49 protein-coding genes and 1 pseudogene (1 of these 50 running past the window's edge) are annotated in these 57,671 nt (G+C 40.5%); 21 read left to right on the top strand and 29 right to left on the bottom strand.

Features of this window, described 5'->3' with window-relative positions; genetic code table 11:
- Positions 1-75 precede the first annotated feature (75 nt).
- From MKL35_RS09800 to MKL35_RS09815, 4 genes and pseudogenes are all read left to right on the top strand, one after another.
- A complete protein-coding gene (locus tag MKL35_RS09800; RefSeq protein ID WP_000343018.1) occupies positions 76-1,284 on the top strand; it encodes an IS256-like element ISAba26 family transposase in 1,209 nt (402 codons plus the stop codon).
- Between the two features lie 3 nt (positions 1,285-1,287).
- Entirely contained in the window at positions 1,288-1,530 is a 243-nt protein-coding gene (locus tag MKL35_RS09805) for a reverse transcriptase domain-containing protein (protein ID WP_270913520.1), read from the top strand.
- A 71-nt stretch (positions 1,531-1,601) separates the two neighbouring features.
- Complete coding sequence (locus MKL35_RS09810; RefSeq protein ID WP_264673578.1) at positions 1,602-2,324, top strand: reverse transcriptase domain-containing protein; 723 nt, start codon at positions 1,602-1,604, stop codon at positions 2,322-2,324.
- A 64-nt stretch (positions 2,325-2,388) separates the two neighbouring features.
- Positions 2,389-2,892: pseudogene (locus tag MKL35_RS09815) on the top strand (IS3 family transposase); the annotation flags it as partial.
- Between the two features lie 59 nt (positions 2,893-2,951).
- On the opposite strand, the gene MKL35_RS09820 reads toward MKL35_RS09815, so the two are convergent.
- The 6 genes from MKL35_RS09820 to MKL35_RS09845 form a co-directional block, all read right to left on the bottom strand.
- Positions 2,952-3,833, bottom strand: coding sequence for a hypothetical protein (locus tag MKL35_RS09820; RefSeq protein WP_039250473.1), 882 nt, complete (start codon positions 3,831-3,833; stop codon positions 2,952-2,954).
- Positions 3,834-4,308: 475 nt separating this feature from the next.
- Positions 4,309-4,872: a TetR/AcrR family transcriptional regulator gene (locus MKL35_RS09825; protein ID WP_106479673.1), complete on the bottom strand. Its 564-nt coding sequence runs from the start codon at positions 4,870-4,872 to the stop codon at positions 4,309-4,311.
- A gap of 604 nt (positions 4,873-5,476) precedes the next feature.
- Positions 5,477-7,531, bottom strand: coding sequence for a bifunctional diguanylate cyclase/phosphodiesterase (locus tag MKL35_RS09830; RefSeq protein ID WP_209796318.1), 2,055 nt, complete (start codon positions 7,529-7,531; stop codon positions 5,477-5,479).
- Between the two features lie 327 nt (positions 7,532-7,858).
- Positions 7,859-8,875, bottom strand: coding sequence for a ketol-acid reductoisomerase (ilvC, locus tag MKL35_RS09835; RefSeq protein WP_002053209.1), 1,017 nt, complete (start codon positions 8,873-8,875; stop codon positions 7,859-7,861).
- A 32-nt stretch (positions 8,876-8,907) separates the two neighbouring features.
- On the bottom strand, positions 8,908-9,399 hold the full coding sequence (gene ilvN / locus MKL35_RS09840; RefSeq protein WP_001215920.1) for an acetolactate synthase small subunit: 492 nt from the start codon (positions 9,397-9,399) through the stop codon (positions 8,908-8,910).
- Complete coding sequence (locus tag MKL35_RS09845; protein WP_002053493.1) at positions 9,399-11,123, bottom strand: acetolactate synthase 3 large subunit; 1,725 nt, start codon at positions 11,121-11,123, stop codon at positions 9,399-9,401. Before MKL35_RS09845 ends, ilvN begins: the two co-directional genes overlap by 1 nt.
- 503 nt (positions 11,124-11,626) lie before the next feature.
- Here MKL35_RS09845 and MKL35_RS09850 point away from each other — a divergent pair.
- From MKL35_RS09850 to MKL35_RS09880, 7 genes are all read left to right on the top strand, one after another.
- Positions 11,627-11,980, top strand: a complete 354-nt coding sequence (locus tag MKL35_RS09850) for a DUF4124 domain-containing protein (RefSeq protein ID WP_032009820.1) — start codon at positions 11,627-11,629, stop codon at positions 11,978-11,980.
- 187 nt (positions 11,981-12,167) lie between these two features.
- Positions 12,168-14,792 carry a leucine--tRNA ligase gene (gene leuS / locus MKL35_RS09855; protein WP_032009822.1) on the top strand — a complete coding sequence of 875 codons (2,625 nt, stop codon included), beginning with the start codon at positions 12,168-12,170 and terminating at the stop codon, positions 14,790-14,792.
- Between the two features lie 27 nt (positions 14,793-14,819).
- Positions 14,820-15,329, top strand: a complete 510-nt coding sequence (locus tag MKL35_RS09860; RefSeq protein WP_002053498.1) for an LPS-assembly lipoprotein LptE — start codon at positions 14,820-14,822, stop codon at positions 15,327-15,329.
- Positions 15,330-15,349: 20 nt separating this feature from the next.
- The gene (gene holA / locus MKL35_RS09865) at positions 15,350-16,339 is read left to right on the top strand and encodes a DNA polymerase III subunit delta (protein WP_032009825.1); all 990 of its coding nucleotides are present in this window, start codon (positions 15,350-15,352) and stop codon (positions 16,337-16,339) included.
- A gap of 107 nt (positions 16,340-16,446) precedes the next feature.
- Positions 16,447-17,787 (top strand): MacA family efflux pump subunit, encoded by a 1,341-nt coding sequence (locus MKL35_RS09870; RefSeq protein WP_002053440.1) that lies wholly within the window; start codon positions 16,447-16,449, stop codon positions 17,785-17,787.
- A 2-nt stretch (positions 17,788-17,789) separates the two neighbouring features.
- Positions 17,790-19,784 carry a MacB family efflux pump subunit gene (locus MKL35_RS09875; RefSeq protein ID WP_032009826.1) on the top strand — a complete coding sequence of 665 codons (1,995 nt, stop codon included), beginning with the start codon at positions 17,790-17,792 and terminating at the stop codon, positions 19,782-19,784.
- 22 nt (positions 19,785-19,806) lie between these two features.
- Complete coding sequence (locus tag MKL35_RS09880) at positions 19,807-21,201, top strand: efflux transporter outer membrane subunit (protein WP_081401014.1); 1,395 nt, start codon at positions 19,807-19,809, stop codon at positions 21,199-21,201.
- Between the two features lie 68 nt (positions 21,202-21,269).
- Here the strand turns inward: MKL35_RS09880 and MKL35_RS09885 are convergent, their stop codons facing one another.
- The 3 genes from MKL35_RS09885 to orn all read right to left on the bottom strand — a co-directional run bounded on the left by MKL35_RS09885 (position 21,270) and on the right by orn (position 23,663).
- A complete protein-coding gene (locus MKL35_RS09885; protein ID WP_002027450.1) occupies positions 21,270-22,073 on the bottom strand; it encodes an enoyl-ACP reductase FabI in 804 nt (267 codons plus the stop codon).
- A gap of 137 nt (positions 22,074-22,210) precedes the next feature.
- On the bottom strand, positions 22,211-22,942 hold the full coding sequence (locus tag MKL35_RS09890; RefSeq protein WP_002053496.1) for a Bax inhibitor-1/YccA family protein: 732 nt from the start codon (positions 22,940-22,942) through the stop codon (positions 22,211-22,213).
- Between the two features lie 154 nt (positions 22,943-23,096).
- Positions 23,097-23,663, bottom strand: coding sequence for an oligoribonuclease (gene orn, locus MKL35_RS09895; protein WP_002053300.1), 567 nt, complete (start codon positions 23,661-23,663; stop codon positions 23,097-23,099).
- 125 nt (positions 23,664-23,788) lie between these two features.
- Here orn and rsgA point away from each other — a divergent pair, with 125 nt between their 5' ends.
- From rsgA to secB, 4 genes are all read left to right on the top strand, one after another.
- Entirely contained in the window at positions 23,789-24,847 is a 1,059-nt protein-coding gene (gene rsgA, locus MKL35_RS09900; RefSeq protein WP_002053397.1) for a ribosome small subunit-dependent GTPase A, read from the top strand.
- A 97-nt stretch (positions 24,848-24,944) separates the two neighbouring features.
- Complete coding sequence (locus MKL35_RS09905) at positions 24,945-25,361, top strand: rhodanese-like domain-containing protein (RefSeq protein WP_000443006.1); 417 nt, start codon at positions 24,945-24,947, stop codon at positions 25,359-25,361.
- 11 nt (positions 25,362-25,372) lie between these two features.
- Positions 25,373-25,630 (top strand): glutaredoxin 3, encoded by a 258-nt coding sequence (gene grxC, locus MKL35_RS09910; protein WP_000729828.1) that lies wholly within the window; start codon positions 25,373-25,375, stop codon positions 25,628-25,630.
- A gap of 27 nt (positions 25,631-25,657) precedes the next feature.
- Complete coding sequence (gene secB, locus MKL35_RS09915; RefSeq protein ID WP_002053511.1) at positions 25,658-26,116, top strand: protein-export chaperone SecB; 459 nt, start codon at positions 25,658-25,660, stop codon at positions 26,114-26,116.
- Between the two features lie 71 nt (positions 26,117-26,187).
- Here secB and MKL35_RS09920 read toward each other — a convergent pair whose 3' ends face one another.
- From MKL35_RS09920 to MKL35_RS09985, 14 genes are all read right to left on the bottom strand, one after another.
- Positions 26,188-26,844, bottom strand: coding sequence for a 4'-phosphopantetheinyl transferase family protein (locus MKL35_RS09920; protein WP_032009828.1), 657 nt, complete (start codon positions 26,842-26,844; stop codon positions 26,188-26,190).
- Between the two features lie 114 nt (positions 26,845-26,958).
- Positions 26,959-28,368 carry a ribosome biogenesis GTPase Der gene (gene der / locus MKL35_RS09925; protein WP_002053398.1) on the bottom strand — a complete coding sequence of 470 codons (1,410 nt, stop codon included), beginning with the start codon at positions 28,366-28,368 and terminating at the stop codon, positions 26,959-26,961.
- 188 nt (positions 28,369-28,556) lie between these two features.
- Complete coding sequence (gene bamB, locus MKL35_RS09930) at positions 28,557-29,702, bottom strand: outer membrane protein assembly factor BamB (RefSeq protein ID WP_004883298.1); 1,146 nt, start codon at positions 29,700-29,702, stop codon at positions 28,557-28,559.
- Positions 29,702-30,400: a YfgM family protein gene (locus tag MKL35_RS09935; RefSeq protein ID WP_002053293.1), complete on the bottom strand. Its 699-nt coding sequence runs from the start codon at positions 30,398-30,400 to the stop codon at positions 29,702-29,704. Before MKL35_RS09935 ends, bamB begins: the two co-directional genes overlap by 1 nt.
- Positions 30,401-30,428: 28 nt before the next feature.
- Complete coding sequence (gene hisS / locus MKL35_RS09940) at positions 30,429-31,721, bottom strand: histidine--tRNA ligase (protein WP_106479672.1); 1,293 nt, start codon at positions 31,719-31,721, stop codon at positions 30,429-30,431.
- On the bottom strand, positions 31,718-32,833 hold the full coding sequence (gene ispG / locus MKL35_RS09945; protein WP_032009832.1) for a flavodoxin-dependent (E)-4-hydroxy-3-methylbut-2-enyl-diphosphate synthase: 1,116 nt from the start codon (positions 32,831-32,833) through the stop codon (positions 31,718-31,720). The genes hisS and ispG overlap by 4 nt, the downstream gene beginning before the upstream one ends.
- 21 nt (positions 32,834-32,854) lie before the next feature.
- Complete coding sequence (locus MKL35_RS09950) at positions 32,855-33,646, bottom strand: helix-turn-helix domain-containing protein (protein WP_002053491.1); 792 nt, start codon at positions 33,644-33,646, stop codon at positions 32,855-32,857.
- Entirely contained in the window at positions 33,637-34,437 is an 801-nt protein-coding gene (pilW, locus tag MKL35_RS09955; RefSeq protein WP_004710659.1) for a type IV pilus biogenesis/stability protein PilW, read from the bottom strand. Before pilW ends, MKL35_RS09950 begins: the two co-directional genes overlap by 10 nt.
- Positions 34,438-34,452: 15 nt before the next feature.
- Positions 34,453-35,685, bottom strand: a complete 1,233-nt coding sequence (rlmN, locus tag MKL35_RS09960; RefSeq protein ID WP_002053401.1) for a 23S rRNA (adenine(2503)-C(2))-methyltransferase RlmN — start codon at positions 35,683-35,685, stop codon at positions 34,453-34,455.
- A gap of 122 nt (positions 35,686-35,807) precedes the next feature.
- The gene (gene ndk / locus MKL35_RS09965) at positions 35,808-36,239 is read right to left on the bottom strand and encodes a nucleoside-diphosphate kinase (RefSeq protein ID WP_000963851.1); all 432 of its coding nucleotides are present in this window, start codon (positions 36,237-36,239) and stop codon (positions 35,808-35,810) included.
- A 113-nt stretch (positions 36,240-36,352) separates the two neighbouring features.
- Positions 36,353-36,553, bottom strand: coding sequence for a Fe-S cluster assembly protein IscX (gene iscX, locus MKL35_RS09970; protein ID WP_000524329.1), 201 nt, complete (start codon positions 36,551-36,553; stop codon positions 36,353-36,355).
- A gap of 99 nt (positions 36,554-36,652) precedes the next feature.
- Positions 36,653-37,204 (bottom strand): phosphatase PAP2 family protein, encoded by a 552-nt coding sequence (locus MKL35_RS09975; protein WP_004710660.1) that lies wholly within the window; start codon positions 37,202-37,204, stop codon positions 36,653-36,655.
- Positions 37,205-37,228: 24 nt separating this feature from the next.
- Positions 37,229-38,527, bottom strand: a complete 1,299-nt coding sequence (locus tag MKL35_RS09980) for a glycosyltransferase family 4 protein (RefSeq protein WP_270913572.1) — start codon at positions 38,525-38,527, stop codon at positions 37,229-37,231.
- A 137-nt stretch (positions 38,528-38,664) separates the two neighbouring features.
- Positions 38,665-40,848 (bottom strand): carboxy terminal-processing peptidase, encoded by a 2,184-nt coding sequence (locus MKL35_RS09985; protein WP_004710662.1) that lies wholly within the window; start codon positions 40,846-40,848, stop codon positions 38,665-38,667.
- 192 nt (positions 40,849-41,040) lie between these two features.
- On the opposite strand from MKL35_RS09985, the gene nagZ reads away from it, so the two are divergent.
- Both nagZ and MKL35_RS09995 read left to right on the top strand, forming a co-directional pair.
- Positions 41,041-42,060, top strand: a complete 1,020-nt coding sequence (nagZ, locus tag MKL35_RS09990) for a beta-N-acetylhexosaminidase (protein ID WP_032009836.1) — start codon at positions 41,041-41,043, stop codon at positions 42,058-42,060.
- A 325-nt stretch (positions 42,061-42,385) separates the two neighbouring features.
- On the top strand, positions 42,386-43,228 hold the full coding sequence (locus MKL35_RS09995) for a class I SAM-dependent methyltransferase (protein WP_032009837.1): 843 nt from the start codon (positions 42,386-42,388) through the stop codon (positions 43,226-43,228).
- Positions 43,229-43,281: 53 nt separating this feature from the next.
- Here the strand turns inward: MKL35_RS09995 and MKL35_RS10000 are convergent, their stop codons facing one another.
- On the bottom strand, positions 43,282-44,595 hold the full coding sequence (locus tag MKL35_RS10000) for an alpha/beta fold hydrolase (RefSeq protein WP_032009838.1): 1,314 nt from the start codon (positions 44,593-44,595) through the stop codon (positions 43,282-43,284).
- Positions 44,596-44,894: 299 nt separating this feature from the next.
- Between MKL35_RS10000 and MKL35_RS10005 the strand changes: the two genes are divergently transcribed.
- Positions 44,895-46,160, top strand: a complete 1,266-nt coding sequence (locus tag MKL35_RS10005; RefSeq protein ID WP_002053346.1) for a glutamate-5-semialdehyde dehydrogenase — start codon at positions 44,895-44,897, stop codon at positions 46,158-46,160.
- A gap of 105 nt (positions 46,161-46,265) precedes the next feature.
- Here MKL35_RS10005 and MKL35_RS10010 read toward each other — a convergent pair whose 3' ends face one another.
- From MKL35_RS10010 to edd, 5 genes are all read right to left on the bottom strand, one after another.
- Positions 46,266-47,894 carry an NADP-dependent glyceraldehyde-3-phosphate dehydrogenase gene (locus tag MKL35_RS10010; protein ID WP_270913527.1) on the bottom strand — a complete coding sequence of 543 codons (1,629 nt, stop codon included), beginning with the start codon at positions 47,892-47,894 and terminating at the stop codon, positions 46,266-46,268.
- A gap of 172 nt (positions 47,895-48,066) precedes the next feature.
- A complete protein-coding gene (locus MKL35_RS10015) occupies positions 48,067-48,579 on the bottom strand; it encodes a gluconokinase (protein ID WP_004710666.1) in 513 nt (170 codons plus the stop codon).
- Positions 48,580-48,596: 17 nt separating this feature from the next.
- Positions 48,597-49,955, bottom strand: coding sequence for a GntT/GntP/DsdX family permease (locus MKL35_RS10020; RefSeq protein WP_002053229.1), 1,359 nt, complete (start codon positions 49,953-49,955; stop codon positions 48,597-48,599).
- Positions 49,956-50,152: 197 nt separating this feature from the next.
- Positions 50,153-50,773 carry a bifunctional 4-hydroxy-2-oxoglutarate aldolase/2-dehydro-3-deoxy-phosphogluconate aldolase gene (gene eda, locus MKL35_RS10025; protein WP_002053427.1) on the bottom strand — a complete coding sequence of 207 codons (621 nt, stop codon included), beginning with the start codon at positions 50,771-50,773 and terminating at the stop codon, positions 50,153-50,155.
- Between the two features lie 20 nt (positions 50,774-50,793).
- The gene (edd, locus tag MKL35_RS10030; RefSeq protein ID WP_032009840.1) at positions 50,794-52,647 is read right to left on the bottom strand and encodes a phosphogluconate dehydratase; all 1,854 of its coding nucleotides are present in this window, start codon (positions 52,645-52,647) and stop codon (positions 50,794-50,796) included.
- 761 nt (positions 52,648-53,408) lie between these two features.
- Here edd and MKL35_RS10035 point away from each other — a divergent pair.
- The 3 genes from MKL35_RS10035 to MKL35_RS10045 form a co-directional block, all read left to right on the top strand.
- Positions 53,409-54,611, top strand: coding sequence for an acetate/propionate family kinase (locus MKL35_RS10035; RefSeq protein ID WP_032009841.1), 1,203 nt, complete (start codon positions 53,409-53,411; stop codon positions 54,609-54,611).
- A gap of 43 nt (positions 54,612-54,654) precedes the next feature.
- Positions 54,655-56,799: a phosphate acetyltransferase gene (gene pta / locus MKL35_RS10040; RefSeq protein WP_106479670.1), complete on the top strand. Its 2,145-nt coding sequence runs from the start codon at positions 54,655-54,657 to the stop codon at positions 56,797-56,799.
- Positions 56,800-57,025: 226 nt separating this feature from the next.
- Positions 57,026-57,671: the start of a fumarate hydratase gene (locus MKL35_RS10045; protein ID WP_002053445.1), read on the top strand. It continues 881 nt past the right edge of the window; 646 of the gene's 1,527 nt are visible here — the first part of the coding sequence; its start codon is at positions 57,026-57,028; the stop codon falls past the right edge of the window.

Below are 57,671 nucleotides of genomic sequence, written 5' to 3' on the forward strand. Positions count from 1 at the left end.
GGGACTGTTCTAAATTTTGTGTAAGTACTTAATTTTCATTTATCCTTCAGAGGATAATTACAAAAGGTACTTCACATGGATGAAGCAACAATCAAAAGTATGGCTGCCGAATTGGCTAAAGGTCTAAAAACACCAGAAGACTTAAACCAAATGACAGCAGTCTTTAAAAAATTCATGATTGAAACTGCACTCAATACTGAACTTTCAGACCATCTCGGTTATGAAAAGCATCAGCCCAAGAAAGGCTCAAATAGCCGTAATGGGTTTAGTTCTAAAACCATTACAACTCAAGATGGACAACTGGCTTTAGATATTCCCCGTGATCGAGAAGGTTCATTTGAGCCACAAATTATAAAAAAGCACCAAACACGCATCACCAGTATGGATGACCAAATCCTCTCACTGTATGCAAAAGGAATGACTAATAGGGAAATTGTAGCCTTCTTCAAAGAAATGTACGATGCCGATGTGTCAGCATCTCTCATCAGCAAAGTTACCGATGCTGTGATTGAGCAAGTGACTGAGTGGCAAAATAGAGCCTTAGATAGCCTTTATCCTGTTGTCTATCTTGACTGTATTGTTGTCAAAGTCCGTCAGCACTCCAATGTGATTAACAAGTCCGTATACCTTGCTTTAGGCATCAATATGGATGGGCAAAAAGAATTACTGGGTATGTGGATTGCTCAGACAGAAGGTGCCAAATTCTGGCTGTCAGTCATGACAGAGCTAAAAAATCGAGGAGTACAGGACATTCTTGTTGCCTGTGTAGATGGATTAAAAGGCTTCCCTGACGCGATAGCCTCTGTTTACCCTCATACTGATATTCAACTGTGTATCGTGCATGTTGTACGCAATAGCCTGAGATTTGTAAGCTGGAAAGACTACAAAGCTGTTACGTCGGGTCTGAAAGCGATTTATCAGGCAAGTACAGAGGAAAATGCTTTAAAATCCCTAGACATCTTCTGTGATCAATGGAATCACCAGTATCCCAAAATTGGAGAATCCTGGCGGGCCAATTGGGAAAATATCCGAACGATCTTTAGCTATCCAGCCGAAATACGTCATGCAATTTATACAACAAATGCGATTGAGTCGTTGAATAGCGTAATACGCCATTCAACGAAGAAAAGGAAAATCTTTTCATCTGATGACTCAGTAAAGAAGGTCATTTACTTAGCAACATCAAATGCTGCGAAGAAATGGACGATGCCAATTCAAAATTGGCGTTTAGCAATGAATTGGTTTACGATTCAGTTCGATGATCGATTAAAAGATCATTTATAAAAAATGGAACTTACACAAAATAATTTACAGGCTCCGACAGTAGCGGATCGAGTAGCACAGACGGCTGTCAAACTCTTGTTGGAGCCACAGATTGATCCTCTATTTCATCCAAACTCTTATGGCTATCGTCCAGGGCGTTCTGCCCATGATGCGATAGCTATGGTGAGGCGACGAAGTTGGGAGTATGACTGGGTTGTGGAGTTTGATATCAAGGGTCTCTTTGATAACATCGATCATGATCACTGATGCGTGCACTCAAGAAACACTGCGAAATCCCATGGATTCTTCTATACGTAGAACGCTGGTTAAAAGCACCCATGCAAGACATAGATGGCCATCTTTTAGAAAGGAATCGTGGCACACCGCAAGGTGGTGTTGTAAGTCCTTTGTTGGCAAATTTATTTATGCATTATGCTTTTGATATGTGGATTACCAAGAATCTTACGAGTGTAAGATTCTGCCGCTATGCGGATGACGGAGTGATTCATTGCCGGAGTTTATCTCAAGCCAAACTTGTTTTACAAAAGATTGGTGCACGATTTCGTGAATGTGGGCTCGAATTGCATCCAGATAAGACAAAGATTGTTTATTGCCAAGATATTAATCGTCGCAAAGCATATCCCGATGTTCAATTTACTTTTCTCGGATACACGTTTAGGCCCCGTAAGGCTGTAGACAAATATCAAAGGGTTTATGTGAATTTTTCTCCGGCGGTCAGTCGTGATGCACTTAAGGCAATGCGGCAGACTATCCGGAGATGGCATCTACATTTGATGTGTGAGCGTGAATTAACTGATCTATCAGCAATATTTAATCCAATTCTTCTAGGCTGGCAACAATACTATGGTCGTTTCCATAGTTCAGCGATGTCAGTGATTTGGAGACACATGAATGCATATCTTATACGCTGGATGAGGCGTAAGTATAAAAATTTAGCCCGTCATAAAAGACGAGCTAAATATGCCTTAGGGCGGCTTGCACGTGATTTTCCAAATGCCTTTGTGCATTGGAAAATGGGATGTTTACCACCGGTTGGATAATGGGAGCCGGATGAATCGAGAGGTTCACGTCCGGTTCTGCGAGGGGCTAAGGGTGAAATTCCCTTGGTCTACTCACCCCTATATCCGTACTAAGCAAGGTTGGCTGTATTTGTGTGTGATGCTGGATCTATTCAGCCGTCGTATCGTCGGTTGGCAAATCAGCCATCGAATAGACCGTCAATTGGTGTGTGATGCGTTTCATTATGCAATGGCTCGTCAGGGGTATCCAATGGGTGTCATGGTGCATTCGGACCAAGGCTCACAGTACTGTAGTCGTGATTTTAGGACGCTATTATTGACGAATAACTGCGTTCAAAGTATGTCACGCAGGGGAAACTGTTGGGATAATGCAGTGACCGAAAGCTTCTTTCATACATTGAAAGGTCATGTGGTCCATGGCAGTGTGTTTGCCACTCGAAAAGAAGCGAATACTGTCTTGTTTGACTATATTGAGATTTATTACAATCGGGTCAGAAGGCATTCCGCAAACGGCTAGTTAAGCCCAGAAGCCTTTGAACAGAAATATTTTAAGAATTTAGAGGGATTTGTTGTCCACGATACTGTCTAGGATCAATTCAGCCAAATTTTCATTAGATATATTTTACAGGTACAGCTTAAAACAAACTTTTAGAACAAGATTTCTTTCAATATATCAGGCTGAGTTCGGAGCTCATGAATGATGGTTTCGGCAATGTATCCACCACTGTAAGGCATCTTATACCCAAACTTTTCCATCTCTTTAGAAGGATATTTTGCTTTCAGTATCTGATTAAGATTGTTAAGTTCGAGCTGTAATTTTTCTATTTTTTTCCCAATTGATGCTGGCTTTCTTCGCACGCCATCTGACTGAGCTTTAGCATACAACTGCTTACTCTCCTGCTCTAATTCACTGAGCATTTTTTGCTTAAGCACAAGTTCAGACTGAAGCCATTCAATATCGTAAACCTCAAAAGCTTTGACTAGATCATCAAGCACAAAATTAACTGCTTGATTCAAATTATCCCATTTGCCACGACGCACAATCTGCTCTCTTAAAGTGCGATATAAAATTTCCCGTCTTGGATATAAATGCTTGTCGTAACGAGCTTTGACTGCAATAATTGCCTTTGCACTTTTGGCAAGTGTACGGTTCTGAATAAACTCCACCCCACCAAGCATTTGCACATAAGCAATTAAAATATCTGAATATTGCCTTTGGAAAATTTTGGCAGGCAAGTTATTCACCTCAGGTCTTAATGTATTTATCTGCATTAAAAGCTGTGCAATCTGGAATGGCTTGAAAGAGATTGAAACCACATCCCCCATCATTTCTAAATGAAAAGCTGACTGCTCACTCAATTGAAAATCATTCTGCTGCATTCTTTTTATGATTTTTTCTTTTTGATCAATATATGATTGATTCTCCGTTTCTATTAATTCATTATTCAATTCACACTCATAGTAGTAACAAAAGTTTAACCATATATCCTGCTCAAGCTGCTCTAACCTTGATAATTTTTTATCAATCATAATTCATTAAAATACAGATAATTACATAGCATAATACTACTATATTTTTAAAAGCTAGTACCAATCTACTTTTACAATTTTTTAAATTTTATAGTTACCCCATCAATGAACTGATCTAATAGTTTTAACATTATAGGTTGATCTCCAGCCAATATTTAAGGTTAAAAAATTAGTTCTTTTATCTAATTGCGATAATCACAAAAGGATCAAAGATATGGGCTACTTAACATCTAAAGAAATTCGCCACAAACTCATTTATGACGCTATCTCATAAATAAACCTTGTTTTAACCCATACGAAAGCTTGAATACATACTCTTTTACATGAACAGACTTGTTTCATCTTCTTAGCTATATATAGATTAGGCCGTTATGTTTTAAATGCATAGCGGCCTTATTTTATATAAGCTCAAGCTTTTCTTAAAAAAATTTATTAATAAAACTCTAATGTTAGTTAAGCTCATCTATTTAATTAATTAATCACTAAGAAAAATACTTTTTAAAATATATTGTAATAACAGTTCTCTATTATCAGCCTTCGTTTCATCTAGCATTTGAATAATGGCCCCATCAATTACAAATAAAAACATATGAGCATCTTTTTTAGTAGCATCGTTCTTCGCTGTTAAAAGCAATTTATAAACTTCATCAATTAACCATTGACGGTACTGTATAACCACTTGATAGGCTGTAGGGTAAATTTTTTCAATTTCAAAAATAGCTCTAAATGGCAAATAATAATGCCCTTCCAGATTGACATGTAAAAAGAATATTTCCTTTAACTTTTCACGCACCACTAAATCTTTTTGTGTGTAAATAATTGAGAAGACTTTTTCTTTTAAAGCATCTTTTTGAAAGTTTAAACTCATTTCAATAAGCCGCTCTTTAGACTGAAAATATTTATAAAACGTGGTTTTGGTCACTTCCGCTTCTTCTACAATGCGGTCTACACCAACGTTGTGAAAACCATGGTCATTAAAAAGATAACGAGATGTATGAAGCACACTTAACGCGCGAAATGAGAGATCTGAATATGGCATATATGTACCGTTATAAAATAATTTGTTGTTGTGTCTAAATGAGATAAAACAGCCGCAACTTTTGCTCTAGGCAAAAAAAGCATGCAAAGGCCCCAAAGATGGTCCTAAGGCATCTCAAGTTTTATTGTTGATATGATTTTTTAGTCGTGACGAACTAAAGCCTGAAAACTCGAAAGTGATCAAACCACGCTAAAGACTAATCGGGAGGTGTAAAAAAAGTATGCACAGCCAACTCCTTATATGGGGAGTTCTGCCAAAGCATTAATAAAGAATTATGGTGGCAGAACGAAAGAGGGTTGACAGACTGGTACGACGCCAGCACACCCGAAGGTGTCCCTCTCCCGTCCTACCGCTACGGGAGAAGACGAGGAGCTTACACACAGAACTATCCCTCAGACGGGAAAACTCTGATGCGGTCGTATGTGGTCTGTCAAAACCACCTGGCAATGTAGGCCAGCAGGCAAAGGATAATCTGAGAGTTTAGAAGTGTCAATGTGGAATTTATGACAAGTTTTTAAAATTCTTATTATTTTTCATTAGATTAAATAAATTATTATTTTAGATATTATATAAAATTGTAATTTTAAAATTTATCACAAGTTCGTTAAACAAAATGAGCGCCTTGTGACTGAATCAGTTGCCCTACATTTACAGGCATTCCTAACAAGTAACCTTGGAACTGCTGACAGCCTAAACGCGTTAAAATTTCGACTTGCTGCTGAGTTTCCACCCCTTCGGCTGTTACGGTTAAGCCTAACTTTTTCGCCAAATGAATAATACTTTCTAAAATGACTTCTTCTTTTGAGCCCGGTTTTAAATCGACAATAAAACCACGGTCAATTTTAAGCTCATCGACTGGTAAGTCTTTTAAATATAAGAAGCTTGAGTGCCCTGTTCCAAAGTCATCAATTGCGACACGAATGCCCATATCACGCAGCCGCTCACAAGCACGAATGCTTAAGTCGATATGCCGCATTGCAGTTGATTCAGTAATTTCAATAATGAGGTGATGAGGCTTAATTTGGTATTTTTTTAACAAACCTTCGAGGGTACTAAAGAGCTTTTTATTTTCAAACTGCAAAGCCGATAAATTGACTGCAATTGGATAAAACTGGGTATTGCTACGTTCCCATTCCTGAATTTGCTGACAGGCTTGTTCAAGCGCCCAATATCCCATTGGAATAATTAAACCTGTCTTTTCCGCGCCACCAATAAACATATGTGGTGTCAGCATACCTAAAGTTGGGTGGTTCCAGCGAATGAGCGCCTCTACCCCACAAATCTCAAGGTTGGTATTAAATTTTGGTTGGTAATAAAGAACAAATTGTTTTTCTTCGACTGCTTTATATAAATCATTGATCAGTTTTGACTGACTTCTGGTTTCTTGTTGGTGGGTTGAATAACTAAAGACGGTGTAAGTATTGCGGCCCTGCTCTTTAGACATCAGCATGGCAGCATCGGCATTCATTAGCAGGTCTTGAACATTCTGCCCATGTTCAGGGAACAATGCGATGCCAAGGCTTGCCGAAATGTTAATTTCTTTACCGGAAATTTGGTAACTGTCTTGAATAAGCTGCAATACTTTTTCAGCAAGTTGCATTGCCTCTTCAGTATCGGTATTTTCAGCTATTAATAAAAATTCATCTCCGCCAATCCTAAGCAACTTACATTTTTCATTGAGTTGCCAATGTAAGCGATTGGCCATTTGTATAAGCAGTTGATCACCAATGTGGTGACCAAAGGCATCATTTACCGATTTAAAACGGTCTAAATCAATATAGAGAAAAGCAATTTTCTGGTCTTTATAACGATGATCTGACAAAAGAACTTCTGCGTAATCAACTAAATAAAGTCGGTTTGGCAGCTTAGTTAAGTTATCTTGAATGGAGAGATTGGCGAGTTCTTTATTGGCTTTACGGAGTTCTAAATTTCGTTGGTTCAGTCGTTGTTCTAGCACGGCGACAATAAAACTCGCGACCAGCACCAGACATGTAACCAGAATAATAGTAAACAGCAACAGGTCATGTTCAGCCTGATATTGGCTCACAAATTTATCGGTAATATTGGTCGCAATGAGTGCCGTATAGTGCATGCCCATAATGCTTAAAGTCATCATGACTGCAAAAGCGAGTTTTAAACTTACTCGATTACGCTCGCTCTCTTTTAATTTATAGGCCAACAAAAAAGCTAGACCTGAACCACTCATGGCAATTAAGTCAGAAAATAAAATGAGAAATGAGGTGTAATCTTTCTTATAAATATCAATATTCCAGCCCAGCATACTTACATAATATGAAGCTGAAATACCAATGCCCATAATGACTGAGCTTAAAACCAACCTAAATAATGGTAGTGTAAAACGGGAAGTGAGCCAAATTGCCACACAAGAAAGTACAGCACTAATACCAAAAGAAAGCGTAATTAAAGAAAGATTAGCGTTGGCAGTTTCAAATAAATGATAAGCATGCATGCCAACAATATGGACAATACTAATAGCCGCAGCGAGTAATAATCCATTAAATAATAAAATAAGCGGTTCAATCTTTTGATAGGCTTGCTTAAATATTAGTTGCTCCATGGAAATCACAATATAGCAAATAGCGCCAGCCGCAATAAAAGAGCCGACGATCAATGTGCTATCGTAATCAACATGACCCATATTGGACTTCCATGATTATTCAATACTTTTTTTTATTTTGTTCAATTCATTGCACAAAATACAATTAAACACGTTAAAGAAAAATAGTAAATTCGACTTTTTTGGTCAGTTATAAACAATAACATTATCTAACATTTGGTCAAGTATTTTTTACTTTAGAAATCAATAAAGTAAACAAAAATTAAGCATCCAATTATATGAAAAATATAGGATTTCTTAAATCTAGGTCAATTGACCTTAATGATGTTTTTTTAAGCTTATTTTAGCTGCTCTAAAATAAAAAAACCCTGCATGAAGCAGGGTCTTTTTAAACAATAGAAAAGAGTATTAGTTTTTCTCTTTGTCTACGATTTTGTTTGCTTGAATCCAAGGCATCATCGCACGTAATTTAGCACCAGTTTGTTCAATACCGTGTGCAGCATTTTGACGACGACGAGCTGTCATAGATGGGTAGTTCAACGCACCTTCTTGGATGAACATCTTCGCGTATTCACCAGATTGAATACGTTTTAATGCATTACGCATAGCTTCACGAGACTGTTCGTTAATTACTTCAGGACCAGTTACGTATTCACCGTACTCAGCGTTGTTAGAAACTGAGTAGTTCATGTCAGCGATACCGCCTTCGAACATCAAGTCAACGATTAACTTAAGTTCGTGTAAGCATTCGAAGTAAGCCATTTCTGGTGCATAACCAGCTTCAACCAAAGTTTCGAAGCCCATTTTAACAAGTTCAACTGCACCACCACAAAGAACTGCTTGCTCACCGAATAAGTCAGTTTCAGTTTCTTCACGGAATGAAGTTTCGATAATACCTGTACGACCACCACCTACGCCAGAAGCGTAAGAAAGCGCAACGTTACGTGCATTACCAGAAGCGTCTTGGTGAATCGCGATTAGGTCAGGAACACCTGAACCACGTTGGAATTCAGAACGTACAGTATGACCAGGAGCTTTAGGCGCAACCATGATTACGTCTAAGTCTTTACGTGGAACAACTTGGTTATATAGAACAGAGAAACCATGAGCAAATGCTAAAGTCGCGCCTTCTTTGATGTTTGGCTCAATCACGTCACGGTAAAGTTGTGATTGGAATTCATCTGGAGTCAAAATCATTACGAGGTCAGCTTGCTTAACTGCTGCTGGGACTTCAGCAACTTTAAGACCAGCGTTTTCAGCTTTCTTCCAAGAAGCTGAACCTGCACGTAAACCTACAGTTACGTCTACGCCTGAGTCTTTAAGATTAAGTGCATGAGCATGACCTTGAGAACCGTAACCAATAATCGCAACTTTCTTGCCTTGGATGATTGATAAGTCACAGTCTTTATCGTAAAAAATTTGCATTTGTGTTCTCCGCTAAAATACTTTTTAAAAAATTAAATGGCTAAAACTTTTTCGCCACGGGCGATACCTGATACACCTGAGCGAACGACTTCAAGAATGGTGTTTTCTGCAAGCGCATCGATAAAACCATCTAATTTTTCAGTTGTCCCTGCTATTTGAATGGTATAGGTCGTTGGTGTCACGTCTACAATTTGCGCACGGAAAATATCCGCAGTGCGCTTAATTTCGGCACGTGATGCACCTAATGCTTTTACTTTGATTAGCATAAGTTCACGTTCAATGTGTGAACCTTCTGATAAATCAACTACTTTTACCACCTCAACAAGTTTGTTGAGCTGTTTCGTAATTTGTTCGATCTTATGGTCATCGCCATAAGTCGTTAACGTCAAACGCGATAATGTCGGATCTTCGGTTGGTGCAACATTCAAAGTTTCAATGTTGTAGTTACGTTGGCTGAATAAGCCCACCAAACGAGAAAGCGCACCAGCTTCGTTTTCAACGAGTACAGAAATAATATGTCTCATTAAATGCGCTCCCCTTTAGAAATCCACATGTCACGCATAGATTGACCTGCAACCTGCATTGGATAAACGTGTTCGCTACGGTCAACCATAACATTGATAAATACGCATTTATCATTGATGGCCATTGCTTCTGCAAGCTTAGATTCAAGTTCATCGGCATGATTAATTTGAATGCCTACATGACCATAAGCTTCCATTAACTTGGCAAAGTCAGGTAATGACTCAACATAAGAACTTGAATGACGACCTTCATAGTTCATATCTTGCCATTGTTTCACCATACCTAAAGCACGGTTGTTCAAGCACAAGATTTTTACGTTCAAGCCATATTGTTTACAGGTTGAAAGTTCCTGAATACACATCTGAATTGAAGCTTCACCCGTAATACAAACAACTTGTTGGTCAGGGAAAGCAAGCTTCGCAGCCATTGCATAAGGTAAGCCAACACCCATGGTGCCAAGACCACCTGAGTTGATCCATTGACGAGGACGTTTGTACTTATAATAAAGTGCACCAAACATCTGATGTTGACCAACGTCAGAAGTAATGATGGCATCACCATTGGTTACTTTATATAAAGTTTCAACAACCTGCTGTGGCTTCATGGTGCCATCAGATGGGTTTTCATATTTCAAACCATGAACTTTGCGCCATTCATTAATTTGAGACCACCAAGCCGCAATTGCTTCAGGATTTGGTTTAGACACATTTAACTGTTTTAACTGTGCCAACATTTCTTGAAGAACAGGCTCTACTGCACCAACGATCGGAATATGCGCCATAATCGTTTTTGAAATGGTCGCAGGATCGATATCGACATGAATCACTTTTGAGTTCGGGCAGAATTTGGCTGGGTTATTTGTTACGCGGTCATCAAAACGCGCACCAATCGCCAAAATTACATCTGCATGGTGCATTGCCATATTGGCTTCGTATGTACCATGCATGCCCAACATGCCAATAAACTGTGGATCGTCGCCCGGGAATCCACCTAACCCCATAAGTGTGTTAGTTACCGGATAACCAAGTAAATGTGCAAGTTCGGTTAATAACGCAGAAGCATTACCTTGTACGACACCACCGCCTGTATAAATAACAGGACGTTTTGCAGTAAGTAATTCATCAATTGCTTTACGAATTTGACCAGAGTGGCCACGTGAAGGCGGTTGATATGAACGCATCTTCACTTTTTCAGGGTATTCGTAGGCAAACTTTTCTGCAGGGTTCGTCGCATCTTTAGGAATATCGACTACAACTGGACCAGGGCGTCCACTTGACGCGATATAGAATGCTTTTTTAATAATTGCAGGGATTTCACTCGCGTGACGGACCTGAAAGCTGTGTTTCACGATAGGACGTGAAATACCAACCATGTCAGTTTCCTGGAAAGCGTCTTCACCAATCAGATGTGATGCAACCTGGCCAGACAAAATCACCATTGGGATTGAGTCCATATAAGCTGTTGCAATTGGAGTTACTGTATTGGTTGCGCCCGGACCAGAAGTGACCAGTACTACGCCAGTCTTACCTGTAGCACGCGAGTAGGCATCTGCCATATGACCAGCAGCTTGCTCATGGCGCACGAGGTAATGATTGATTTTGTCTTGTTGAAATAGCGCATCATAAATATGTAATACAGCGCCGCCTGGATAACCAAAAACATGTTCAACGCCTTCGTCCGCAAGAGCACGAACGAGCATTTCACCACCAGATAAAAGTTCCAACGTGATTCACCCTAAAATTTTTATCACTATTTATGGAAGGCACAAATAGTGTTTCATTCATTGAATTGTCTGCACTGTTATAGCACACATATTGTCTAGTTTTCGTTGCAATAGAAAAATTTCTGTTTTTCAGCCGTATAAGCTGTTTTAACATTAATAAAGCATGTCTGGATATACATACTTTAGTAAAATCAATCTCTCGGCTAGAGAGAATGTCTATTACAAAACATGATATTTATTCGAAGGGTGATCGAGTAAATACATATAAAACTAGAGAAAGCATTTTTGTTGTTTCTATATACAAAGTCAAGAATAAAGAAATGGTTTTTCCATAAAAAGTTTTAGCTGTTGTTTTTTTAATCTAATCTTAAGCCGTAAATTTGTTCATTCCCTCTCCATTTTTATTAAAAAAATACTCTTTTTTATATAAAACCATGCATTCTAAATTGCTTATTTATGAACTTTATTTAAATATAGTCAGTATTTTTTGGGGAACATCTAATATGAATTTATCTTATTTAAAAACAAGCTTATATACAGCAATCACCACAGCAATTTTAGTTTGCTCAACTCAAAGTCAGGCCGAGCAGTATTATAAATGGGTAGATAAAAACGGCTCGACACATTACACCACGACGCCACCACCTAAAGGTGCGAAACATTTGAACAAAGTTTCAACTTACGGTACCCAGCCTTCTGTAAAGAATCCGACATCAAACCCAGAACAACCAGCTCAGACTAAAACAGATAAAGCCGTACCAGAAGCAGCTAACGCCACGCAGGAAAAAACTGCACCTGTAGTAGCAGTTCCACCTGCTGCACCCGCACCTGCTCCATCAGCTTCAGCACCACGATAAGTAAAATGAGAGTGGTGAATACTTTCACCACTCTTCTCGGATTTAAAATAAAGAAGAATAAGTTGGGAAATTTTTATAGCGCATATTAAAAGATAAAATCGTGATCTAAAAACTGACATTTTCCTCTATTTTGCGCTATGCTGTGCAGCAATCTTTCATTTCAATTTTCGTTGTATAGCTTACGTCTATGACTATTTCTCACATTGACCCAGAATATCAAGCAAACACGATTGAACCATCCGTCCAACAAGATTGGGAAAATCGTAAAGTCTTTAAAGTTGCCGACACTGTCGAAGGTAAACATCGTTACATCCTGTCAATGTTCCCTTACCCAAGTGGCAAACTGCACATGGGTCATGTGCGTAACTATACAATTGGCGACGTAATTAGCCGTTTCTATCGTTTAAAAGGCGAAACCGTACTACAACCTATGGGTTGGGACGCTTTTGGTTTGCCTGCGGAAAACGCTGCAATTGCCCATAAAGTTGCTCCGGCAAAATGGACATTTGAAAACATCGCTTATATGCGTGACCAATTAAAAAAATTAGGTTTATCTGTTGATTGGGACCGTGAATTTGCAACGTGTACACCAGAGTACTACCACTGGGAACAATGGTTGTTTGTTCAGCTTTATAAAAAAGGTTTGATCTACCGTAAACTTTCAACAGTAAACTGGGATCCGGTTGACCAAACAGTTTTGGCAAACGAACAAGTTGAAAATGGTCGTGGATGGCGTTCTGGTGCATTGGTTGAAAAACGCGATATTCCAATGTACTACTTCCGTATTACGGACTATGCACAAGAACTATTAGATGACCTAGATACCTTACAAGACGGCTGGCCTCAACAAGTGTTGACCATGCAACGTAACTGGATTGGTCGCTCTACAGGTATGGAAATTACTTTCCCATCTGCTAATACCGAAATTTATGCTGACGGCTTAACTGTTTATACAACACGTGCTGATACGCTTATGGGCGTAACATACGTTGCTGTTGCAGCAGAACACCCTCTTGCGCTTAAAGCTGCTGAAAATAACCCTAAATTAGCTGCATTTATTGAAGAATGCCGCATGGGTTCAGTTGCAGAAGCTGACTTGGCAACAGCCGAGAAAAAAGGCATGGCAACAGGCTTGTTTGTAAAACATCCTGTCACTGGTGAAGAGCTTCCTGTCTGGATCGCAAACTACGTATTAATGTCTTACGGTTCTGGCGCAGTAATGGCTGTACCAGCACATGACGAACGTGATTTTGAATTTGCGAACAAGTTCAACTTGCCAATTAAACAAGTGATTGATGCCAAAGGCGCTGACGATGCAGACTACTCTGCAACTGAGTGGCAAGAATGGTACGGTTCTAAAGAAGGTAAACTTGTTAACTCTGGCGAGTTTGACGGTTTAGAATTCCAAGCTGCGTTTGACGCATTCCTTGCGAAATTAGAACCACAAGGTTTAGCAAACTCTAAAGTTCAATTCCGTTTACGTGACTGGGGTGTTTCTCGTCAACGTTACTGGGGTTGTCCAATTCCAATGATTAACTGTGATACTTGTGGTCAAGTCACAGTTCCAGAAGACCAACTTCCAGTTGTATTACCAACTGACGTTGTTCCAGATGGTTCAGGTAACCCGCTTAATAAAATGCCTGAATTCTATGAAACGAAATGTCCTTGCTGTGGTGGCGATGCACGCCGTGAAACAGATACATTGGATACATTCGTAGAGTCATCTTGGTACTACGCACGCTATGCATCTCCAGACTTCACTGGCGGTATGGTTAAACCTGAAGCAGCTCAAAACTGGCTTCCTGTAAACCAATATATTGGTGGTGTTGAACACGCGATTCTTCACTTACTTTATGCACGTTTCTTCCACAAATTAATGCGTGATGAAGGCGTTGTACAAGGTAATGAACCATTTACCAACCTGTTAACTCAAGGCATGGTGCTTGCAGATACATTCTATCGTGAAGCCGAAAATGGTAAGAAAACTTGGTTCAACCCTGCTGACATCGAATTAGAACGTGATGAGAAAGGTCGCATCATTTCTGCAAAATATTCAGGTGACGGTCAAGAAGTGATTATCGGCGGACAAGAAAAAATGTCTAAGTCGAAAAATAACGGTATTGACCCACAAGCCATTATTGATCAATACGGCGCAGATACAGCACGTGTATTTATGATGTTTGCTGCTCCACCAGATCAATCTTTAGAGTGGTCTGATGCAGGTGTTGAAGGCGCAAACCGTTTCTTGAAACGTGTATGGCGTCTGGTAGCAAGCTTCCTTGAAAAAGGAAACGCTGCAACTGCAATTGATACGGCAAACTTGTCTAAAGACGCTCAAGATTTACGTCGTAAGACTCACGAAACGATTCAAAAAGTAAGTGATGATATTGAACGTCGTCATGCATTCAATACTGCAATTGCCGCGTTAATGGAATTATTAAACGCAAGCAATAAGTTTGAAGCAAAAGATGACAACGACGTTGCTGTAGAACGTGAAGCAATCACAACATTGTTAACGTTGCTTGCTCCATTTGCTCCGCATTTAAGCCAGACTTTATTGGCTCAGTTTGGTACGGACTTAACAGAAGCAACTTTCCCTGAAGTTGATGCTTCTGCGTTAACACGCAATACCCAAACGATTGTTGTACAAGTAAATGGTAAACTTCGCGGTAAACTTGAAGTTTCTGTTGATATTTCTAAAGATGAATTATTAGCTCAAGCTAAAGCGTTACCAGAAGTTCAACAGTTCTTAACAGGACCAACCAAAAAAGAAATTGTGGTTCCAAACAAATTGGTTAACCTCGTGGTTTAATTACAGGTATTAATGAGAGGATCAAGCATGCACTTAGCCCAACGTTTAGCCGCTGTTGTTTTAACCTTAGGCCTTAGTGCAGGCTTAGTCGGGTGTGGTTTCCATTTAAAAGGAACTAACCCGACTGCGACTCCACTTGTTTATAAAAAGTTGAGCCTTGAGTTACCGGCAAAAACCGATGACTTAGAAACACAATTAAAAGTGTACTTAACAGCAAATGGCGTTCAGCTCACCAATGACAACGACGCCTATGTTCTTCATGTTTTAGAGTACACGCCTCGTCGTCAACTTCTAAATGGTAAGCTTACAGAAGTTCTATTACGTCTGACTGTGACTTTCCAAATTGAAGACCGTCAAGGGAATAAAATTACCGAGCCACGTACTTTAACCGCAGCTCGTAGTTATCAATACGACTTGGCAACTGTCAACACTGAAAACCAGCAAGAAGGTTACTTGCAACGTATTGTGATTGATGACATTGCTCAGCAAATTACTCGTCAAATTTCAGCTAATCGCTTACCAAAAGCTCAACCATAAGATTTATCTATTCTTTAGTAATGAAACTTGACTACTTACAAGCCCTTAAACGCATTCCGGAAGCTCGGGGTGCGTGGATCCTGCATGGTCAGGAACCATTACTTGAACAAAATTTACTAGATACTTTCCGTAAAAGCTGGCAGCAACAAGACATTGAAAGACAGCGCTATGACATTAGTAGTGTGAGTGACTGGAAAAATGTGTTTAATGCCCTGAACAGCTTGTCTTTATTTTCACAGCAACTTGCTATTGAAGTTCACGGCAATATCAAGCCCGATGCAAATGGTTTAAAACAGCTTAAAAGTTATATTCAGCATAATGAAACCAACCTGCTGTTAATTGTTTTACCCAAACAAGATAGCAGTAGCTTAAAGTCTGCTTTTTTCCAAGTTGTTGAAGCAAACGGCATTGTTGTTGCTCTTACTGCAAACTATCCGCAAGACCGCCAAAAAATTTTAGCTGCTGAAGCAGAAAAGCTCGAAATTCAACTCGACAATGACGCTTGGCAGTGGCTCATGCAGCATCATGAGCACAATTTACTCGCTGCTAAAAATAGTTTGATGCGCGTACGAGATACTTTCCCAGACCAGAAACTGATTCAAATTGAACAGTTATATGCTTGTTTGCAAGATCAGTCTCGTTACACCACTTATGATTTAAGCGATGCTTTATTAGAAGGCAATCTTGCTCAGTCTATTAAGATTTTCCAATATTTAATTGGTTCGGGTGAACCAGAAAGTCTGATCTTATGGACATTAAGTAAAGAAATGCGTTTATTAATGCAGTTGTTTGAACAGCCACACAATGCATTGCAACTCGGTATTTGGAAAACCAAAGTTAGCTTATATCAACAAGCTTTAAGAAGACTCAATCCACAGCAATTTCTGGGATGGTCTGCTCTACTCTTGCAAATTGATGCAGCAATTAAAGGCATGTCTAATGAAAATGCCGAACATTTAATGCAACAAGCGATTGCCGAGTTGTGTGGGAAAACATTATTTATACAATAGAGCGGCCAAATCCTTTGTCTGCTTTGTTGAAATATCATAAAAATTCACGTTTTATCCTCAATTGACTCTTATACTAATTAAAATTTTAGACTTTTCGACCTCTCGCCATGCCAAAAATAAAGCCCATTAAACTCGTTATTATTGTCGTCTGTATAGCCGTTATTGCTGCATTAGCTTGGAAGTTTTTTAAACCTAAACAGCAGCAGCCTCAATATATTACAGCTGAGGTAACTCGCGGAGATATTGAGAATAATGTACTTGCAACCGGTACGCTTGATGCAACCAAGCTCATTAGTGTCGGTGCTCAGGTATCCGGTCAGGTTAAAAAGATGTATGTGCAGCTTGGTGATCAAGTGAAACAAGGTCAACTTATTGCACAAATTGACTCAACCACCCAAGAAAACAGTTTAAAAACATCTGATGCCAATATTAAAAACTTAGAGGCACAGCGCCTTCAACAAGTGGCATCTTTAAATGAAAAGCAACTCGAATATCGTCGTCAGCAACAAATGTATGCTCAAGATGCGACACCTCGTGCAGATTTAGAGTCAGCTGAAGCTGCTTATAAAACAGCCCAAGCACAAGTCAAAGCATTAGATGCACAAATCGAGTCTGCGAAAGTTACTCGTTCAACAGCACAAACAAATATTGGCTATACCCGTATTGTGGCGCCAACTGATGGTACCGTTGTTGCAATTGTGACTGAAGAAGGCCAAACCGTAAACGCGAACCAAAGTGCTCCAACGATCGTTAAAATTGCAAAACTGCAAAATATGACGATTAAAGCACAGGTAAGTGAAGCAGATATCATGCGAGTAGAAAAAGGTCAAAAAGTCTACTTCACTACTTTAGGCGATGACAGTAAGCGTTATGCGACATTACGTCAGATTGAGCCAGCACCAGATTCAATTTCTAGTGAGTCAAACAGTACTACAAGCTCAACCAGTAGCTCAGCTGTCTACTACAACGCTTTATTTGACGTTCCAAATACAGATGGCAAATTGCGTATTGATATGACTGCTCAAGTTTATATCGTATTAGATTCAGCAAAAAATGCCTTACTGGTTCCATCTTCTGCCTTAAGTAGCAAACAATTTTCTGGTCAGAAAAAACCTGGTCAGTCAGCAGATAAAGCAGCTTCAACTCCAAATGCCGAAAGAAAACATTCAGGTAATGGTGCCCGTTTAGAACGCTTAAACTTAACTCCTGAACAAAAACAACTTATTGAACAAGGTAAAGCAACCTTGAGCGTAGTTCGTGTTTTACAAGCAGATGGCACAACTAAACCAACACAAATTTTGGTAGGTATTAATAACCGTGTAAATGCACAAGTACTTGCCGGATTAAAACAAGGTGATCAAGTTGTAATTGCGGATAGTTCAGAAAACTCTGCTGCCTCTGCAAATAGTGGTAATAACCGTCGCCGTAATGGTCCAATGGGAATGTAAGCATGACAAAACAAGCTTTGCTTGAAGTCAGCAATCTGGTCCGGGAATTCCCTGCTGGCGAAAGCACGATTCAAATTTTAAAAGGCATTGACCTGACCATTTATGAAGGTGAACTGGTTGCGATTGTCGGCCAGTCCGGTTCTGGTAAATCAACGCTCATGAATATTTTGGGCTGTCTGGACCGCCCAACAAGTGGTAGTTACAAGGTTAATGGTCAAGAAACCGGTAAGCTAGAACCTGATCAGTTGGCCCAATTACGCCGTGAATATTTTGGCTTTATTTTCCAGCGCTATCACTTACTTGGTGACTTGTCAGCCGAAGGTAACGTTGAGGTTCCAGCCGTTTATGCAGGTGTTACACCTTCAGATCGTAAACAGCGTGCAACTGCCTTACTTACCGAGTTAGGTTTAGGCACAAAAACACAAAACCGACCAAGCCAACTTTCAGGTGGTCAACAGCAACGTGTTTCAATTGCCCGTGCTTTAATGAATGGTGGTGATGTAATTTTAGCCGATGAGCCAACAGGTGCACTCGACTCACATAGTGGTATTGAGGTAATGCGAATTTTGCGTGAACTCAATGCGGCTGGTCACACCATTATTTTGGTCACGCACGATATACAAGTTGCGAAAAATGCAACGCGTATTATCGAAATTAGTGACGGAGAAATTATTAGTGACCGTCCTAATGTTCCAGACCAATCTACAGAAGAAGTTAAATCTGATCCCGATGCTGCCCCTGCTCTACAAAATAAGCAAAAAAAAGGTAAAAGCATTTCAGCTTGGCGTTCAACTTTAGACCGCTTATCTGAGGCGTTCCAAATGGCTTTGCTGTCTATGAATGCCCACCGTATGCGCACCTTTTTAACCATGCTCGGGATTATTATTGGTATTGCATCTGTCGTGACCGTGGTAGCACTGGGTAATGGTTCACAAAAGCAGATTTTGGAAAATATTAGCGGCCTCGGTACTAACACAATTACTGTATTCCAAGGGCGTGGTTTTGGTGATAACTCCAAGACGGCCAATTTTAAAACATTGGTGCCTGCCGATGCCGATGCATTAATGACGCAGCCTTATGTGAGTGCGGTCAGTCCAATGGTCAGCACATCCAAAACTATGCGTTATCAACAAAATGAAGCGAACGCGACCATTAATGGCGTAAGTAACGATTTTTTTGATGTAAAAGGTCTGGTTTTTAAAGATGGTCAAACTTTTGATCAACGTAGTGTACGTGACCGTTCACAAGATGTAGTGATTGACACGAATACACAAAAACAATTCTTTAGCGATGGTACTAACCCAATCGGGCAAGTGGTCTTACTAGGTAGTGTGCCGGCTCGTATTATCGGCATTGTCGAACCTCAGACCAGTAGTATGGGCTCAGATGATACGCTTAATGTGTATATGCCATATACCACGGTCATGAGCCGTATGTTAGGGCAAGCGCATGTCCGCAATATTGTTGTACGTATTAATGATAAATACTCGACCAGCGCTGCTGAAAACGCCATCGTTAATTTATTAACGCAGAGACATGGTGCCCAAGATATTTTCACTATGAACAGTGACAGTATCCGTCAAACCATTGAGAAAACAACCAGCACCATGACCCTTCTGGTCTCAGCAATTGCGGTCATTTCTCTGGTAGTTGGTGGTATTGGTGTAATGAACATTATGTTGGTTTCGGTAACTGAACGTACGCAAGAAATTGGTGTACGTATGGCTGTCGGTGCTCGACAAAGTGATATTTTGCAACAGTTCCTAATTGAAGCAATTTTAGTGTGTTTAATTGGTGGTGTTCTCGGCGTATTACTTTCGCTGGGGTTAGGACAACTTATTAACAAAGTAGCCGCAGGTAATTTTGCAGTGGCATATTCAACGACTTCGATTGTGGCAGCATTTGTTTGCTCAACACTGATTGGTGTCGTATTCGGTTTCTTGCCTGCCAAAAATGCCGCAAAACTTGACCCTGTTGCAGCACTATCACGAGAATAAGGAAAATTGCATGTCTTTTTCAATGACTAAACTTAGCGCAGCACTTCTCCTCAGCAGTTCTCTTGTGGGATGTGCAGCAATGGTTAAAACGCCTTACCAAGCACCGTCTGTACAGGTTCCGGGTAGTTTTCAGTACGATACGACTAAAACTAAAACAGCATCAGTTGAACAATACTCTGACCGTTGGTGGACACTGTTTGGAGATGCACAGCTCAACCAACTCGTAAACAACGTATTAGAGCGTAATAGCGATTTAGCTGTAGCGGGAATTACCTTAAAGCAAGCTCGCTTGAAAGCTGATTTAACTGCAAATCAACAAGGCTTGCGTACCAATTCAAAAGTTTCTACAGGTCATAGTTTCGATTTAAATTCAGGTGATGACAGCTCAGCAGGACTTTCGCTAAGTGCAGGCGTAAGTTATGAACTTGATTTGTTTGGCAAGCTTGCTCGTCAAACCGAAGCAAGTAAATGGGAAGCTTTAGCGACTGAACAAGACTTACAGTCTACAGGTCAAAGTCTGATTGCCACTACAGCGAAACTCTACTGGCAACTGGGCTACTTAAATGAACGTTATGCAACTGCACAGCAGAGCTTAGCCACTTCACAAAAGCTTTATCAGTTAGTTCAAACTCAGTATAAAGCAGGTGCAGTTTCAGGCTTAGACCTTACGCAAGCCGAGCAGTCTGTTCAAAGCCAAAAAGCAAGTTTAAGCCAAATTGAACAACAGCTTGTAGAAACACGTACAGCCATTGCAGTGTTATTGCATGAGCCAGTACAGCAACTCAACATTCAAGAACCACAGCGTTTACCACGTACAGCGCTTCCTGCTATTGGTGCAGGTTTACCAGCGGATATTTTGTCACGCCGCCCTGACTTGCAAGCAGCCGAGCTTCGTTTAAGAAAGGCGCTAGCAACCAAAGATGCGACTAAAGCAAGCTACTATCCGTCTATTAGCTTAACCAGCAGTTTAGGTTCAAGCAGCACATCTTTAACCGAGTTATTACGCAACCCTGCCCTCACGCTTGGGGCGAGTTTGAGCTTACCGTTTTTGCAATATAACGATATGAAGAAAGATATTGCGATTAGTAATCTTGATTATGAAAAAGCGATTATTCAATATCGCCAAACGCTTTATCAGGCTTTTGCTGATGTAGAAAATGCGTTATCAAGCCGTACAGAACTCGACAAACAAGTAGAACTGCAACAACGTAATGTTGAACTTGCAGAAAAAACCGAACGTTTAACCGAAGTACGTTACCGTTATGGCGCTGTTGCGTTAAAAACACTTCTCGATGCCCAGCAAACAACACGTACTGCGCGCTTGAGTCTTGTTGAAACCAAACAAAGCCAATACAACGCTTATGTCACCCTCATGCAGGCATTAGGTGGTTCACCTGTAAAAGAATTGCCACAATAACTTGCGCCCAGTAAAAAAGCCGTAGTCCTTCAACTACGGCTTTTTTTTATTTGAATAAATCTTAAGACTTATTCATCATCCATCATAGATTGGCTCATACCGACAGTATTGAAACCAGCGTCTACATATAGAATTTCACCAGTAATACCTGAAGCCCAAGGTGAGCATAGGAATAACGCTGCGTTACCCACTTCTTCAATGGTTACGTTACGCTTTAACGGTGCAACTTTTTCGTTAGCATCTAACATTTTACGGAAAGATTTAATACCAGAAGCGGCTAAAGTACGGATTGGACCCGCAGAAATCGCGTTTACACGGATACCATCAACACCTAAGCTTGATGCTAAGTAACGAACACCAGCTTCTAAAGAAGCTTTTGCCATACCCATTACGTTGTAGTTAGGCATAACGCGTTCAGAACCTTGGTAAGTCAAAGTTAACAAACAACCTTGGCGAGCTTGTAATAAAGGTTTTGCAGCACGTGCCATTGCAACAAAGCTGTATGCGCTAATGTCATGAGCAATTTTAAAACCATCACGGTCAGTCACGTCAGTAAAGTCACCGTCAAGCGTGTGTGCAGGTGCAAAACCGATTGAATGTACAACACCATCTACGCCGTCCCAATGTTTTGCAAGTTCCGCAAATGCATTATCAATTTCAGCATCAACGGCAACATCACATGGAAACACAAGTTTAGAACCGAATTGCTCAGCAAACTCATCTACACGTTTTTTTAATTTTTCGTTTGGATAAGTAAATGCAAGCTCAGCACCTTCACGGTGTAATGCTTGTGCAATACCATAAGCAATTGATAATTTACTAGCAACGCCTGCAATCAAAAAGCGTTTACCTGCTAAAAGTCCTTGTGTCATGCCGATCTCACTCAAAACAATTTCCAGCATAATGCCAATATTCAACATTTTTCGAAATTGCATAATGCATCTTTTTTCAAAAATCGCACGAAAAAAAAATCGCCCCTACATAGGAGCGACTTTTTATCATCTCATTTTTAGTCATCAGACAATAAGCCAAGTAGACGTAAGAACGAGATATACATCCAAACTAAAGTTGCAAGTAAGGCAATACCACACAACCATTCCATGAATTTTGGAGCACGGTATGCTGCATTGGTTTCGATCAAGTCAAAATCTAAAATCAGGTTAAGTGAAGCAATGACTGCAACAAATGCAGCAAAACCAATACCCAACCAGTTGCTTTCAAAAATATAAGGAATGCTTGAACCAAACGCTAAACGCATCACCATCTGTACAATAAATACAATAAAGATTGCTAGAGATGCCGAAATTACAACTGATTTGAACTTTTCGGTTGCACGTATAATTTGGAACTTATATAGACCAAACATCACTAAAGTGGTAACGAAAGTTGCTAATAAGGCTTGAAGCGGAACGCCCGGATATTTCAACTGGAAAGTAAAAGAAATACCTCCAATAAATGCCCCTTCGAATAAAGCATAAGGAATTGCTAAAGTTGGCGCAGTCGTTGGTTTAAACGTTGTGATTAAAGCTAAAACCAAGCCACCAATTGCACCCACAATTGAAGCTGCGTAAGCAATACCAACATTTGCAGTAAAGGCTGCATAGAAAAATAAAGCGACACCCACTGCAGCAGCAATGATAGTCAACATCACAGATTTTTGAATCGCACCTTGCACGGTCATTGGTTGACTGTAGTCACTGACCGTTTCAACGCGAGTCAGTATCGGGTTATTACTTTGCATAAATGCTCTCTTTTTATAATAAATAAACTTAAAACATCATTTTAAGCAAAATGAATATGAAAGCCAAATTACCCCTTGGTATTATTGTAACCATGTCTTATAAGCAATAAAAAAGGAGGCTACTGCCCCCTTTCATATGACTTGAACAACGTAATCAATCTTTACCATCAGTGTTCATAATGAAAAAATATTCGCGGTAGTATTTCAACTCTGAAATTGAATCGCGAATGTCATCCATAGCTAAATGTGATGCATTCTTTTTCAGACCGCTCATAATTTCAGGGCGCCAGCGTTTTGAGAGTTCTTTGATCGTAGACACATCGAGATTACGATAGTGGAAATACTGCTCTAGTTCAGGCATAAGACGATGCAAGAAACGGCGATCCTGACAAATCGAGTTACCACACATTGGTGAAACTTTTGGATTTACCCACTTTTTTAAGAATTCTAAAGTCTGTAACTCAGCATCACGAGCTGTCAATTTACTACGACGAACTCGTTCAATTAAACCTGACTGGCCATGCTGACGCGTATTCCACTCATCCATTGCATTTAAAATACGATCAGGTTGATGAATAGCCAAAACCGGACCTTCGGCAAGTACATTTAAATGATCATCTGTAATAATTGTTGCGATTTCAATAATCTGGTCGTTGTCGGTATCCAAACCGGTCATTTCCAGATCAATCCAAATTAATCGTGTATTTAAAGTACTGCTCATGTATGTACGTTCTAAAATGCCGTAAAAACATCAATAGTAGCAAATTTCTTGCTTCTGCGCTGTAATTCCATACCAGCTTCGTGCTATTTTTGCGGTCTTCAAACAATGGTTTTTTTGGGATATGAATGGCTCTAATTCGTAAGCGTCGTTTAACTGAGCAACAGCAACGTCGTATTGAAAAACAGCATAAAACTCGCCAAGAAGAAGTCGATACTTCACAAGATCTAGATGGGCTGGTGGTACAGCACTATGGCCGTCAACTTGAAGTACAGGCACTTTCTGTACCCGAGCATCACCCAGAAAAACCTCAAGTTGCCGAAGGCGAACCAGAACCATTTTGGAAACCGATTGAACTAAAAAGTATTTGGCGTTGCCACACTCGTACAAATCTTGAACTACTAGTCACGGGTGACAGAGTGAAGTGGCAAGCAGACCCTAATACAGGTTTAGGGATTATTACCGCAATTCATCCACGTACTTCATTACTTACACGCCCGGATCGCTATCATAAAGTAAAGCCTGTAGCAGCCAATATTAGTTTAATCGTTATTGTTTTTGCTCCGCTTCCAGAACCGGCACCGACTTTAATTGATCGCTATTTAGTAGCATGTGCAGATGCAAATATTCCTGCTCTTCTAGTACTAAATAAATCAGATTTACTCACTGAAAATGATCCGATTCTCGACATGCTCAAAGAGTATGAAAATTTAGGCTATGAAGTCATGATTTGTCATTCTAAAGGTGACATCTCAGCATTGTCTCAACGTCTTGATGGCGAGACAGTAGCTTTTGTAGGTCAGTCAGGGGTTGGGAAAAGCTCACTTATTAATGTACTCATTCCAGATGCTGAACAAAAAACTAATATTATTTCTGAAAACTCAGCACTTGGACAGCACACCACGACTTCTACGCGCTTAATCAACTTTGGTAAAAATGGCGCCTTAATTGATTCGCCGGGAATTCGCGAGTTTGGGCTTTGGCATCTCGATTTAGATAAAATTCGTATGGGTTTTCCTGAAATTGAAGCGCATTTAGGTTCATGTCAGTTCCGTAACTGCACGCATACTCATGAAAAGAACTGTGGCTTAAAACAGGCTGTTGAAGCAGGTGAAATTTTGCCGCGACGCTTAGATAGCTTCTTACGTTTAATCGACGAGATTCAAGAAGCGCAGCAAAAAAACTAATTTTCTACCCCTTTTGCCCTTGAAGTGGTGATTTTGATCACCATCTATATACGCTATACTCTAGGTCAATTTTGTTTTTAATTTTTTTAGGTGACTTGTGGAACGCTGGTTAGAGTTTATGGGGAATCACCCAATTTTGTTTGGTACACTCGGAGTCTTGATCGTATTGTTCTTCATTTTTGAAGGTCAACGTAACGGTCGTAAAATTTCTCCACAGTCGCTTGGTATTTTAGTGAAAGCGAAAAATGCTCTTTTGATTGACTTACGCGATAGCAAAGACTTCCGCGAAGGTCACATTAGTGGTAGCCGCAATATTCCTTATAGCCAAATTGCAAGTCATGCTGATGAATTAAAAGCAAGTGACCGTCCATTGGTATTTATCTGTAACCTAGGGCAAGTTGCTGGTAGCGCTTTACAGAAAGTTGCTCACCATGACAGCTATCGCCTTGATGGTGGTATCAGTAACTGGAAAGCTCAAGGCTTACCTCTCGTTAAAAGCAAACCAAAAGCTTAAGGAGAATTGTTATGGCAGCAAATGTCATTGTTTACTCAACTTCTGTATGCCCGTACTGCGTTCGCGCGAAACAATTACTTGAGCGTAAAGGTGTTGCTTACAAAGAAGTAAATCTTTCTGTTGAGGCACCAGAAGTACGTGCTGAATTAATGCAACGTACAAATCATCGTACTGTTCCACAAATTTTTATTAATGATCAGTTTATCGGTGGTTTTGACCAACTTTATGCTTTAGAGCGTGAAGGTAAACTCGACGAATTATTGGCTTAACATCGCATCCATATTAAGGAAAAAACAATGAGCGAAGAACAACAAGTTCAACCACAATTAGCTTTAGAGCGTATTTATACAAAAGATATTTCTTTTGAGGTTCCAGGCGCACAAGTTTTTACTAAACAATGGCAACCTGAACTTAATATCAATCTTTCATCTGCTGCTGAAAAGATTGACCCAACTCACTTTGAAGTATCTTTAAAAGTTGTGGTTCAAGCCAATAACGACAATGAAACAGCATTCATCGTAGATGTAACTCAATCTGGTATTTTCTTAATCGATAATATCGAAGAAGACCGCTTACCTTACATTTTGGGTGCATACTGCCCGAATATTTTGTTCCCGTTCCTACGTGAAGCTGTAAACGACTTAGTTACTAAGGGTAGCTTCCCACAATTACTTCTTACTCCAATCAACTTTGATGCAGAGTTCGAAGCAAATATGGAACGTGCTCAAGCTGCTGCTGTTGAAGGTCAAGCTTAATTTTATAGCTTGCTCTCAACTAAAAAAACCGCGTAATTCGCGGTTTTTTTATATGTGCGATTTGGCTCACTCTATCCTTCAAGTGAATGAAGCTGAATAGAAGGTAACTGAAACCCACGGCAAGACTGCTCTGAACGCCATGCCACTGTTAAAATCATGTTACCTGAAACAAAATTTTGATAAGCAAACGTTCCAATAAGTTCATGCGAACATAATCCGCCATGATTTGTAGGGTGTGCTTGAGTGTTTAAAGTATTTAAATCTAAACGTATACCAAGGCCCGATGCTTTTAGAACAGCTTCTTTAGTGGTCCAGACTTTAAACCAATACTCTCTATCTTGTTCTAGATTTTGCCATGTTGCATATTCATCAGTATGAAAAGCATGTTGTGCCAAACTATCTAAACGTACTTTACGGTCAAGTTCTTCAACATCTATACCAATATCTTTAACTCGCTCACTTAGCGCTAAAGCATAATATTGTTGGCTATGTGAATGGTTAAAATGCAACGTATGATTTAACAAATAAGGTTTGCCATACTCATGTTTAGCAAATAACAAATCTTCTGGATTTACATTTAGCTTTTGAGCTAATAAATTATTTTTAATATGCTGTATTTGCTGCTTTTTATAATTATTAAATGTACGAAAGTCAGGAAAGTCTTGCTGTTCTTGTTTTAAAAACTCATTGAGCTTTCCTATATAAACCTCAATTTTCCTATCATTCATCTTTTTAAATCCATCTAATTAAGGATTAAAGCTAATATAAAAATACCAATAACTTATTAAACCATATAATAAAAAGCCCAAAGAATACTTTGGGCTTTTTTACATTTATACAGATTAACGATTAAATTTCTTTTCCGCTTTTTTGAATTTCTGAATATAACGACGGCGACGCGCAGCTGTACGTTCATCAACTTGACTCTTACGACCTTCAAACGGGTTTTCAGAAGTTTTAAAGTCAATACGAACTGGCGTACCTTCAAGTTTATACACTTTACGGAACACGTTTTCTAAGTAACGACGATAGTCCGCAGGTGTCTTATCAACCTTGTTACCATGAATCACAATAGTCGGTGGGTTTTGTCCACCCATATGCGCATAACGCATTTTGATACGGCGACCACTAATCATTGGCGGTTGGTGAGCTTCTGTCGCATCGCTCAAAATTTGAGTTAATTTTGCTGGTGAAACTTTTAAATTTGCAGACTCATAAGCACGGTGGATAGAAGGATATAATTCGCCCACCCCTGTTCCATGTAAAGCAGAAATTAAGTGAATTTTTGCCCAAGGAATGAAGTCAAAACGACGTTCAACGTCAAGTTTACATTGTTTACGGTCGTACTCGCTCATGTTGTCCCATTTGTTAATGGCGATCACCATGGCACGACCAGCTTCAAGCGCATAGCCAATTAAATGTAAGTCTTGCTCAACAATACCTTCACGAGCATCGACCACAACAACCACAACGTGAGCATCTTTCATTGCCTGTAAAGTTTTCACAATTGAGAACTTCTCAATCATTTCATCAACTTTACCTTTACGACGTACACCCGCCGTATCAATTAAAGTGTATTTACGGCCTTCACGCTCAAACGGAATGTAAATAGAATCACGAGTTGTACCCGGTTGGTCAAATGCCACTACACGGTCTTCACCAAGTAAGCGGTTTACCAACGTTGATTTACCCACGTTTGGACGACCAATAATGGCTAAACGTAAACCAGTATCTTTATCATGCTCTTCTGGGTTTTCATCTTCAGGAACATCTTGAAGTACATCTTCAAGCATTTGCTGAACGCCACGACCATGACTCGCTGCAACTTGTAATGGTTCACCCATACCAAGTTTATAGAACTCAACTAAAGCAGCTTCAGCATGTACACCATCCACCTTGTTCGCAACAAGATAAATTTTCTTGCCTAACGTACGAAGTTCACGAGCAATTTGTTCATCAGAAGCTAACAATCCGGCGCGCGCATCAACCACAAAAATAATAATATCTGCTTCGTTGATGGCTGTTTTTGACTGCTCGGCCATGTAGTTATCGATACCGCCTTCACTTTCACCGATACCACCCGTATCAACAACAATGAAAGACTTATTTTGATAAGTCGCATCACCATATTTACGGTCACGAGTCAGACCCGCGAAGTCGGCTACAAGTGCATCACGACTCTTGGTAATCTGGTTAAATAACGTTGATTTTCCGACATTCGGACGACCAATGAGCGCAATAACGGGTTTCATACAATAACCTTAATTCAAGACCAGCCATATCTCATGGCATGAGCATTAGAAACAGTACAGGAGATATATTTTAAGGTCAGATATGACCATAATAAAAGACGGGGCTTTGAACTGATTTAATTCAAACACCCCGATATTTTTTAACAGCGTAATTTGTTAAGCGGCTATTTTAGCACAAGCGAACAAAATTAACGATTCTGCCAAATACTTAAATCGCCTTTTCGGGTCGAAACGTAGAGTTGATTCTCAATAACACGTAAAGTATTAACCTCACCACTTGTTTTAGAACGACCTACCAATTTACCAGTTGCTGGGTCGATCAGGTGTAAAACACCATCCAAATCGCCAACAATAAGGTCCGATCCCAACACAACAGGGTTACTTAAATGACGATTCAACAAGCTATCATTTTCCCAAAGCTTTTCGCCTGTAGATAAATCATAAGCAGTCAACTTGCCATCAGTTGATGAAACAAATACTTTATTGTCATAAACTTCTGGACGCTTGGTGCTGCTTGAATCTTCACTCCAAACTACACGTTGAGAAGCCAAATCAGTCACTGTGACTTGACCTTGGAAGCTGGTTGTAACCATGAGTTGGCCTGCAACAACCGGATCACCATCAATATCAATTAGACGTTGAATATCAGAACGACCTTCACTTACCGCAACACGACGTTGGAAACGTGGGATACCACTAATCGTATCAATTGCATAAACATATGCATTTGCAGAAGCAATTAAAACAGTACGTGGGTCAAGACTTACCGGTGATGGTTGACCGCGTAAACTGAACTGAACGTTTGGCAATTTGTATGCCCAAACTTGTTGTCCTGATGACGCATCATGTGCAAATACGGTACCGTCGTTTGCAATCGTAATCACACGTCCAGATTGAACTAAAGAAGGACTTAATAATGCACCAGATAATTGTGCAGTCCATTTTTGTTCACCTGTCGCTTGATCTAAAGCAAATAATTGACCTTTGCTGTTACCTACAACAACAATACCTTCAGCAGCTTCAACACCAGAGCTTAAGCCCAATTTACTTACTTTTTTCTCCCAAAGACGTTGTTTGCCACGATATGCAGCAACTTCACCCTTAGGGTCAAGCGTAAAAACAACACCGTCACTAGCGTCAAGTTGTAAACGTAATGGATCTGCCTTATTCGTAGAAGAAACACTGCGCGAAAACACCGGTACCAGAGCCTTTTTCGACTCAGTCAATTTCGGTAGTGGATTTGGTTTTGCTTCTTTTACTTTGTTGCTAGAACATCCCACCAGTACAGCTGATGCGATTGCAATTGCCAAAGGCAGTTTGAATTTCTGATTCATTAAGACTCTTCCACCTGTGTTTCCAAAATTGGGCGCTCAATCTGTGGATCTTCAACTAAAACGCCAACACTTTCGAGTTTAATTTGTAAAATTTGTCGCTCTTGTTTACGTTCCAGTAACGAATCCCATGCAGCTTGATACGCTTTTTTAGCAGAATCAATATCTTTCTTAGCAACAAAGATATCACCACGTAACTCTTCTACTGTTGCTTTAAATGCCGGATCGACATTACCAGACAGGGTTTTTAGAGCTTCATCATATTTGTTTTGCGCTAATTGTGCATCTGCTAAACGCAATTTTACAACCTGAATCAGTCCTTCATCTTTTACTTTTGAGTTTTCAACTTTTTTCAAAGCTTTTTCAGCAGCAGCATAATCTTGTTTTTCATATGCAAGCTTTGCTAATACAAATTGAGTTTGTATCGCCTGAACTGAATCAATATCGTCTTTTACAAGTTTATCTGCCGATGCTGTTATTGAAGCTAAAGCATTTGGATTATCGGCTGTTGCATTTGCTTCATCCATTAACTGCTGTACTTTTGCAGTTTCTGTCTGACTTGTTGCAAGGTTTCTTTTTTGCCAATATTCCCACCCGAAAAAGGCAATCAATGCAATGAGAATCCCGCTAATCATGGCAGAACCATATTTTTTGGCGAACGACTTTAAGCTGTCGAATTGTTCTTCATCACTTAAGCTCATGTGATTGTCCTTTTCCAGATGTTTCAGTTTATTTTGTAAATTTTTCAATTAAGAATGGTACGATTTCAGCTAGTGCAACTTGTGTCTGCTCAGCTGTTGCCAACTCTTTGATAGCAAGCTGCTGTGCGTCCCATTCACGTTCACCCAAAATCATGGCGTAAACGGCCCCAGCCTGATCAGCCTTTTTCATCTGACTCTTCATGCTACCCTGTGAACCCGTTTTAATGCGAACATTGCTATTAGCAGCTTCTAACTGATCACGTAATTGTTCTGCCAAAACTAATGCTTTAGCTTGATAAGCTGGCTCTGCTACCAAGAAAACTTCACAATCACGTACAATTTCAGCTTTTTCAACTTGCTCAAGTAGAAGCAATAAACGCTCCATACCCATTGCAAAACCAACTGCTGGTACAGACTGATCAGCCTTGCCTTTTAGTTGGCCAACCAAGCCGTCATAGCGCCCACCTGCACATACCGTACCCTGCGAACCTAAAGCTGTTGTTGTCCACTCAAAAACAGTTTTATTGTAATAATCTAAACCACGTACCAGTTTTTGATTAATTACAAATTTAACGCCCGCAGCAGTCAAATAATCTTGTAATTGCTGGAAGTGGTTTAGACTGTCTTCTTTTAAAAAGTCGTGTAATTTCGGCGCATTTTCCAAAATTTTCTGAGTCGATTCAATTTTAGAATCTAAAATACGTAATGGGTTTGTTGTTAAACGGCGCTGTGAATCTTCATCCAAAGCATCTTTATGTTCATTTAAGAAGGCAACCAAAGCATTACGATATTCTGTACGCTCATCGGTTTCACCTAGAGTATTTAACTCAAGCTGAACCATGTGATCAACGCCCATACGTTTCCACAAACGAGCAGTTAACAGAATCAATTCAGCATCAATATCAGGTGTTGCCACACCAAAAGTTTCCACGCCAAACTGATGGAACTGGCGGTAACGGCCTTTTTGTGGTTTTTCATAACGGAACATAGGTCCCATATACCACACACGTGGCGTAGCACCACGCAACAAGTTATGTTCAACCAACGCGCGAACACAACCCGCTGTTCCTTCCGGACGTAAAGTCAGTGACTCAGGTGGGTTTCCTTTATCGAAGAATGTATACATTTCTTTTTCAACGATATCGGTCGCATCACCAATAGCACGTTTAAACAGTCCCGTTTGTTCAACGATCGGCAAACGAATTTGTTGGTAACCATAAGCATCCATTAAAGATGCTAAATGCTGCTCGAGACGTCTCCACGCTGCTGTTTGCGTTGGTAAAACGTCATTAAAACCTTTGATTGCGACAATTGAACTCATGATGAACTACGAATAATTTCTTTAGATTTAGCTTTTTCAAGCTCTTGAACACGTTGACGAACCATAGTTTCGATTTCATCAACCAATTGATTGGTATCAATTAAATGGCTTTTCTCACCATTACGATAAACCAATGAACGAGGCGCAGCCCCAACGACCCCAATATCTGCTTCTTTTGCTTCACCAGGACCATTTACTTTACAACCAATAACTGAAACGTCCATTGGTGTACGTATATCTTCTAAACGCTCTTCTAAGGCCTGCATCACCTGAATCACGTTAAATTCTTGGCGAGAACAACTTGGACAAGCAATAAAGTTAATACCGTTAGAACGTAGACCAAGCGATTTTAAGATATCAAAACCGATCTTGATTTCATCTTCTGGTTCAGCAGCAAGCGAAATACGCATGGTATCGCCAATACCTTCCATCAATAATCCACCAAGAGCAATCGCTGATTTCACAGTACCTGTACGGTAAATACCAGCCTCGGTTACACCCAAGTGCAATGGATTGTCGATTTGCTGAGAAAGCAAACGATAAGCATCCATGGTTAAAAACACATTTGATGCTTTTACGCTGACTTTAAACTCATGGAAATCTAGACGGTCTAAAATATCGATATGACGTAAAGCTGACTCAAGCAGTGCCTGCCCTGTTGGCTCACCATATTTTTTCTGTAAATCTTTTTCTAGAGAACCCGCATTCACACCAATACGCATAGAAATACCGTGATGGCGTGCAGCAGCAACAACTTCACGAACTTTTTGATCTGAACCGATGTTACCCGGGTTAATACGCAAACAGTCTGCACCATAGTCTGCAACTGCCAAGGCAATTCTATGGTCAAAGTGAATATCAGCCACTAATGGAACTGAAACACGTTTGCGGATCGCACCAAAGGCTTCAGCTGCTTCCATAGAAGGAACTGAAACACGCATAATATCTGCACCTGCGTCAACACAACGCTCAATCTGAGCAACAGTTGCATCGACATCGCAAGTTTCGGTATTTGTCATACTTTGCACGCTAATAGGTGCATCGCCACCGACATAGACCGAACCAACACGGATTTTACGTGTTGGTCGACGTTTAATTGGGTTCTCTATCATTGTATCGCTCAACTCATGGTATTAGCGGGATAAACGGAATTCAGCTTTACCGTTTACCGTATATGGAGACAATGAAATCTGTTCTTGGTTTAGACTTAATGACACAGCTGTTGCATCATCAAGACGAATCTGGAATGGAGACTCACCATTTAAGGTTAAAGTCGATGCCTGACGACCCGTCGCTAAAACCTTGCCTGTTGCATCTACAATATGAACAGAAGTTGGACGGTTAAAGTTTAACACCAATTGATCACCCGCTGTTGCAGAGGCACTTCCTTTCATAGGTAAAACTTCAACATTAGACTGATTGGCTTTTGGCACATCAGCTTCTTCTTTGTTTGAAGTCCATTTTTGGACACCCATCACAATCAATGACACGACAGCAATAATCAAAATCGCAAGTAACGCACGCTTTAACCATTTTTTGTTACGATCACTATTAGAACCCGGTAATTTACCCATGATTTTAATTGGTGAGTTGTTTAAAGCATGATTTGGCAAAAGACCTGTATCGTTCGCATAAATTTCATCAAAACGCTGAATAATTGCAGTTGCATCTGCATTTAAATATTTCGCATAAGAACGATAATAACCTTTAATAAAGGTTGCTTCTGGCAAAGATTTATAATCGTCTTGCTCTAACGCACTTAGCGTTTTAAGCGGCATATTTAAATCAGAAGATACTTGCTCTAATTCTTTTTTCTGAGAAACGCGAATTTGACGTAAATACTCACCAGGACGTTGAATATTTCCTAAAGCAGAAGTCGGTAAGCTTGAGCCAGTTGGCTGCTGTGAATTAGGATTTATTTCCATACGGCCTCAGTACTATACTGTAATTGCAAATAACGTTGATATTCTGGACTTTCCGGGAATAAAGCACGTAACTGGTTTACTAAAACTTGCATTCCCATTTTATCCGCATTGGCTCGAGCCACTCTTAAACCAATCCAAAGTGCGCGAGCACCCTGATTTTTCTGCCCCACTGTACGAACGTATTGTTCATACATTTGTGTAGCAGCCGGAATCTGCTGCTGCAAATAAAAAATTTCTGCTAACTCTAACATTGAAATGTAAGAATCGCGGTTAGCAAGGAGTGCTTGTTTGAATGTTTTTTCAGCACTCGCAATATCACCTAATTTTAAATAAATCCGCCCTAGATTTTCTAAGGCTTGATAGCGTTGATCATAACCTAATGTTGCACCAGCAATACGGAATTGCTCAATGGCATCATTATAACGCTCCATTTGGTACAAATACGTACCATAATTATTACGCGCCTGAGCATTATCTGGCTCAGATGAAATTGCACGTTTAAAATAATGTTCTGCTTTTTCTAAATTGGGTTTACTACCTTCTTGTTGCAATAAAATGCCCATCATCATATTTGCCGTTGCATCACGACTATCGACACTTAAAGCTTGGTCAAGGGAACGCTTTGCAGAGTCCAAGTCACCAGAACGAATGTATTCTGCGGCAAGCTGCGTACGCACCTTAACTGCTTTTTCCGGGTCCTTTTTAAGCGTTGGCGAAGACTGACAACCACTGGCCAGAAATGCAACAGCAACCCCCATACATAACATGATCTTTAACTTCGGAGTACTCAAAGTCTGCCCTCAACTTTATCCTTGTGTACGTAAAATCTCTTGTCGCTGCGCTACTTTCTTTTGCCACTGCTCAGCACGGCGCGTACGGTCAGCAACTTGACCCACTAACTGTCCACATGCAGCGTCAATATCATCACCACGTGTTTGACGAATCGTACACACAAATCCGGCATCAGACAAAGTTTTTTGGAACGAGATAATACGATTTCGACTTGAGCGACCATATGGCGCATGAGGGAATGGATTAAATGGAATTAAATTAATTTTACTTGGTAAGTTTTTAAGCAACTTAAGTAACTGCTGTGCATGTTCAGGCTGATCATTTACGCCTTCTAACATCACATATTCGATAGTCACATGTTTACGCGCACTTTCATTACCATCTTTGGCAATATAACGCTGACACGCTGCAATCAACTGAGCCAATGGATATTTTTTATTAATAGGTACAAGTTCATTACGTAGTTCATCGTTTGGTGCATGTAAAGAAATTGCTAATGCAACATCAATATCTTGTGCAAGTTGGTCAATTTTCGGTACAACACCAGACGTTGACAAAGTCACGCGACGTTTTGACATGCCATAAGCAAAGTCATCAAGCATAATGTGCATTGAGCTTAATACAGCATCATAGTTGAGTAATGGCTCACCCATACCCATCATCACCACATTAGTTACTGAACGCTCGCGCTCGGCAACAGGCACTTCTTCCATATAAGAATAGTTTGCCATCCAAAGTTGCCCAATAATTTCATCTGGCGTTAAATCGCGCTGAAAACCTTGCTTACCTGTTGAACAAAATGAGCAGTCTAATGCGCAGCCCACTTGTGAAGAAATACATAAGGTTTTACGTGAACCAGTTTTATCTTCGGCAGGAATTAATACAGTTTCTACTAAAGAGCCAGAACCTTCACCTACGCGAAACACCCATTTACGTGTTCCGTCTTTTGAATAATGACGGTGAACCACTTCAGGGGCTTTAATTTCACAAATTTGTTCAAGCTTTGCGCGCAATTTGCCTGAAATATTGGTCATTTCAGCAAAATCAGTGACAAAATATTGATGAATCCATTTCATAACCTGCCCGGCACGAAACTTTTTCTCACCAATATCTTCAAAGAATTTTTCTAATTGAGCGCGTGACATGCCGAGTAAATTCACTTTTTCGGCAGCAGGCGATGCTGGCGTGGACGAAGATTGCTGCTGTCCATCAAGATTTTCAGATGAAACGACCACTGCAGAACTCATGTGTATTTACCTAAACCATGTCAAAAAAAGAATATATTGTTCAAGAATCAAACAATATGCTCTTGAGAGAATAAAAAAACCAGATAAGTAGTATACCACTTATCTGGTTTGAATGCTTTCGATTAACGAGTGCGTGGGCAGATCTCGTTGTCAGCAAAGAAGTAAGCAATTTCACGCTCTGCAGAAGCAACTGAGTCAGAACCGTGAGCAGCATTTTCGTCGATGCTTACAGCGAAATCAGCACGGATAGTACCAGGAGCCGCTTCTTTAGGGTTTGTAGCACCTAAAATTTCACGGTGAGCAAGAACTGCGTTTTCGCCTTCAAGAACAGATACTACAACTGGACCAGAAGTCATGAATGCAACTAAGTCACCAAAGAAACCGCGTTCTTTGTGCTCTGCATAGAAACCTTCAGCATCAGCTTGAGAAAGGTGTTTCATTTTAGTCGCAACAATTTTTAAACCCGCTTTTTCGAAACGAGCAAAAATTTCACCGATGTGGTTTTTAGACACAGCATCTGGCTTTACGATAGACAAAGTACGTTCAATTGCCATGAGTGGCTCCTTTATTTTAAGATTTAAACTTTAAAAAATTTGCCGCATTATACCGATGTCATAGGCAATAATCAGCTTTGAATGTGTAAAAGTTGCGATTTTTTCTACTGTTTTTAGCGAACTTCATCTAACCAAGCCATTTGGATGGCTTCTAGCAATCCTTCGGTTGATTTATTTGGGTCATCACTAAAGTCTGGTAACGCACATACCCATGCATGTAAATCGGTAAAACGAATCCATTGCGGATCAACTTCTGGATGTGCTTCTGACAATTCAATGGCAATATCAATCGTATCTGTCCAACGTAAGCCCATAGCGGCTCCTATCTGTTTAATCTGCTAAATCACGAACTGTGTACTTTAGCAAATCCACAAACGTAATCGATAGCTTAAGCTGATAAAAATTACTGTTCGTTATAAAGCAATGCCCAATAATGGCGCGACAAAAATAATCAGACTTGCTACTGCCGCACCAATAAGTGCGCCTACAATCACATCACTTGGGTAGTGAAGTCCAAGCACCATACGAGACAATGCCACAAGCACCATGAATGGCAACATGGCAGCCAGCAACACAGGCTGGATATAACCCAACACAATTGTCACCATCACTGCATGTAGCGTATGGCCTGATGGAAAACTAAAGTGATCAAGTGGTCTCTCCCCAAGCACAATCACCTGATGTACTTGGTAAGGGCGTGGACGCGTGGTTTTATGTTTTAAGAATTTATAAATTGCTGTTCCGACCGAACCACCAAGTAGCAAATAGATAATTTGCAAACTATAGGTAATGCCATGCATTCCCCATACAATTGCCAGCATGAGGTACCAAAATGGCCCATCGCCCGCACGGCTAATAATTTTGAAAAATAAAGCTACACGCTGTGAATGGGAAAAATGATTGAGGTATAAACAGCCTCGTAAATCTAGATCGAGTATTTTTATTTTTGCATTCTTTAATTTCATGGTTGTTCTCCTATTTTAGGATACTTAGGTGAAGTCCACCGAGGATTCCTTCACTACCTGATAAAATGCCTGTTCTAATTGCTGTACCGGAAGTTGCCAACCGCTTTGCTGTACTTTACGACAGGCTTGTATGCCCATTTCTCTAAGTTGTTGTACTGAAGGGAGTTGATAAATTTGTTGTATAAAATGGTTTTTCTGTCCAAGTGGACTTAACCAGCCACTTACGTTATGGACTAAATATTGATTTGCACATGCATAATCATACGCGATAACAGGCAAACCGCTTGCCATTGCCTCTAAAACTACGTTACCAAACGTTTCAACCTGACTCGCAAATACAAAGACATCAGCACTTGCATATGCTATTGCTAAATCTTGTCCACGCAAACTACCCGTAAAAATGACATTTCTCGCTTCAGGTAATGCTTTTAATCGAGCAAGATCTGGGCCATCTCCTACCACCACAAGTTTAGTTTTATGTTGCTGCATATTTTGCATAGCTGCATAGCTTTCAACAATCAATTGAACTTCTTTTTCTGGTGATAAACGCCCTACATACAGCATGACACGAGTATCGGCATCGGCACCCCATTGCTGGCGTAAGCTTTCCGAACGGTGTTTTGGTGAAAAGCGTGTGGTATCGACCCCTCGTCCCACCACAACCAGTGGACAGGTAATACCAAAACCACGTAAAGCTTCTTCGGTATCTTTACTTGGCACACAAGTCACTTGAGTATTGTTATGAAACCAGCAAAGATATTTTTGAATTGGCTTAACTAAAAAAGCCAAATCAAAGAATCGGCTAAAATCTTGAAATGGTGAATGAAAGCCACTAGAGACCGGAATATCTTTTGCTTTTGCAGCTTGCATGGCAGTTAAGCCCAAAGGCCCTTCCGTCACGATGTGCACAACATCTGGCGCAAATTTTTCAAAAGCTTTTGAAACTTTTAAATATTGAGGCCAACCAAATTGCAGAGTTGGATATTTAGGAATAGCCTGTGACATGACGAGACATTCTTGCTCTGGTAGAAAATCATGACACTTGGCTTTTTGTTCTGGGCGAACCAGTAGAATTTTATGACCTTGTTTTTGCAAACCTTGACATAACTGTAATAAGGAAAGCGCTACACCATTAATTTCTGGTGGCCATGTCTCTGTCACAATCGCAATTTTTAAACGAGGACGAACCAACCCGTGGAGTTGGTGCAATTCCTGAGTATTAGACAACTGCTGTTTTTGTTTAAAATAGAAGTGGAAGCTTTCAGGGAGTTGCTGTTGTTTTAATAGTGCTGTCGCGTATGAGCCTTGCATAGCGCCATCCATCAATGTATTTATTTTCATGCTTAAAGATTAAGCAGCTTTCTTGACACTTTGATGATAAATGCATGACAGTTTACTGACATGAAAAATTAAAAAAGCACGCTGAGAACAGCGTGCTTTTTTATAAACAGACAAAGAACTTAACGGTTCTGCAATTTTGCATAATCCATAAGTACATTTGCTGCTTCATTCACAAATGTTTCTTCTTCTGGTAATGCAGGACGTTGGTTGGCTTTCATTTTGGCACGAGATTCAGCCAATGCATCTAAGGAAGCCTGATAGCTTTCCCAGTTAGCAAAAGGTTTTTGACCTGTCGCTACACGGCGTTCATTTTCAGCATCTAAAGTTTGCTTTTCTAAACTCAGAAGCTCTGCACGGCGCTTATCAATATCAAGAACAACTTGTTTCTGATCGCTAGTCACCTTTGCGATTGCCGTACGTTTATTTAAATATTTAAACTGCGGATCGACTGCTACACGTTGCTCTGAAAGTTGAGACAACTTCGCCACATATGGCTGAACAGAACCTTCACGTTTAAATGGTGCAGTTGGAATCGTATCCCACTTTAACGCATTTTTCGATTTACGCTCACCAAACTCTTCGTTATAGATATCAACAAGCTTAATATCTGGCACTACACCTTTGTTTTGCGTACTACCACCGGTAACACGGTAGAATTTACGCTGAGTTAAGGTTGCTTGACCATATGCCAAAGTATCGAGTTGGACCTGAGCTGTACCTTTACCTGTGGTTGTACTACCAATGATAATGCCACGCTCATAATCTTGAATTGCAGCAGAGTAAATTTCACTTGCAGATGCCGATGCCAAGTTTACCAATACAGCGAGTGGACCTGTATAGATTTGCTGACCACCATCGTTGTCTTCAAATACACTTACATTGCCATTGCCGTCACGAATTTGCACAACCGGACCTGACTTAATTACCTGCCCAAGCATACGTGCAACTTCTTCTAATGAACCACCTGGGTCATTACGCAAGTCAATAATAATACCTTCGACTTTCTTAGCTTTTAATGCCTCAAACGCATTTGCAGTGTCTTCAGAAACTGAACGATATTGCTGACCAGCACGACGTGAACGATAGTCAAAATAGAACGATGGAATTTCAATGACACCTAATAGATGTTTTTTACCATCACGTGTTACTTCAACTGTACGTGAACGGACGCCCGCATCTTCTTCTTGAATGACATCACGCACCAAGGTCACATTGCGTGCCTGACTCATTGACGCACCAGCACCAAGAAGTTTCAGCGTTACTTTTGTGCCACGTTTACCACGGATCAACCCAACAATTTCTGAACTCGACCAGCCGACCACATCAATCATTTTACCGCCCTCTTGAGCGACACCAACGATTCGGTCTCCTGATTTCACTTGACCAGACTTACTTGCCGGACCACCTTCTACAATGGTTTCAATCTTGGTGTAATCTTCATTGCCACGCTCTGGACGAATCGATACCCCAATACCTTCAAGTTGCAAGGTCGTTTGGCGGTTCAGTTCTATCGCATCAATTGGCGGATAATAGTTACTATGTGGATCATAAGTCGCCAACATTGCATTTAATGTTTTATCTAAAACATCGTCGCTTTTCACACGGCTAATTCTTTCAAGCTGACGTGTATAACGCTTGGTCAAAGTCTGAGCCGGTGTTAAATCTTCTGGGCCTGTTAAGTCTTGACCATCAGCAAGTGATGGATTTTCTTTTAATGCCTTTTGTTTCGCCTGCTCTTCTTCACGGCTAATCGTTAAATTAATTAACTGCGAAACTAACATTTTACGCCAGTGATTTTGCTGCTCAGCCGATGTTTTAAAATACGGTGCTTTTTCGCGATCTACTTCAATAAAGGTATTTGGCTGTTTTAAATTTTGTGGTTTCTTTAACTCAGCAAGCATGAACTCATAAAATTGTTTTAAGCGTTCACGATATTGCTGGTGAATAGCAAACGGTCCAGTTAAATTCCCCGCTTTTAATGAAGCACCAAAATTTGAACCATAGAGCTTTTTATAATTTTGAACTTCAGCGTCTAAAAATAATGAATGGTCTGGATCAAGGCTATCTAAATACATATCGAGAATACGGTTAGATGTATTCGCATCCAAACGCATATTTAAATAATGTTGGCGATCAACTAAAGTTGCCAGTTGACGAGCCACCAAGGCCTGCTCTTGCGTTGGCTGGATCGATTGAGAAACAGCAGCTGTATTGGTTGCTGCTCTTGCTTCGTTCATCGTATGAGAGAAGAATAAACCGCCAGTCGCGATTGCTACTGCACAAGCTATAGTTTGAAGTTTCATAAATTCTTAATACTTCCTTGGGTGTTCGTATCTTACACGCTCTGTTTTCGATATGAACTAAGCAGATTCAACATCTTAACCAACTAAATTGTTTATACCGTGTAGTTTTATCATATTCTGTACTGACAAAATGTAGCAAATCATTGCAAAATTCGCTTATTGTTTTTCAATCAAAATTCAAATGGAACCAATATGATTGGCGCGTTGATGCTGGACATTGCCGGCACAGAACTTACTAAAGAAGATATTGAACTATTACAAGCTCCGCAAGTCGGTGGCATGATTTTATTTGCACGAAATATTGAATCACCACAACAAGTCCGTGCTTTAACCGACCATATGCGCCATATTCGCCCAGATATTTTAATTGCCGTTGACCAAGAAGGTGGCCGTGTTCAACGTTTAAAATCTGGCTTTACGCTATTGCCAGCCATGGGCCGCTTTGGCGAACTCTATATTACTCAACCACAAAAGGCTCTAGAACTGGCCGAACAGTGTGGCTGGTTAATGGCAACTGAAGTCTTAGCTGTGGGGATCGATTTTAGTTTTGCACCGGTTCTAGACCTCAATTCGATTAGTGATGTGATTGGTGACCGTGGCTTCTCTAAAAATATTGAGGATATTGCTCCGCTTGCTGGTGCATTTATGCGCGGCATGAAAAAAGCCGGCATGGCAAATACTGGTAAGCACTTCCCGGGTCACGGTTCGGTCAAAGCCGATTCACATGTCGCAGCCGCAATTGACAGCCGTAGCTATGACGAAATTTACAACCATGATATGCAAAGCTTCATTAAGCTTATGCCTGAGCTCGATGCGCTCATGCCTGCACATGTAATTTACGACAAGGTTGACCCAAATCCGGCAGGTTTCTCACCTTTCTGGATTCAAGAAGTCCTTCGTAATCGTTTGAAGTTTAATGGTGTACTTTTCTCTGATGACTTAAGCATGCAAGCTGCTTGTGTCGCTGGAGGTGCAGATGCGCGTATTCAAGCAGCTCTGGCAGCTGGTTGTGATATGGGGCTAGTGTGTAATGACCGTAGTGCAGCATGTACAGCACTCGATGGTATTGCAAACTTAGAACTACCAAATCAAGAGCGTTTAGAACGTATGCGTGGTCGAATACCACAAATCCAAGTGGGTGAAACTTTATCGCTTGGAAATGAATGGCAAGCTGTCAAAACAGCCATTGAAGAGTTTAAGAATTCGATTTAAGTTAGTAAAAATTTTAATTGGCTACAAAAACCTATTCACTATCTGATACGCGGTTAAGTCATACGCAACCTGCTCATCTGCTGAAGGATATTGATTGCTTCAATATATTTGATAGATGCAGAAAGTGAACAGGTTTTGCGTATGACAATGGTTTTGGTTACTTTTCCCGAAAGAAAAGTAACTCCAACTGAAAGTTCATCCCAGAATGCCAACCTAATTGACAGGACTCCGTCATGCAGGTTCATTCACCATCAATGCATTAGAACCTCTTCATTGTTATTAATAATGAAGATCACACAAAAACAATAAATCGAGTTCAGGACGAATGACACAACACCTTTCAAAACACCGCCACATTTCTTTTACAGCTCACTATACGGGTTATATCTGGTATCAAATGGGGATCTCACACGAAGCACTTGCTACGAGTAAAGGCAAATCTTTGGCATATTTAGTTCACCCATTAGAATCCTGGGCAGAGAAATATGTCGGTGGCAGTATGCGCACGACGCTTAAACAGCGCCATACCATGCTTGATCATGATTTAGAGAAGTTAATTCAAGAAAATTCTGATTTACAGGTGCTTGAAATCGCTTGTGGTTTATCACCACGTGGCTGGTGGTTTAGGCAGCATTACCCTTCCATTAGCTATCGAGAGCTTGATTTGCCTGATATGGCTCAAATAAAACAAAATGCATTACAACAAATTGAAAAAAATGCACCCGAGGTTTTATCAGTCGATTTATTTACCGAAGCCTTTGCTCAAGCGTTTGAAGTGTTTGACCCTAGCCGTCCATTGGTTATCATCAGTGAAGGTTTAATTAACTATTTTGATAAAGATTTATTAAAGCAACTGATCCAATCCATTGCCCACTATGGTGCTTCTTTTAAAAAGCTTCATTATTTAACCGACCTGTATCCTGAACCCGTTAAGAACAAACTCGCAAGTATTATCTGGAACAGTAGTAAATTACTTAAACTTATGTCTCGAAGCTCATTTAGTTTCCATTTTAAGACACCACTAGAGGTGAAAGACTTTTTTAAAGATGCAGGCTTTAGTCAAGTTAACGTTGAACAACCGCAAATATTCTTTGGACAAGTTGCTAAAGACAGCGATGAAGAGCATTTAGGTGACTTAGTCTGGACTATCCATGCTCAATTAAAATAAAAAAAGGAAGCCTCGTGAGTTTTGAGGCTTCCAAATCATAAAAGAGTTAAACGCTAAGCTGCTTGTTTCTGGCGAGCAATGAAGCGGCTTAAACGGTCAGCAAGCTCAAAACTACCATGTTTAAATAAGGCACGAACTCCTTGTTCAGTAGCTTCAAAGATTAAACACTCAATCGAAAAAGCGCCCTCTTCATCTTCTAAATGTAAAGCCAAATCACGTGGGTGTTCATTTACAAACTCAAGCTGTGCTACATCCTCTAACTTCAAATACATCCCAAAGAAAGTCACATCAACAATCGTCACTGGCACCTCTGTTTCACATTCACGGTGGCTCAGTTTCGTTTTAGGCTGGAGAACTGGTATACGCTCTTCACCTCGGCGTTCCATGTTTTGCATTTGCTCACGCGTCATTGGAATAATGCCATCCAGATTTTGGATAGATTCACCCTTCAAAAATGAAGTGAACAAACTCATAGTTTCTTTACGGCGCTGGAGCTGCGGCACATGGTCGGCGTTAGCAATCAGAGCAAATTCCATATTCGGACATTGTAAAGCAAAATTGGCATTTTCATGAGGCAAAGTAAAACTATCGTACTGCCCTGCTGCGACCAGTGTCTTACATTCTGGAATAGGTACATCTGTTAAACGCAAAAGGCGATTACAGTTAATTTCATAACGCTCTCGTTCAGTACCTGTAAACTCTGCCATTTGCCTAAAAAATAATTTTTTAGCTGTAGGAGACATACGTGTTTTATCTAATTTGGCATGATTCACCAAATATAAAATTACCGCTTGCCCAAACTCTTCCATACGATTTTCTTGCATGAGTTTGAGCGACTCTTCCAGAATCATCCGCCAGCTTTTACGGGTCTTTTGCATAACACCCATTAAAATCATACGGTCCATCAAATCTGGACGATGATAAGCAAAACATGAAGCAACAACTGAACCCAACGACATTCCCATTACAGAAACTTTTTGAATTCCCACAATATCTAACCAGCGACCTAACATTGCGGACAAATCAGGTAGTTCTAATGTTCCAGCAGAAATTCCGGTATCTCGATTGGTAATTTGTTGATTTGCGCCCATAGATGGCAAGTCGATTAAAATGACCGGGCCACTTTCAAACAGTTGCTCAACACAATATTTATAAGAGTTAAAATTTTGAAAAGCACCACCAACAATCACAATCGGTGTTTTGTGAATGGTTTTTGGGTCTGCAATCGCCATGTATTCAATTTTCCAACCGTCAATCCATGTCGTACGAGCTGGCTGTTTAAAACTATCTCTATGGTAGATATCGAAAAACCCAAAACCGGCATAAGCTTGGTTTATCTCCGAATCCATTTGAATAATGGAATTCATATCCTTGCTTCCTCCTTGCTGTAATTTTTTTATGCTGCAAGAGTTCCTTCTTGAACATGTAATCTTTTATGCACAAATCTTTAAAATTTGTATTAGTTTGTATTGCACAAGTCCATTCTAAACAATTGTCTGAAATATACGCAATCGCTGAAATGACCGCTCATCTTGTTTAAGCCACGAATAGTTTGCAAAATATTTAAATGTTTTTTTATAGCGGTCACATTTTTCAAAAAAAGCCATTCATTGTTCCGCATTTGACTGCTACTATCGTAGTCATTGGTAAATGATTAAAAACTGCTATGCAAGATTCAATTGAACAATATATGCAAAAAGTCGGGCAACAAGCACGTGAGGCTTCACGTGTCTTAACAAGTGCTTCGACTTCGCTTAAAAATCATGCACTCTCTGCTATTTACACTGCTTTAGAAAATAATCAGGCAGCGATTTTGGCGGCGAATCAACTCGACATGGAAAAAGGCCGTAGTAACCAACTTGACAGTGCCTTACTTGATCGTCTTGAACTTACGCCCGCACGTTTTAAAGGGATGTTGCAAGGTTTAAAAGATGTGATCGCTCTCGTCGATCCAATTGGGGAAATTACGGATCTTGCATATCGCCCCACAGGTATTCAAATTGGGAAAATGCGTGTGCCTTTGGGTGTAGTAGGTATGATTTATGAATCACGCCCAAACGTCACACTTGAAGCTGCATCTTTAGCAATTAAATCGGGCAATGCCATTATTTTACGTGGTGGTTCAGAAGCACTTGAGTCAAACAAAGCAATCGCAGAAGCAGTTAAACATGGTTTAAAAGTTGCTGGTTTACCTGAGCACTCAGTACAAGTGATTGAAACTTCTGACCGTGCGGCAGTTGGTCACCTCATTACCATGGCTGAGTATGTAGATGTCATTGTTCCACGCGGTGGTAAAAGCTTAATTGAGCGCGTAACCAACGAAGCCCGTATTCCTGTGATTAAGCATCTTGATGGTAACTGCCACGTGTTTGTAGAAGCACAAGCAGACTTGCAAAAAGCATTACCGATTACTTTAAATGCCAAAACTCATCGTTACGGTGTTTGTAATGCGATGGAAACACTGCTTGTTGATGAAAAAATTGCAGATGTTTTCTTACCACGCATTGCTGAACTTTATGCTGAAAAACAAGTTGAGTTACGTGGCTGTCCAGAAACACGTCGTATTTTGGGTACGACTGTCAAACCTGCAACAGAAGAAGACTGGTATACCGAATATTTAGGACCAATTCTTGCAATTAAAGTGGTTAGCGGGATTGATGAAGCAATTGACCATATCAATAAATATGGTTCGCATCATACCGATGCAATTGTGACTGAAAACTATACTTTAGCTCGTCAGTTCTTGGCTCGTGTAGATTCAAGTTCAGTCGTAGTTAATGCCTCAACTCGTTTTGCTGATGGCTTTGAATATGGTTTAGGTGCTGAGATTGGTATCTCAACTGATAAAATCCATGCACGCGGCCCTGTTGGCTTAGAAGGTTTAACTTCTCAAAAATGGATTGTGTTAGGTGACGGTCAAATTCGTCAATAAATCCCTTATTTAAATAAAAACGCCTGATCCATATCAGGCGTTTTTATTTTGTTATTTCCCATAAAAAAGCCAGCCCGAAGGCTGGTTTTTTTAATCGTATATCAATTAGAAAATAAAGTCGGTATTCACAAACTTCGAATAGTGCTCAGACACCATAGAAGCCAGCATACCTTTACTGTCATCAGTCTGTTTAGCCGCAATCATAGAGCGGATCGAGAATGCACGAAGCGCATCATGCACAGACAGCGTACCTTCTGCAGAATCTTTACGACCACCAAATGGGAATACATCAGGGCCACGCTGACATTGACAGTTGATGTTTACACGACAAACTTGATGTACCAGTGTATCGACCAAATGACCAATTTGCGCTGGGTCACTACCAAAGATACTCACCTGCTGACCATGATCAGAAGTAGTGACATAATCCAATACAGTTTCAATATCATCATAAACAGCAACTGGTACCACTGGCCCAAACTGTTCTTCGCGATATAGTCTCATCCCCTCAGTCACTGGATAAACGACAGCTGGATAGAACATGGTTTTGCAGAATTCACCACCTTCCGGAATAACCACTTTAGCCCCTTTTGCCACAGCATCTTCAATCACTTCAGTCATGTAGGCGGTACGGTGCATACCTGGTAGCGGCGTAATAGAGACACCTTTTTCCCACGGCATACCTACTTTCAGTTTAGCCAGCTCAGTCGTTAAACGATTAACAAATTCATCGGCTATTGAGCGGTGTACCATGAGCATTTTCAAAGCAGTACAACGCTGACCATTGAATGACAATGCACCCAGTAGACATTCTTTCACTGTCAGGTCTAAGTCAGCATCCGGCAAAATGATAGCTGCATTCTTCGCATCCAACCCCAAAATCGCACGCAGACGATGGGATTTTGGATGTTGCTTTTTCAAATGATCAGCCACTTTACTAGAACCAATCAGTGCCAGTACATTAATTTGCCCTGACGCTAATAAGTGAGGCACTACCAGAGAACCTGGTGCATAGATAGTATTGATTACGCCTTTTGGAAATGAATCTCGGAATGCCTCTAGCAATGGTTCAAATAGTAAAGTTCCAAATTGAGGTGGTTTAAAAATAATGGTATTACCCATTAGCATAGCTGGGATTAGGGTTGCGAAGGTTTCATTCAGTGGGTAGTTGTATGGTCCCATACACAACACAACACCTAATGGAGTACGACGAATTTGACCAATAGTACCTTCAGCAATTACAAAGCGAGAGTTAGCATTATCCAGATCTTTTAAAGCATCAATGGTTTGACGCATATAGGTAATAGTACGATCAAACTCTTTCTCTGAGTCAGCCAAGCTCTTGCCAATTTCCCACATGATCAGCTTAATAATCAGATCTCGTTGCTCTACCATGCGCTGAATGAAATTCTGCATACAAGCGATGCGCTCACCAACTTTCATCATTGGCCATTCGCCGCGACCATTGTTGTAAGCCCGTACTGCCGCTTCCAGAGCTTCATCACTTTCTTTTTCGCCCATGACTGGATAACTACCAAGTTCAACTTGCTGTAGGCTACCGTCAGACTGCTGAATCCAGATCGGAGATAATGTTTTCTTGGTTGGACCAGCCCATAGCTTCAACTCACCGTCCACCAGTGAGACACGTTGATGAATTTGAGATGGCAGACGTACACTTTCAGGAATACTGTCCACTACTGGAAATTTATGCTGTAAATTATTTAACTGATTCATTCTTCTTAGTACCTTATTCTTTGTATATCTTTTTATATCTACCGAGCTTTCACTGTAATCAGGTCTTATTCGGGTCAATACTACTATTATTATCAGTACTCACCTTGCTTGAACCGTAGATGCAAGGTGAATATCTTAAGGCTGTGATAGTTTCGATATTTTCTAGATGAATTTACCCCCGACACACACTATCAGTCACCCCTAGCTTCTGGATGACTTGTTCAATGATCTGTTCTGGTGTGAGAGCAATATCAATTGCTATTGCCTCATTCACATCAGGTTCTTCTAATGTATCTAGTTGAGTTTGTAACAATGATGGATCAAAAAAATGACCAGATCTTTCTGCAAGTCTTTGCTGTAATAGTTCAAAAGAACCTTTTAGATATACAAACTTAACATTCTGGTCCTGCCCTCTTAAAATATCGCGATACATCCGCTTTAAAGATGAGCATGTAAACACAGCTGTTTCACCATCTCTTTGTTTTGTTTCAATTGCCTGACGAATGGCTTGCAACCATGGCAAGCGATCTTCATCAGTTAAAGGAATACCTTGGCTCATCTTGCTTTTATTTGCAGCGGAATGAAGCGTATCGCCATCAAGAAACTCACAAGCCAAACGCTCTGATAACAACTCACCAATGAGGGTTTTCCCTGTTCCACAGACACCCATAGCTATCACAATCATGGATTACCTACCTCTAATTACAAAACAGCGCTAAGCAACAATGTGAAAGACAAACCAAGTACTGAAATAATTGTTTCCAGTACAGACCAAGTCTTCAGTGTCTGCCCAACTGTCATTCCAAAATATTCTTTGATTAGCCAGAAACCAGCATCGTTTACATGCGAGAAAATTAATGATCCTGAACCTGTTGCTAATACTAAAAGTTCAGGTCTAACAACTACACCTGCCGCCGCCGCAATAGGTGCAACAATGCTACAAGCCGTAGCCATCGCAACAGTAGCCGAACCTGTCGCCAAGCGTATAAGAGCTGCAACAAGCCATCCTAACAACAATGGTGAAAGGTTTGCTTTTAAGGCAGTAGATACAATTTCATTAGAAATTCCACTGTCTCTTAAAATACCGCCAAAACCGCCACCAGCACCAACAATCAACAAAATACCGGCAATTGAAGCCAAGCACCCACCACAGAACTTTTCAATTTGTTCACGGTTGAAACCCTGCATGGTGCCGAAAGTAATAAAGCTGACCAAAACAGCAATAAGTAATGCAATATCAGAAGTACCAATAAAGCGTAATAACTCATTTGGAAAAGTTTTTGGAGCAAAGAAAACATCTGCCCAACTACCAACTAGCATCAATGCAACTGGCAGCATGATCGTAAATAAGGTAATACCAAAACTTGGTAATTCACGTGTCTTGTTAGCATCTGCTTCAACAAACTGCTTTGCTAAAGGATTGTTTTCAGGCAATTTGACATATTTGTTGATCCATAATGCATACAATGGACCTGCAACAACCGCTGTCGGGACACCAACCAACAAACTGTACATAATAGTTTTACCGATGTCGGCGTGGTAAGCCTGCACCGCGAGCAAAGCTGCTGGATGTGGTGGAATCAACCCGTGTACGACCGATAAACCTGCAACCATAGGTAAACCTACAACCAACAATGATTTACCTGTGCGTTTAGCAATGTTGAAGGCAATTGGAATTAGAAGTACAAAACCGACTTCGAAAAATACGGGAAGCCCCACAATTAATGCAATGAACATCATGGCCCAGTGAATATGTTTTTCACCAAACCATTTAATTAAAGTGATTGCTATTCGTTCTGCACCACCTGACTCGGCCATCATCTTGCCAAGCATGGTTCCTAGCGCAATCACAATCGCAAGGTGACCTAATGTTTTACCGGTACCAGCCTCATATGATTTAACGATCCCGTCCATTGGCATGCCAACTGCAAGAGCTAAACCGAGAGAAACAATAATAAGAACTAAAAAGGGGTAAATTCTAAACTTCGCGATCATAACAATCAAAGCAACAATCGCGATTAAAGTATAGATAAGCAACATGCCACCCTGAACGGTCTCCATGTGACACTTTCTCCTTGGAATAATGCTATCTAGGCATACTGCCCAAACGAAGCTCTTCAACCAGAGATATACTCATTGTTGAAGCACTCATTTTTTATATTTTGTATGACTGGCATCCGCCAGTCACCGCATCACAAAAAATCTAAAGCACCTAAAAGACACTTTAGATTTTCAAACCACAATTACTTTCGTAAAACTCACAACTGACTTGCAATTTGGGCTAAACGGGTAATTTCAGCCCAATCTTGTGCAGCGACAACGGGCTTAGGTGTTAACCATGACCCGCCTACACACACGACATTAGGTTGCTTCAAGAAATCTGGAGCTGACTCGGCTGTAATTCCACCTGTAGGACAAAAACGTAAGTTTGGAAATGGGCCATAAAATGCTTTTAGCATCTCTACACCACCAGCCTGTTGAGCAGGGAAAAACTTCACAATGTCGTAACCCAATTCAATCGCTTGAATAAGATCACTCGGTGTCATTACCCCTGGTAAAAGAGGCAAGCCCGCATCTTGCGCAGCCAGATGCAAGTCCTTAGTCAAACCCGGAGATACCCCGAATTTAGCGCCTGCTTTTTTAGCTTGAGCACAATGCTCAGGCTTAGTAATCGTTCCTACGCCCACCACAATGTCATCTGCTAACTGAGACGCTCGCTCAATAGCAGCCAAACCAGCAGCGGTACGTAAAGTAATTTCCAGTACTTTTACACCACCAGCATGCAACGCACGTGATACATGCTCACCTTGTTCAGCAGAATCAAAAGCCAACACTGGAATTACTGGGCCTAATTTGACAACATCTTCAATCTTGCTCATTACTTTGTAATTCCTTCGTCTCAAATATGCGCTTGTGGCTCTTCGCCAACAAGTGCACCAAACACAGATGCACCATGCTCAGCAGGCGCTGCTGCTACACGGAATACACCAAATAATTCACGTCCAAAACCGACTTCGTTTTCAGCCTGATGTTCTGGCTGTGCAACAGGGCGTGACTGCCAAGTTTGTTCATCTAACTCAATATCGAGTACGCCAGCTTCAGCATCAATGATTAACATATCTCCGGTTTGAACTTTTCCAATCGGACCGTTTAATAACGCTTCTGGAGACAAATGAATGACTGCCGGTACTTTGCCTGAAGCACCAGACATACGGCCATCAGTCACTAATGCAACATGAAAACCTTGATCCTGTAAAACACCCAACACAGGCGTTAAACGGTGTAATTCAGGCATACCATTCGCACGAGCACCTTGGAAACGAACCACCGCAATAAAGTCTCGGTGTAATTCACCACGATCAAACGCCGCTTGTACCGCTTCTTGCGAGTCAAATACGATTGCTGGTGCTTTCACTTTACGGTGCTCTGGCGCAACCGCAGAAATTTTAATAACACCACGGCCAAGGCGACCTTGCATTAAGCGCAAGCCACCATCTGGCTGAAACGGCGCATCAATACTACGGAGTACTTTGTCATCAAGGCTTTGAACCACACCGTCAACCCAAGTGAGCTGACCGTCAATCAATTTCGGTTCTTTAGTGTAGTGCTGTAAACCTTTACCAGCGACTGTCGTCACATCGTTATGTAGTAAACCAGCCTCAAGTAAGTTACGAATAAGGAATGCCACCCCACCCGCTGCTTGGAAATGGTTTACATCGGCTTTACCATTTGGATAGATTTTTGCGAGCAATGGAACAACAGCAGACAACTCATCAAAGTCATCCCAGTCAATTAAGATGCCAGCCGCACGTGCAATCGCAATAAGATGTAAGGTATGGTTGGTTGAACCGCCTGTAGCCAGTAAAGCTACAATGCCATTGATAATGGCTTTTTCATCAATAACATGACCAATCGGCGTATAGTTACCACGCTCAGCAGTTAGGTCGAGTACACGCTTAGCAGCTTCGGCAGTAAGCGCGTCACGTAGTGGTGTGTGAGGATGAACAAATGCAGCACTTGGCAAATGTAAACCCATCACTTCCATCAACATTTGGTTACTATTGGCAGTACCATAGAATGTACATGTGCCCTGCCCATGATATGCAGCCGACTCAGCTTCAAGTAAGGCATCGCGACCTACTTGGCCTGTAGCGAATTGCTGGCGGATTTTAGCTTTATCATCATTCGATAAACCGCTGCTCATTGGACCTGCGGGTACAAAAATAGTTGGTAGATAACCAAACTGTAAAGCACCAATTAGCAAGCCTGGCACAATCTTATCGCATACCCCGAGACACAATGCAGCGTCAAACATATTATGAGAAAGTGCAATCGCTGTACTCATTGCAATTGTTTCACGTGAAAACAATGACAATTCCATACCGGCATTACCTTGAGTAATACCATCACACATTGCCGGTACACCACCAGCAAACTGTGCAACGCCGCCATTTTCGCGAGCAGCTGTTTTTATAATGTCAGGGAATGTTTTATATGGGGCATGTGCCGAAAGCATTTCATTATAAGAAGACACAATACCAATATTTGGTTCACGCCCCACTTTAATAATTAATTTTTCATTATCTTCCATGCCGGCAAATCCATGAGCCAGATTGGCACATGAAAGTGCTCCACGAGCTGGAAATTTGCCTTGAGCATGTTCAATACGTTGTAAATATGCAGAACGAGTTTTTTGGCTACGCGCAATTACACGTTCGGTAACTTTTGCCAATATTGGATTCGGCAAGTCCATGCTGGACGCTCCTGTACAACCGGATAAGCCGGAACAATAAAAATAGACCAAATGATATATTTCATCATCATTTGATAAGGGGGAGGAACAATATTATTAAGGCAAAAAGCGACATGCAAGCCCTAGACAACTTTACGGTAATACCTGAGCATGAGTATTAAATACAAATTATGTTTAAGTTTTAAACAAGAAGCTGGTTTTATTTTTGACTATATTTACCGGTATATTAGCCTCTAATAACTATGAGAAAATTCTCATAATATCAAAGTAATAAAATATCTTTATAAATGTATTAACACAGTTTTTTTATACTAAATTTTATAATAAAAATGTTTATGATTTATTCATTTTAACCTATATATAAACGATTAAATCTTAATTTCATTTACGTATATTATTTGTAATATATTCATCGAGATTGATTAAAATAACATCACTTCTTTTTCTTAAAAAATTTATACCAAATAGTTGAAAATTACATTAAATACAAATTTACTCTTCATAAATATATACAAAAAACTGTTTAATTCATCTACAAAAAATAAATGAATACAGTGATTAAGCTTTATACTGAACAAATATTAGTTATAAAAAATTTAATGGTCGATAGTGCTTAAGTCTAATGGGCTAAAGTCTATCTTGGACAGAAAAACAACACATGTTAAAACATCACAACCTGCTCTTAGTGCATATTGCAATTAATGCCTTTTGATCAGGAAGTTAGGAAAACTATTTTTAAATCAGGACTTGGGTATTTCAACGTGGCTACATCAGTATTAGTTATTAATTGCGGTTCTTCATCTATTAAATACGCACTGGTTTCAGAGCGTCGTGAAGATCGTATTTATGGTTTAGCAGAAAACTTAGGGGCAGCTGATGCTCGTATTAAAGGAATTACAGTCGGTGGAGAACCGCTAGAGCTTTCAATTCCCTATGCTGACCACGCCAAAGCTTTAGAAACCTTACTTGCACGTCTTGCAAACTATAAACCTCAAGCAATCGGTCATCGTGTCGTACATGGTGGAAGTCTTACTAAAGCTGAATTACTCACCCCTGAAATTATAGAACGTATTCGTGCAGCCACGCCTCTTGCCCCGCTTCATAACCCTGCTCACTTAATTGGGATTGAAGCAACAATGCGCCTATTTCCTGAATTGCCTCAAGTTGCCGTATTTGACACCGCATTTCACCAAACCATGCCTGCGCATGCATACCGTTATGCAATTCCGAAATTTTTATATACAGACCATAACGTTCGCCGCTATGGCTTCCACGGCACAAGCCATGCTTATGTGTCTGACCGCGGCAGTGAACTGGCTGGAAATTTCCAAAAAGGTGGTTGGCTAACAGCACACTTGGGCAATGGTAGCTCGACTTGTGCAGTATGGAATGGACAAAGTGTTGATACTTCTATGGGCCTTACTCCGCTTGAAGGCGTTGTAATGGGAACCCGTAGTGGTGATGTCGACCCAAGCTTACACAGCTTCCTTGCAAAAAACCTTGGCTGGGACTTAGCGAAAATAGACAAAGTTTTAAATAACGAAAGTGGATTACTTGGCTTATCACAACTTTCTAACGATATGCGTACAGTGATTGAAGCTTCTGAAAACGGCAACGAGGATGCTCGTCTTGCAATAGAGGTATTTAGCTATCGCCTTGCAAAATCACTTGCTGCCTTAAGTTGTGGTTTACCAAGTATTGATGGTCTGATCTTCACAGGTGGTATCGGTGAGAACTCTGCTTATATTCGTGAAAAAACTCTAGCTTATTTACCTCACTTCGGTTTACAGCTCGATAAAGATCAAAATAACAATTTAAAACGTGGTACAGAAGGCCGTATCGATAGCGGTACAGGTCCACAAATTTGGGTTATTCCAACCGATGAAGAAGGCCGTATTGCCAAAGAAACTCGTCAGGTTGTAGACGTTTCACAAAACACATCTCCTGAAGTTAGCCTTGCTTAATTACAGAAGTCAAAGAACGTTATTCATTTATTTATAGGTTTATATGAATACAATTTTATTAATTCCTACAGGTGAAGGGGTTGGTTTAACCTCTGCCTGCTTAGGTATGATTTATGCACTTGATTGTAATGGGATTAAAGCAGGCTTTTTAAAACCATTTTCTCAGGTAGATCAAGAAAATTTAGACCGGACCACCTCTTTATTTGGCCATTTATTTCAAGGTAAAACTGTTCAATCCATTTCTCATGAAAAACTAACCCAACGCATTGCATCAGGTGAAGTCGATGAACTACTTGAAGAAGCGGTAAGTCTTCATCGCAGTATTGCAGCAGACAATAATGTGATTATTGTTGAAGGCTTATTGCCAAATGGGCAAGATCATTTTGCTAGTGAGCTGAATGCGAGCCTTGCTCAAGCTCTCGATGCTGAAGTGGTTTTAGTCAGTACAGCAGATATTCAAAACCCACGTAAAACAGCAGAGAAAGTTGAAGCTCACTTACGGCAGTTTGGTGGTGCAACCTCTAACCGAACAGCCGGCGTACTCTTTATGCGTACACGCGGGTTGTCTGAAGAAACAGCTCAAATACCTGTCGCATTTGATCCGTCGTTACGTCCAACTGAAGACATCGCAAAATTTACGACAGAACTGCAAAAATACAATCGCTACTTTGGATCAAACGATTTACCAATTATTGGTTTAGTCCCATTTAGTAATACCTTAAGTGTACCTAGAACTTTAGACATCGCGAACGTGATTGATGGTCAATGGGTACATCAAGGCGAAGCGAAAACACGTCGTATTTTGCACTCAAGTTTAATTGCCTCAAGTATTGAATATGAACTTAATAAATTCATTGCAGGTGAGCTGATTATTAGTGCATCTGAACGTACCGATGTATTACTTGCAAGTAGTTTAGCAACCAGTAATGGTATTCCACTGGCAGGCTTGGTGTTGACTGAACGTGAAGCCCCTGCTCCTGAGCTTTTAGAGTTCTGCCATAGTGCCATCAAACAAGGGTTGCCAATTTTACATACCCGTTTAAACACGCTGGAAACAGCACAGCGTTTATCCGATTTTGGTAATGAAATTCCAACCGATGACACTGAGCGTGCCGAGCAAGTGACTCGTTTTGTTTCAAGTCATATCGATGTCGAATGGCTTAAACAGCACAGTAATAATGGAGCAACACCACGTCTTTCTCCTTCTGCATTCCGTCACGAACTGGTACAAAAATCGATTGCAGCCAAAAAACGGATTGTCCTACCTGAAGGCGATGAACCACGTACTATTGAAGCTGCTGTTATATGTCAGGCTCGTGGTATTGCGCATTGTATTTTGTTAGCTAAGCCAGATGCGGTACAAGACGTTGCAAAGGCACGCGGTATTGAATTACCAGCAGACTTGGAAATTATTGATCCGGACAGCATTCGTAATCAATATGTTGCACCTATGGTTGAACTCCGCAAAGGCAAACTCAATGAGTTACAAGCCAAAGATCAATTACAAGACACCGTAGTTCTTGGCACCATGATGCTGGCGCTAGATCATGTAGATGGTTTGGTTTCAGGTGCAGTTCACACCACGGCTAACACCGTGCGCCCTGCTTTTCAGCTGATTAAAACCGCACCTTCTTACTCTTTAGTTTCGTCCATATTCTTTATGCTTTTACCAGATGAAGTATATGTTTACGGTGACTGTGCAATTAACCCAGACCCTACAGCCGACCAGCTTGCTGAAATTGCGATTCAGTCTGCTGACTCTGCAAAAGCGTTTGGAATTGACCCACGTATTGCCATGATCAGCTATTCAACTGGTACGTCTGGAACAGGTGCGGATGTTGAAAAAGTACAACAAGCGACTCAAATTGCACAGCAACGCCGTCCTGATTTACTAATTGACGGTCCACTCCAATATGATGCAGCTTCCGTTGAAAGTGTCGGACGCCAAAAGGCACCGAATTCACCTGTAGCTGGCCGTGCCAATGTATTTATTTTCCCTGACTTAAATACAGGTAACACGACCTATAAAGCAGTACAACGTGCAGCAAATGTAGTCAGCGTTGGACCAATGCTGCAAGGTCTAAACAAGCCAGTCAATGACTTGTCTCGTGGTGCTTTAGTAGATGATATTGTCTTTACTATTGCCTTAACAGCAATTCAGGCTGAACAACAGGCTGCTGCGAAATAATTAATATCATTTAATCTTTTCTACCTCTCGCCATTTGATATCCGCTCAAATGGCTTTTTTTATTCTTAAATAACAACATTCCCTTTTGGTTATTCTTAGTTTTAAAACACTTAGCACTAGTCCTATTCGACTTTCGGTCAAAAGATCAACCAATCCCCCACAAGTTTGTGTTTTTGTCATATAATTTAGCCCGCTAGCTAACAGCCCGCTCAAGAGATTTTCTGGTATGACAACGATTATCAAACAAGATGACTTGATTACATCAATCAAGGACGCCCTACAGTTTATTTCGTACTATCACCCGCAAGACTTTATCCAAGCGATGAGCCGTGCTTATGATCGCGAAGAAAACAAAGCTGCAAAGGATGCAATTGCACAGATTTTAATTAACTCTCGCATGTGTGCGGAAGGTCATCGCCCAATTTGCCAAGATACTGGTATTGTTAACGTTTTCCTTGAAGTGGGCTTAGATGTTAAATTTGATTTAACAATGAGCTTAGACGATGCAGTAAACGAAGGTGTTCGCCAAGGCTACCTTGAAAACAGTAACGTTCTTCGTGCATCTGTACTTGCTGACCCTGCATTTGGTCGTAAAAATACAAAAGACAACACCCCTGCTGTTATTCACTACAAACTCGTACCGGGTAACAAGGTAGATATTACTGTTGCTGCGAAAGGTGGTGGTTCAGAAAACAAATCTAAGCTTGCAATGCTTAACCCATCTGACTCGATTGTTGACTGGGTACTTAAAACTGTTCCGACTATGGGTGCAGGCTGGTGTCCTCCTGGTATGCTCGGTATCGGTATTGGTGGTACTGCTGAAAAAGCCATGATGCTTGCGAAAGAAGCGCTCATGGAAGAAATCAACATGG

The organism is Acinetobacter sp. AOR41_HL, assembly GCF_027854645.1.
In the GTDB taxonomy this organism is placed as follows: domain Bacteria; phylum Pseudomonadota; class Gammaproteobacteria; order Pseudomonadales; family Moraxellaceae; genus Acinetobacter; species Acinetobacter nosocomialis.

Bases quoted from the DNA above. Each gene is read 5' to 3' on its own strand.
- ndk (WP_000963851.1), bottom strand. From the start codon at position 36,239: ATGGCAATTGAACGTACTTTGTCTATCGTAAAGCCAGATGCTGTGTCT.
- MKL35_RS09825 (WP_106479673.1), bottom strand. From the start codon at position 4,872: ATGCCATATTCAGATCTCTCATTTCGCGCGTTAAGTGTGCTTCATACA.
- ispG (WP_032009832.1), bottom strand. From the start codon at position 32,833: ATGATAGAGAACCCAATTAAACGTCGACCAACACGTAAAATCCGTGTT.
- leuS (WP_032009822.1), top strand. From the start codon at position 12,168: ATGACTATTTCTCACATTGACCCAGAATATCAAGCAAACACGATTGAA.
- rsgA (WP_002053397.1), top strand. From the start codon at position 23,789: ATGGCTCTAATTCGTAAGCGTCGTTTAACTGAGCAACAGCAACGTCGT.
- MKL35_RS09830 (WP_209796318.1), bottom strand. From the start codon at position 7,531: ATGGGTCATGTTGATTACGATAGCACATTGATCGTCGGCTCTTTTATT.
- MKL35_RS10015 (WP_004710666.1), bottom strand. From the start codon at position 48,579: ATGATTGTGATAGCTATGGGTGTCTGTGGAACAGGGAAAACCCTCATT.
- MKL35_RS09995 (WP_032009837.1), top strand. From the start codon at position 42,386: ATGACACAACACCTTTCAAAACACCGCCACATTTCTTTTACAGCTCAC.
- MKL35_RS09880 (WP_081401014.1), top strand. From the start codon at position 19,807: ATGACTAAACTTAGCGCAGCACTTCTCCTCAGCAGTTCTCTTGTGGGA.
- MKL35_RS09935 (WP_002053293.1), bottom strand. From the start codon at position 30,400: ATGAGCTTAAGTGATGAAGAACAATTCGACAGCTTAAAGTCGTTCGCC.
- MKL35_RS09820 (WP_039250473.1), bottom strand. From the start codon at position 3,833: ATGATTGATAAAAAATTATCAAGGTTAGAGCAGCTTGAGCAGGATATA.
- MKL35_RS09850 (WP_032009820.1), top strand. From the start codon at position 11,627: ATGAATTTATCTTATTTAAAAACAAGCTTATATACAGCAATCACCACA.
- iscX (WP_000524329.1), bottom strand. From the start codon at position 36,553: ATGGGCTTACGTTGGACAGATACGATTGATATTGCCATTGAATTGTCA.
- MKL35_RS09860 (WP_002053498.1), top strand. From the start codon at position 14,820: ATGCACTTAGCCCAACGTTTAGCCGCTGTTGTTTTAACCTTAGGCCTT.
- MKL35_RS09805 (WP_270913520.1), top strand. From the start codon at position 1,288: ATGGAACTTACACAAAATAATTTACAGGCTCCGACAGTAGCGGATCGA.
- ilvC (WP_002053209.1), bottom strand. From the start codon at position 8,875: ATGCAAATTTTTTACGATAAAGACTGTGACTTATCAATCATCCAAGGC.
- MKL35_RS09800 (WP_000343018.1), top strand. From the start codon at position 76: ATGGATGAAGCAACAATCAAAAGTATGGCTGCCGAATTGGCTAAAGGT.
- MKL35_RS09985 (WP_004710662.1), bottom strand. From the start codon at position 40,848: ATGAAACTTCAAACTATAGCTTGTGCAGTAGCAATCGCGACTGGCGGT.
- edd (WP_032009840.1), bottom strand. From the start codon at position 52,647: ATGGACTTGCCGAATCCAATATTGGCAAAAGTTACCGAACGTGTAATT.
- secB (WP_002053511.1), top strand. From the start codon at position 25,658: ATGAGCGAAGAACAACAAGTTCAACCACAATTAGCTTTAGAGCGTATT.
- MKL35_RS09890 (WP_002053496.1), bottom strand. From the start codon at position 22,942: ATGCAAAGTAATAACCCGATACTGACTCGCGTTGAAACGGTCAGTGAC.
- grxC (WP_000729828.1), top strand. From the start codon at position 25,373: ATGGCAGCAAATGTCATTGTTTACTCAACTTCTGTATGCCCGTACTGC.
- eda (WP_002053427.1), bottom strand. From the start codon at position 50,773: ATGAGCAAGATTGAAGATGTTGTCAAATTAGGCCCAGTAATTCCAGTG.
- rlmN (WP_002053401.1), bottom strand. From the start codon at position 35,685: ATGAGTTCTGCAGTGGTCGTTTCATCTGAAAATCTTGATGGACAGCAG.
- pta (WP_106479670.1), top strand. From the start codon at position 54,655: ATGAATACAATTTTATTAATTCCTACAGGTGAAGGGGTTGGTTTAACC.
- ilvN (WP_001215920.1), bottom strand. From the start codon at position 9,399: ATGAGACATATTATTTCTGTACTCGTTGAAAACGAAGCTGGTGCGCTT.
- MKL35_RS10000 (WP_032009838.1), bottom strand. From the start codon at position 44,595: ATGAATTCCATTATTCAAATGGATTCGGAGATAAACCAAGCTTATGCC.
- MKL35_RS09810 (WP_264673578.1), top strand. From the start codon at position 1,602: ATGCAAGACATAGATGGCCATCTTTTAGAAAGGAATCGTGGCACACCG.
- MKL35_RS09950 (WP_002053491.1), bottom strand. From the start codon at position 33,646: ATGGAAATAAATCCTAATTCACAGCAGCCAACTGGCTCAAGCTTACCG.
- der (WP_002053398.1), bottom strand. From the start codon at position 28,368: ATGAAACCCGTTATTGCGCTCATTGGTCGTCCGAATGTCGGAAAATCA.
- MKL35_RS10010 (WP_270913527.1), bottom strand. From the start codon at position 47,894: ATGAATCAGTTAAATAATTTACAGCATAAATTTCCAGTAGTGGACAGT.
- MKL35_RS09875 (WP_032009826.1), top strand. From the start codon at position 17,790: ATGACAAAACAAGCTTTGCTTGAAGTCAGCAATCTGGTCCGGGAATTC.
- MKL35_RS09885 (WP_002027450.1), bottom strand. From the start codon at position 22,073: ATGACACAAGGACTTTTAGCAGGTAAACGCTTTTTGATTGCAGGCGTT.
- bamB (WP_004883298.1), bottom strand. From the start codon at position 29,702: ATGAATCAGAAATTCAAACTGCCTTTGGCAATTGCAATCGCATCAGCT.
- MKL35_RS09980 (WP_270913572.1), bottom strand. From the start codon at position 38,527: ATGGATGGCGCTATGCAAGGCTCATACGCGACAGCACTATTAAAACAA.
- nagZ (WP_032009836.1), top strand. From the start codon at position 41,041: ATGATTGGCGCGTTGATGCTGGACATTGCCGGCACAGAACTTACTAAA.
- MKL35_RS09920 (WP_032009828.1), bottom strand. From the start codon at position 26,844: ATGAATGATAGGAAAATTGAGGTTTATATAGGAAAGCTCAATGAGTTT.
- MKL35_RS10005 (WP_002053346.1), top strand. From the start codon at position 44,895: ATGCAAGATTCAATTGAACAATATATGCAAAAAGTCGGGCAACAAGCA.
- holA (WP_032009825.1), top strand. From the start codon at position 15,350: ATGAAACTTGACTACTTACAAGCCCTTAAACGCATTCCGGAAGCTCGG.
- hisS (WP_106479672.1), bottom strand. From the start codon at position 31,721: ATGAGTTCAATTGTCGCAATCAAAGGTTTTAATGACGTTTTACCAACG.
- MKL35_RS10020 (WP_002053229.1), bottom strand. From the start codon at position 49,955: ATGGAGACCGTTCAGGGTGGCATGTTGCTTATCTATACTTTAATCGCG.
- orn (WP_002053300.1), bottom strand. From the start codon at position 23,663: ATGAGCAGTACTTTAAATACACGATTAATTTGGATTGATCTGGAAATG.
- MKL35_RS09870 (WP_002053440.1), top strand. From the start codon at position 16,447: ATGCCAAAAATAAAGCCCATTAAACTCGTTATTATTGTCGTCTGTATA.
- MKL35_RS09975 (WP_004710660.1), bottom strand. From the start codon at position 37,204: ATGAAATTAAAGAATGCAAAAATAAAAATACTCGATCTAGATTTACGA.